This window comes from Gordonibacter massiliensis (ex Traore et al. 2017), assembly GCF_019731765.1.
In the GTDB taxonomy this organism is placed as follows: domain Bacteria; phylum Actinomycetota; class Coriobacteriia; order Coriobacteriales; family Eggerthellaceae; genus Gordonibacter; species Gordonibacter massiliensis.
Genome location: NZ_JAASIO010000003.1, coordinates 1 through 56,704, shown reverse-complemented (window position 1 = coordinate 56,704; position 56,704 = coordinate 1). Strand labels below are relative to the sequence as shown.

At 65.3% G+C, this 56,704-nt stretch carries 49 protein-coding genes and 2 tRNA genes; 40 read left to right on the top strand and 11 right to left on the bottom strand.

Annotated features, from left to right (window positions below; all coding sequences use genetic code 11):
• The first annotated feature begins 48 nt into the window (after window positions 1–48).
• Entirely contained in the window at window positions 49–1,329 is a 1,281-nt protein-coding gene (locus HCH03_RS05430) for an MFS transporter (protein WP_221688672.1), read from the top strand.
• Window positions 1,330–1,396: 67 nt separating this feature from the next.
• On the opposite strand, the gene HCH03_RS05425 is transcribed toward HCH03_RS05430, so the two are convergent.
• A complete protein-coding gene (locus HCH03_RS05425; protein ID WP_221688671.1) occupies window positions 1,397–2,839 on the bottom strand; it encodes a helix-turn-helix transcriptional regulator in 1,443 nt (480 codons plus the stop codon).
• Window positions 2,840–3,386: 547 nt separating this feature from the next.
• Here HCH03_RS05425 and HCH03_RS05420 point away from each other — a divergent pair.
• On the top strand, window positions 3,387–5,288 hold the full coding sequence (locus HCH03_RS05420) for an MFS transporter (RefSeq protein ID WP_221688670.1): 1,902 nt from the start codon (window positions 3,387–3,389) through the stop codon (window positions 5,286–5,288).
• Between the two features lie 222 nt (window positions 5,289–5,510).
• Here HCH03_RS05420 and HCH03_RS05415 read toward each other — a convergent pair whose 3' ends face one another.
• Window positions 5,511–6,587, bottom strand: a complete 1,077-nt coding sequence (locus tag HCH03_RS05415; protein WP_221688669.1) for a M24 family metallopeptidase — start codon at window positions 6,585–6,587, stop codon at window positions 5,511–5,513.
• 508 nt (window positions 6,588–7,095) lie between these two features.
• Here HCH03_RS05415 and tsaE point away from each other — a divergent pair.
• The 3 genes from tsaE to HCH03_RS05390 all read left to right on the top strand — a co-directional run bounded on the left by tsaE (window position 7,096) and on the right by HCH03_RS05390 (window position 11,511).
• Window positions 7,096–7,611, top strand: a complete 516-nt coding sequence (gene tsaE / locus HCH03_RS05410) for a tRNA (adenosine(37)-N6)-threonylcarbamoyltransferase complex ATPase subunit type 1 TsaE (RefSeq protein WP_221688668.1) — start codon at window positions 7,096–7,098, stop codon at window positions 7,609–7,611.
• Complete coding sequence (gene tsaD, locus HCH03_RS16335) at window positions 7,599–10,517, top strand: tRNA (adenosine(37)-N6)-threonylcarbamoyltransferase complex transferase subunit TsaD (protein WP_368042423.1); 2,919 nt, start codon at window positions 7,599–7,601, stop codon at window positions 10,515–10,517. The genes tsaE and tsaD overlap by 13 nt, the downstream gene beginning before the upstream one ends.
• Before the next feature lie 115 nt (window positions 10,518–10,632).
• Entirely contained in the window at window positions 10,633–11,511 is an 879-nt protein-coding gene (locus HCH03_RS05390) for a BRO family protein (protein ID WP_221688667.1), read from the top strand.
• A 59-nt stretch (window positions 11,512–11,570) separates the two neighbouring features.
• Here HCH03_RS05390 and HCH03_RS05385 read toward each other — a convergent pair whose 3' ends face one another.
• Together HCH03_RS05385 and HCH03_RS05380 are read right to left on the bottom strand one after the other, a co-directional pair.
• Window positions 11,571–12,917 carry an MFS transporter gene (locus HCH03_RS05385; RefSeq protein WP_221688666.1) on the bottom strand — a complete coding sequence of 449 codons (1,347 nt, stop codon included), beginning with the start codon at window positions 12,915–12,917 and terminating at the stop codon, window positions 11,571–11,573.
• Between the two features lie 123 nt (window positions 12,918–13,040).
• Complete coding sequence (locus HCH03_RS05380) at window positions 13,041–13,784, bottom strand: class I SAM-dependent methyltransferase (protein WP_221688665.1); 744 nt, start codon at window positions 13,782–13,784, stop codon at window positions 13,041–13,043.
• Between the two features lie 583 nt (window positions 13,785–14,367).
• On the opposite strand from HCH03_RS05380, the gene HCH03_RS05375 reads away from it, so the two are divergent.
• From HCH03_RS05375 to HCH03_RS05335, 9 genes are all read left to right on the top strand, one after another.
• Window positions 14,368–15,711, top strand: coding sequence for a coproporphyrinogen III oxidase family protein (locus HCH03_RS05375; protein ID WP_221688664.1), 1,344 nt, complete (start codon window positions 14,368–14,370; stop codon window positions 15,709–15,711).
• Between the two features lie 231 nt (window positions 15,712–15,942).
• On the top strand, window positions 15,943–17,298 hold the full coding sequence (locus HCH03_RS05370; protein WP_185904506.1) for an amidohydrolase family protein: 1,356 nt from the start codon (window positions 15,943–15,945) through the stop codon (window positions 17,296–17,298).
• Window positions 17,299–17,302: 4 nt separating this feature from the next.
• Window positions 17,303–17,503, top strand: coding sequence for a CASC3 protein CASC3 (locus HCH03_RS05365; RefSeq protein ID WP_185904507.1), 201 nt, complete (start codon window positions 17,303–17,305; stop codon window positions 17,501–17,503).
• Window positions 17,504–17,872: 369 nt separating this feature from the next.
• A complete protein-coding gene (locus tag HCH03_RS05360) occupies window positions 17,873–18,733 on the top strand; it encodes a Sec-independent protein translocase subunit TatA/TatB (protein WP_221688663.1) in 861 nt (286 codons plus the stop codon).
• 3 nt (window positions 18,734–18,736) lie between these two features.
• Window positions 18,737–19,573, top strand: a complete 837-nt coding sequence (tatC, locus tag HCH03_RS05355) for a twin-arginine translocase subunit TatC (protein ID WP_221688662.1) — start codon at window positions 18,737–18,739, stop codon at window positions 19,571–19,573.
• Between the two features lie 61 nt (window positions 19,574–19,634).
• Window positions 19,635–20,033: a hydrogenase maturation nickel metallochaperone HypA/HybF gene (locus HCH03_RS05350; RefSeq protein ID WP_221688661.1), complete on the top strand. Its 399-nt coding sequence runs from the start codon at window positions 19,635–19,637 to the stop codon at window positions 20,031–20,033.
• On the top strand, window positions 20,024–20,674 hold the full coding sequence (hypB, locus tag HCH03_RS05345; protein WP_080143814.1) for a hydrogenase nickel incorporation protein HypB: 651 nt from the start codon (window positions 20,024–20,026) through the stop codon (window positions 20,672–20,674). Before HCH03_RS05350 ends, hypB begins: the two co-directional genes overlap by 10 nt.
• A 105-nt stretch (window positions 20,675–20,779) precedes the next feature.
• Complete coding sequence (gene nadE / locus HCH03_RS05340; protein ID WP_221688660.1) at window positions 20,780–21,598, top strand: NAD(+) synthase; 819 nt, start codon at window positions 20,780–20,782, stop codon at window positions 21,596–21,598.
• A gap of 186 nt (window positions 21,599–21,784) precedes the next feature.
• On the top strand, window positions 21,785–23,317 hold the full coding sequence (locus tag HCH03_RS05335; protein WP_221688659.1) for an FAD-dependent oxidoreductase: 1,533 nt from the start codon (window positions 21,785–21,787) through the stop codon (window positions 23,315–23,317).
• Window positions 23,318–23,591: 274 nt separating this feature from the next.
• Here HCH03_RS05335 and HCH03_RS05330 read toward each other — a convergent pair whose 3' ends face one another.
• Window positions 23,592–25,091 (bottom strand): FAD-dependent oxidoreductase, encoded by a 1,500-nt coding sequence (locus HCH03_RS05330; RefSeq protein WP_221688658.1) that lies wholly within the window; start codon window positions 25,089–25,091, stop codon window positions 23,592–23,594.
• 217 nt (window positions 25,092–25,308) lie between these two features.
• Between HCH03_RS05330 and HCH03_RS05325 the strand changes: the two genes are divergently transcribed.
• From HCH03_RS05325 to HCH03_RS16765, 7 genes are all read left to right on the top strand, one after another.
• The gene (locus HCH03_RS05325) at window positions 25,309–27,048 is read left to right on the top strand and encodes a helix-turn-helix transcriptional regulator (protein ID WP_246599711.1); all 1,740 of its coding nucleotides are present in this window, start codon (window positions 25,309–25,311) and stop codon (window positions 27,046–27,048) included.
• A gap of 65 nt (window positions 27,049–27,113) precedes the next feature.
• Window positions 27,114–28,340 carry a sensor histidine kinase gene (locus tag HCH03_RS05320; protein WP_221688657.1) on the top strand — a complete coding sequence of 409 codons (1,227 nt, stop codon included), beginning with the start codon at window positions 27,114–27,116 and terminating at the stop codon, window positions 28,338–28,340.
• Window positions 28,337–29,089 carry a response regulator transcription factor gene (locus tag HCH03_RS05315; RefSeq protein ID WP_221688656.1) on the top strand — a complete coding sequence of 251 codons (753 nt, stop codon included), beginning with the start codon at window positions 28,337–28,339 and terminating at the stop codon, window positions 29,087–29,089. The genes HCH03_RS05320 and HCH03_RS05315 overlap by 4 nt, the downstream gene beginning before the upstream one ends.
• 261 nt (window positions 29,090–29,350) lie before the next feature.
• A complete protein-coding gene (locus HCH03_RS05310) occupies window positions 29,351–29,638 on the top strand; it encodes a co-chaperone GroES (RefSeq protein ID WP_080143807.1) in 288 nt (95 codons plus the stop codon).
• Between the two features lie 183 nt (window positions 29,639–29,821).
• The gene (gene groL, locus HCH03_RS05305) at window positions 29,822–31,459 is read left to right on the top strand and encodes a chaperonin GroEL (protein WP_185904515.1); all 1,638 of its coding nucleotides are present in this window, start codon (window positions 29,822–29,824) and stop codon (window positions 31,457–31,459) included.
• Between the two features lie 168 nt (window positions 31,460–31,627).
• On the top strand, window positions 31,628–33,637 hold the full coding sequence (locus HCH03_RS05300; protein ID WP_221688655.1) for a 5'-nucleotidase C-terminal domain-containing protein: 2,010 nt from the start codon (window positions 31,628–31,630) through the stop codon (window positions 33,635–33,637).
• A complete protein-coding gene (locus tag HCH03_RS16765) occupies window positions 33,634–35,784 on the top strand; it encodes a hybrid sensor histidine kinase/response regulator (RefSeq protein WP_221688654.1) in 2,151 nt (716 codons plus the stop codon). The genes HCH03_RS05300 and HCH03_RS16765 overlap by 4 nt, the downstream gene beginning before the upstream one ends.
• Before the next feature lie 75 nt (window positions 35,785–35,859).
• On the opposite strand, the gene HCH03_RS05290 is transcribed toward HCH03_RS16765, so the two are convergent.
• A complete protein-coding gene (locus tag HCH03_RS05290) occupies window positions 35,860–36,288 on the bottom strand; it encodes a DUF2510 domain-containing protein (protein WP_221688653.1) in 429 nt (142 codons plus the stop codon).
• A gap of 120 nt (window positions 36,289–36,408) precedes the next feature.
• Entirely contained in the window at window positions 36,409–36,891 is a 483-nt protein-coding gene (locus HCH03_RS05285) for a helix-turn-helix domain-containing protein (protein WP_221688652.1), read from the bottom strand.
• 172 nt (window positions 36,892–37,063) lie between these two features.
• On the opposite strand from HCH03_RS05285, the gene HCH03_RS05280 reads away from it, so the two are divergent.
• Both HCH03_RS05280 and HCH03_RS05275 read left to right on the top strand, forming a co-directional pair.
• On the top strand, window positions 37,064–37,945 hold the full coding sequence (locus HCH03_RS05280) for a putative manganese transporter (protein WP_221688651.1): 882 nt from the start codon (window positions 37,064–37,066) through the stop codon (window positions 37,943–37,945).
• Between the two features lie 363 nt (window positions 37,946–38,308).
• A complete protein-coding gene (locus HCH03_RS05275; protein ID WP_221688650.1) occupies window positions 38,309–38,911 on the top strand; it encodes an HD domain-containing protein in 603 nt (200 codons plus the stop codon).
• A 277-nt stretch (window positions 38,912–39,188) separates the two neighbouring features.
• Here the strand turns inward: HCH03_RS05275 and HCH03_RS05270 are convergent, their stop codons facing one another.
• Window positions 39,189–40,460, bottom strand: a complete 1,272-nt coding sequence (locus HCH03_RS05270) for an MFS transporter (RefSeq protein ID WP_221688649.1) — start codon at window positions 40,458–40,460, stop codon at window positions 39,189–39,191.
• A 1-nt stretch (window position 40,461) separates the two neighbouring features.
• A complete protein-coding gene (locus HCH03_RS05265; protein ID WP_221688648.1) occupies window positions 40,462–40,920 on the bottom strand; it encodes a universal stress protein in 459 nt (152 codons plus the stop codon).
• Window positions 40,921–41,344: 424 nt separating this feature from the next.
• Between HCH03_RS05265 and HCH03_RS05260 the strand changes: the two genes are divergently transcribed.
• The 13 genes from HCH03_RS05260 (at window position 41,345) to HCH03_RS05200 (ending at window position 47,795) form a co-directional block, all read left to right on the top strand.
• A tRNA-Lys gene (locus HCH03_RS05260) sits at window positions 41,345–41,420 on the top strand.
• 65 nt (window positions 41,421–41,485) lie between these two features.
• Window positions 41,486–41,559: transfer RNA gene (locus HCH03_RS05255), tRNA-Gln, on the top strand.
• A gap of 238 nt (window positions 41,560–41,797) precedes the next feature.
• Entirely contained in the window at window positions 41,798–42,016 is a 219-nt protein-coding gene (gene infA, locus HCH03_RS05250) for a translation initiation factor IF-1 (protein WP_009306918.1), read from the top strand.
• Window positions 42,017–42,199: 183 nt separating this feature from the next.
• Window positions 42,200–42,313, top strand: coding sequence for a 50S ribosomal protein L36 (gene rpmJ / locus HCH03_RS05245; RefSeq protein ID WP_006363204.1), 114 nt, complete (start codon window positions 42,200–42,202; stop codon window positions 42,311–42,313).
• A gap of 18 nt (window positions 42,314–42,331) precedes the next feature.
• A complete protein-coding gene (rpsM, locus tag HCH03_RS05240; RefSeq protein ID WP_080143796.1) occupies window positions 42,332–42,700 on the top strand; it encodes a 30S ribosomal protein S13 in 369 nt (122 codons plus the stop codon).
• A gap of 10 nt (window positions 42,701–42,710) precedes the next feature.
• Window positions 42,711–43,109, top strand: coding sequence for a 30S ribosomal protein S11 (gene rpsK, locus HCH03_RS05235; protein WP_041239256.1), 399 nt, complete (start codon window positions 42,711–42,713; stop codon window positions 43,107–43,109).
• A 19-nt stretch (window positions 43,110–43,128) separates the two neighbouring features.
• The gene (gene rpsD, locus HCH03_RS05230; RefSeq protein ID WP_080143795.1) at window positions 43,129–43,755 is read left to right on the top strand and encodes a 30S ribosomal protein S4; all 627 of its coding nucleotides are present in this window, start codon (window positions 43,129–43,131) and stop codon (window positions 43,753–43,755) included.
• A gap of 29 nt (window positions 43,756–43,784) precedes the next feature.
• Window positions 43,785–44,735: a DNA-directed RNA polymerase subunit alpha gene (locus tag HCH03_RS05225; protein ID WP_114600062.1), complete on the top strand. Its 951-nt coding sequence runs from the start codon at window positions 43,785–43,787 to the stop codon at window positions 44,733–44,735.
• 13 nt (window positions 44,736–44,748) lie between these two features.
• The gene (rplQ, locus tag HCH03_RS16715) at window positions 44,749–45,384 is read left to right on the top strand and encodes a 50S ribosomal protein L17 (RefSeq protein ID WP_221688647.1); all 636 of its coding nucleotides are present in this window, start codon (window positions 44,749–44,751) and stop codon (window positions 45,382–45,384) included.
• A 211-nt stretch (window positions 45,385–45,595) separates the two neighbouring features.
• Window positions 45,596–45,934, top strand: a complete 339-nt coding sequence (locus HCH03_RS05215) for a hypothetical protein (RefSeq protein ID WP_221688646.1) — start codon at window positions 45,596–45,598, stop codon at window positions 45,932–45,934.
• 130 nt (window positions 45,935–46,064) lie between these two features.
• Window positions 46,065–46,316, top strand: a complete 252-nt coding sequence (locus HCH03_RS05210) for a BAG1 BAG family molecular chaperone regulator 1 (RefSeq protein ID WP_080143791.1) — start codon at window positions 46,065–46,067, stop codon at window positions 46,314–46,316.
• Between the two features lie 160 nt (window positions 46,317–46,476).
• Window positions 46,477–46,842 carry a hypothetical protein gene (locus HCH03_RS05205; protein ID WP_080143790.1) on the top strand — a complete coding sequence of 122 codons (366 nt, stop codon included), beginning with the start codon at window positions 46,477–46,479 and terminating at the stop codon, window positions 46,840–46,842.
• Between the two features lie 161 nt (window positions 46,843–47,003).
• Window positions 47,004–47,795, top strand: a complete 792-nt coding sequence (locus HCH03_RS05200; RefSeq protein ID WP_438821622.1) for an energy-coupling factor transporter transmembrane component T family protein — start codon at window positions 47,004–47,006, stop codon at window positions 47,793–47,795.
• A 195-nt stretch (window positions 47,796–47,990) separates the two neighbouring features.
• Here HCH03_RS05200 and HCH03_RS05195 read toward each other — a convergent pair whose 3' ends face one another.
• Window positions 47,991–49,727, bottom strand: a complete 1,737-nt coding sequence (locus HCH03_RS05195; protein ID WP_221688644.1) for an FAD-dependent oxidoreductase — start codon at window positions 49,725–49,727, stop codon at window positions 47,991–47,993.
• Between the two features lie 201 nt (window positions 49,728–49,928).
• Here HCH03_RS05195 and HCH03_RS05190 point away from each other — a divergent pair, with 201 nt between their 5' ends.
• Window positions 49,929–51,536 carry a response regulator transcription factor gene (locus HCH03_RS05190; protein WP_221688643.1) on the top strand — a complete coding sequence of 536 codons (1,608 nt, stop codon included), beginning with the start codon at window positions 49,929–49,931 and terminating at the stop codon, window positions 51,534–51,536.
• An 879-nt stretch (window positions 51,537–52,415) separates the two neighbouring features.
• Window positions 52,416–53,708: a phosphopyruvate hydratase gene (eno, locus tag HCH03_RS05185; RefSeq protein WP_080143782.1), complete on the top strand. Its 1,293-nt coding sequence runs from the start codon at window positions 52,416–52,418 to the stop codon at window positions 53,706–53,708.
• Between the two features lie 55 nt (window positions 53,709–53,763).
• Here eno and HCH03_RS05180 read toward each other — a convergent pair whose 3' ends face one another.
• Window positions 53,764–54,315: a gamma carbonic anhydrase family protein gene (locus HCH03_RS05180; RefSeq protein WP_221688642.1), complete on the bottom strand. Its 552-nt coding sequence runs from the start codon at window positions 54,313–54,315 to the stop codon at window positions 53,764–53,766.
• A gap of 245 nt (window positions 54,316–54,560) precedes the next feature.
• Between HCH03_RS05180 and HCH03_RS05175 the strand changes: the two genes are divergently transcribed.
• Together HCH03_RS05175 and HCH03_RS05170 are read left to right on the top strand one after the other, a co-directional pair.
• Window positions 54,561–55,817, top strand: coding sequence for a molybdopterin molybdotransferase MoeA (locus HCH03_RS05175; RefSeq protein WP_221688641.1), 1,257 nt, complete (start codon window positions 54,561–54,563; stop codon window positions 55,815–55,817).
• Window positions 55,818–56,068: 251 nt separating this feature from the next.
• On the top strand, window positions 56,069–56,551 hold the full coding sequence (locus HCH03_RS05170) for a MogA/MoaB family molybdenum cofactor biosynthesis protein (protein ID WP_221688640.1): 483 nt from the start codon (window positions 56,069–56,071) through the stop codon (window positions 56,549–56,551).
• Window positions 56,552–56,704: the final 153 nt, after the last annotated feature.

The following is a 56,704-nucleotide window of genomic DNA, read 5'->3' as shown; positions in this document are numbered from 1 at the left end:
TTTCGTGTTTCGTGCGATAGGAATCGTGCGATCAGGTAAGGAGTTGCTATGAGTGAAGCGTCTGCAACCACCGTTCCCGTCGAGAAAACTCCGAGAAAGGCTTGGCTTATTCTGCTCGTCACCTACTTGGCAAGCTGCATGGCTCCCATGCTGCAGTTCAAAATACCTCCGCTTGCCTCGTGGATCATCCCTTATTTCCAGATGGATGGAGTGCTGTTCGGATATTGCATGAGCGCCGTCACCATCATCGGCGTCATTTTGGCGTTTCCCGCAGCGTTCATCGCGCGACGCATCGGCCTCAAAGCCACCATGCTCGTTTCGATTGCATGCTTGGGCGCTGGATCGGCAATCGGGGCTTTCACCGACTCGCTTGTCGTGATGATGGCGAGCCGCATGGTGGAAGGCGTCGGCATCGGTCTTATCGGCGTTGCCGCCCCGACGTGCGTGTCGGTATGGTTTCCTTTGAAGACCCGCGGATTGGCGTTGGGCATATGGGCCACGTGGGTTCCTCTTGGCATGATCTTGGCGTTCAACTGCGCGCCGATCATGGCCGCCTCATGGGGCTTCCAATCGGTGTTTTGGATAATGGCTGCTGCCTGCGCTGTTATGTTCGCGCTGTTCGCGCTTGTGTTCACCATGCCAAAGGGAGCCGATGCCGAGGCTGGCATTTCCGGTACGCTCCGAGAATGCGTTGTGTTCTTGAAGAATAAGCGCCTGTGGGTGCTCGGGGCGATTTTCTTTTTGTTCAACGCGGTAGCCATCGGCATTGTTAGCACGTTCTACAATACGTTCCTCGAGACGGAGTTGGGGCTATCCCCGCAGTTCGCGTCCATGATGGCTGGCATCATCATGATTCCTCCCATCCTTTGCGCCCCACTTTCCGGCGGATTGTCGGATAAACTTCCGATCAACCGAAAGTATGTTCTGGTCAGCATCACTATGGTCATTTTGCTGGTGGATATCCTCTTTATGTTCAACACGGGGCCGCAGGCCATCCTATTCATGTGGATATTCGTCATCCTTTCTGGTGTTTCCGGCGGGTTCTGCGCTGGCACCTGTCGTCCGCTTGCTCCTATTGTGGTGGGTGGAAGCGCCGTTGGGGCCACCATGTCCATGGCGGTTTTGCAGTTTTGCCAAAACCTCGGCACTTCGGTAGCCTCGCCTTTGTTTGGGTACTGCTACGAGGCGTTCGGCTGGCAGGCTGCTGGATGGGGGCTTTGCATCCCCGCGACCGCTATTTGTTTTGTCCTGTCGTTCTTCATCTTTCCCCGAGTGAAGAAAGCGCATGCTGCGAAAGTAGAGGAGATTGCCGAGCGGTCAGAGGCTTAGCCGCTGTTCAAAAGACGAACGAGCGGGGGCGACGGGTGCCCCCGCTTTTTTGCGTGTTACGTCTTAGTTAGACACGTTCGCATTCGACGAGGTCGATGAGCTCTTGTAGCGAATGCACGTCCATTTTCTGGTAGATATGATACACGTGCGCCTTGGCGGTATTCTCCGAGATCATAAGTATCTTGGCTACCGCTTTGGCGTTTCGTCCTCGCGCGAGATAACCGAACACCTCTCCCTCGCGTGGGGACAGTTCGTAGCGGTCGGCCAGTGCGTAGACCCGTTGGTCAGTGACCTTTTCAGCGTGCGCCTCGCCGGCTTTCGCCGAATCACCGTTTTCGCGATCTTGGGCAAAGGGGAGAAGCGCGAATCCAACAACTAGGATAACAACGGCAAGCAGGCAGGTGATGGTCGGCCGATCGAGCTCGAACGCGGTCGTTGCTAGTCCTATTATCCAACCGATAAGGATGCCGACATTGCTGCCGATCTTTCCTGCGGCAAGGTAATGCGAAACAGGGAGATTCGATGCTAAGGCATACTTCATGAGCAGTCCTCCGTTAAACGCTCGGAAGAACACCCAAAGCACGATAGCGGCGCCCAAGCAAAGGCGCAGCGCCGTTACATCGCTTGCAAGCGAAGCGGCAACGAGCGCGATTGACGTGCCACCGATGACGATCCGCTGCAGCATCGAGATGGAAAGCGTTAAGTTCGTTCGCTGCAGCACCAGAAGCAGCGCCAAGCCCAACAAGGAGCCGACAGCGAGCGACGCAAGGAGGAACGGCAAGTCAAGAAGTGTTGCCAAGGACAGCACGAAGCCGAAACCCACGCCGATCACGGCGAATAAGATGCTGATCTTCACGTGTTTGAGTTGGCGATGATCGATCCACGAACGTTCTTCCTCGGGGTTCGCCTTAACGGGAAACAGCTTTGTGCGTACGTACATGGCGAGAACGCTCGACCCCAAAATGGCCAAGATGCAGAGTACGTGGACGCTTCCGGGAAACAGGAAATGAAAAGCGACGAACAGCGTTGCGCCGCAACAGAGCGACACCGGCACGAACGAGAAGGGATCGCGCAATCTGACATGCGATCCGATTTCCTCCCACGTTGCGAAGTAGAACACAGAGGCCAAGCCCGCCAAGGCCATGGGCGCTGTGAGAACGGCGATGGAGCCCTGCCCCTTCTGTACGAAGGCGAGTATCGTTGAGACGCTGCATGCGATGACCAGCAAAACTGCCGTCGAACGCTTCTTGGTAACGAGGTTTTTGAGCCGGGGTAAGTTTGCCAAGTTCGGGACGATCGTCGTCGCACAAGCGACTCCCGCAAGGAAGGCTATCTGGACGATCAGCAAGGCTGTGCCCGTTGCTAAGCTTGGAGCGACCCAGAACACCATCATGAAGTACCACGAGAAGAAGCACGTGTAACCGCAGGTGCTCAATAGCTCGATGGACCCAATGCTCAATGGCTCGGTGTCGTGCTCGCGGTTGGGCTTGGCTTCTTTGCGTTCATCCATGATGCCCCCTTGGTAACGACCCCTCCCCGCTAGGCAATTGAAATCGCCCAAGCTTTATCCTACTAAGTTTTCCTCTAAGAATTCAAATCATTAATAAAATGAAGCGGAGCGGAGACAAGGCAAATGGTGGGAGGGGGCTTGTCTCAGCATTTTCGGTTCGTGCGGATGCACACACGACGCCTCATCGCCGTCTTTCGTGATGAATGATCACATGCCCCGATCGGGAAAGAGGCAGGCGGCGCCGGTGCCACCCCGCCGTAATCTTCGCTCGAAGCCCTCGCCCCGTTCAAACTGTGGAATATCGCACACAGCTATTACGAAGCCGCCGCGTTTTCGCGTACCCTAACGAGCGCAATGAGCGATCGCGCTTTCACGCGCAGACATAAGCCCACGCGAATCGTGGCAGCACTGCTCCAACGCCTCCGGGTCTCCGGTTCCCGGACTATCAAAATGCGGATACCTTGTACGCCGAGCCCCCCGACTCAGGGGGCTCGGCTTCTTGCGCCGGTTGGCGCATGCGAAAACGATGCAGAAGGAGTTTGAGGGTATGGTTGAGAAGAAGGGCTACGCGCCTTTGCTCGCGGTGTTGTTCGCGGCGGCGTTCGTGGCCGCATTCAACGAGAACATCGTCAACGTGGGTTTGGCGGATATCATGGCGGCGTTCGCGATCGATGCGAACACGGCGAACTGGCTGGTCACGGGTTATATGGTGGTAACGGCTGTCGTCGTTACCGTGGTGGCGTTCCTGTTGACGCGCTTCAACGTGCGCGCGGTGTTCTTCGGCGGCGCGCTGCTGTTCGTCGCGGGCAGCGTGCTTGCGCTGGTGGCGCCGACGTTTCCCCTGTTGCTGGCATGCCGCCTGTTGCAGGCGGTAGGAACGGGCGTGTTCATTCCCACCATGATGAACATCGTGCTGCTGGTGGCTCCGCGCAAGAAGCTGGGCACGTACCTGTCCATCGGCGGCTGCTGCATCACGTTCGGCCCCGCGTTCGGCCCGGTGGTGACGGGCCTGATGATCACCTCGTTCGGCTGGCGCTCCATGTTCGTGGTGCCCGCTCTCGCCATGACGGTCATCGCCGTGGCGGGCGTCGCGTTCGTGCGCAACGTCGGCGCGTGCCGCAAGGTGAAACTGGACGTGCTCAGCCTCGTGCTCAGCGCGGTGGGCCTGACCGCGCTTGTGTACGGTTTGTCGCAGATCACCCTCGTTCCCCTGTACGCGGTCGTCGCGCTGGCGGCGGGCGTTGCCGTGCTGGCGCTGTTCGTGCACCGCCAAAGCCGGATCGAGAACCCGTTGTTGAACCTGGAGCCCCTGCGCAACCCGCGCTTCGCGTTGGCGTGCGTGCTGGTGGTGGTGGCCATGATGATCACGTTTTCCATGAGCGTGCTGCTGCCGTTGTACTTCGAGGGGGCTGCAGGCGTGAACGCCCTGGTGGCGGGCGCGTTGATTCTCGTTCCGATCCTGGTGAACGCCGGGACCGCCGTGCTGGGGGGCCGCATTATGGATCGCCGGGGCGAGTGGCCTCTTCTTCCGGCGGGCTTTTTGCTCATAGCGGTCGGGCAGGTGGGCGTGTGCCTGGTGGCGGGGAGCATCGACCTTCTGTGGGTGGTGGCGGCCAGCTGCGTGGTGTACGCGGGCGTGGGCTTCATCTTCAGCCCCAGCCAGACGGCGGGCCTCAAAACGCTGCCGCCCGAGCAGAATCCGTTCGGCGTGGGCATCATGAGCACGTTCATCCAGATCTCCGCCGCCATCGGCCCCTCGCTGTTCGTGGGCGTGCTGTCCTCCACGCTGGCCGGCCAGCTGGCGGGCGGCGCTACCGAGACCGCCGCACAGGCTGCGGGCTTCGCGGCGGCCATCGCCGTGGCGGCGGCCATCGCGTGCGCGGGGGCGATCGTCGCGTTCTTTTACGCGCGCCGCGCCGCAGCGGCCGACGCGCCGAAGATCACGGTTCCGGCCGCACCCGCCGCAGCGCAGGCGCTCGAGCTGGAAACCATCATGAAGACGGAGGTCTACACCGTGCCCGCCTACGCCTATGTGTACGAGGCCATCGAGATCATGCTGGAGCACCATACCAGCGGCCTGCCCGTCATTGACCGGGACGGCGCCGTGGTGGGGTTCATCTCCGACGGCGACATCATGAGGACGATGGCCGACCAAGACGCCGTGCTGGTGGACCTGTACTACAGCCTGTCGTCGCTGGCGAACACCCCGGCGTTCGACGAGCGCATGGACGCCCTCATGCACAACCGGGTGGAGGACCTCGCCACCGAGCACGTGATCTCGCTCGACGCGGGAACGTCCATCGAGCGGGTGTGCACGGTGCTCGGCGAGCATCACCTGAAAAAGGCCCCGGTGGTGCGCGACGGCAAGCTGGTGGGCACGGTCAGCCGCAGCGATGTGAACCGCTACCTGCTGAACGCCTTCGTTGCCAAGGGGCGCGCAGCGGCCTAGGGGTTGGCTTTTGGCTCCGCCCTCGCCCTCACTTCCTCCGCAGGGGGGGTGCCAAAAGCCGTCGCAACGCATTGATCTCAGCGGTTGCCCCGTAGGGGCGGGCTGCTGCCCGCCCGGCGCCAAGACGTCCCGACAAAAGAAAACGGCGCGGTGGGCGCACCTTGCACCCACCGCGCCGCATTGCGCCATCCGCCGCGCGTGCGCCAGCCGGTCGCTCGCGCCCTACGAAAGCACCTCCAGTTCGTGCGGGTACTCGTTCAGCACCTCGCAGCCGTTCTCGGTCACGATGACCAAATCCTCGATGCGCACGCCGAACTCGCCGGGCAGGTAGATGCCCGGCTCGATGGAGAAGCACATGCCCGCCTCCACCGGCGCGTCGTGCGCAGCCGAGACGTCGCCGGGCTCGTGCACGTCCAGCCCGATCTGGTGTCCGAGCCGGTGCGTGAAGTACGGGCCGTACCCCGCTTCCTCGATGACCTCGCGAGCTGCGCGATCGATGTCGCAGAAGCGCACGCCCGGCGCGACAGCGCGCTGAGCCGCCTCGTTGGCGCGGCGCACCGTCTCGTACACCTCGCGCTGTTTCGGCGTCGGCTCGCCGAAGAAGAACGTGCGCGTCATGTCGGCGCAGTACTCGCCCTGGCGGCAGCCCACGTCGAACAGCACCACGTCGCCCGCGGCCAGGCGGGTGCCGTCCGGCTCGTGGTGCGGGTCGGCCGCGTTCGCCCCGAAGCTGACGATGGGCGCGAACGAGTGCCCTTGCGCGCCCAGCTCGCGATAGATGCCCTCCAGCTGCCCGGCCACCTCGGCCTCGGTTGCGCCCGCGCGCGCGAGCTCCTTGAAACGCGCCATCGCGGCGTCGTTCGTGCGCGAGGCGGCGCGCATGAGGTCGCGTTCCTCGGCGCTCTTATGGGCGCGAGCGTCGTCCACCACGTCGGATGCCAGCACGAAGCCGCTGGCCGCGCCGCGCTCCATGAGCGGAATGAGGAAGCGCGCGGCCAGGTTCTTGTCGCAACCCAACGGCTGTGCGGGGTCGAACAGGCCAACGGCGAGCGCAATCGGGTCGTCGGTGTCTTTGTAGCCGCGCACGTCGCAAGGGATACTCTGCGGCGCGCTGAACAGCTCGTTCAGAAGCAGCACCGGCTTGCGGTCCGCGACAAGCGCAAGGCCGAGGAAGCGCTCGCCCGGTTCGACGTACGCGCCGGTCAGGTATTGGATGGATCGCGGGTCGCACACGAGCATCTGCGAAAGGTCGCGGCGCTCGAGGTTTCGCATGACGGTTCCGATGCGCTCTTCGTACATGGGGTGCCTCCTGTCGAGTTTCGATTCGCTTGCTGTGATGATAGAACAAAAGCAGCGTTTGCCGGCGGCGATTCTCCCGCATATGCGGGAGAATCGCGGTTGCCGGCCGCACCCCGCACCCCGCACCCCGCACCCCACGCGCCTGTGCTGTTCTCCCTGCCTTATTTAAAGTGAGCGGGCCGAAAGCCCCGCAAAGATCGAATCCAAGACGGCATGCAGGCGCATGATGGCCGAGTTGCAATAATATAATCAATAGCATCATGGACAAAAAGCGGGGCCATGGTAAGTGTGAAAGGGAGTGCGAGAAGCAAAAAATCAGTCATCAGGCCTTTCTTCACGATCTTTTGTACCAACAACTTGATTTGCGTGCGATTTTTTACCATAAGTCGCAAATTTGTCCACGTCCGCCTTTGCCGGGGGTTCATGCGGGCTGCTGGCGCGATGAAGGATTCCCGTTTCCCCGCGCGTGTCGTGGCCTGCGCGGATGCGTTGGCGTATCATATGCGTTATGACTACCGGACTTACCTACACGCGCAAAACGACCTCCCCGGAGGCGACGAAGCAGCTGGCTTCCACGCTGGCGCCCTACCTGCACGAGGGCGACGTCATCGTGCTCTCGGGCGATCTCGGCGCGGGCAAGACCCAGTTCGTGCAAGGGGTGGCGGCGGGCCTTGGCGTGCGCGATCAGGTCACCAGCCCCACGTTCAACATCCTGCTGGAGTATCCGGGCGGCACGCTTCCCCTGTACCACTTCGACCTGTACCGGCTGGAGGATCCCGACGAGCTGGAGGACATCGGCTATTTCGAGACCATCGACGGCGATGGAGCCTCGTTCGTGGAGTGGGGGGAGAAGTTCCCCTCGGCCTTGCCGTACGGGTATCTGGAAATCGCGATAACCGTCGACGCCGACGGCAACCGCACCGTGCGCGCTCAGTCGTTCGGCGACCGCGCGCGGCAGCTTCTGTTCGTATGGGCGAAGGACTCAAAGTCGCGCCTGATGAAGGCAGCGGGGTGCAACGGGTGAGCGAGGAGCGGTTCCGTCCGGAGCGTGCGGCCGATGCCGGCGCGACGGACGTTCAGGATGCGCGGGCGCGCTATGCGCTCGCGTTCGACACGGCCAACGAGGTCATCGCCATCGGCTTGGGCGTGCTCCATGCGGAAAGCCTCGCGGTGGAGGTCGTTGCTTCGGTGGAGGCATCGGCGCATCGGGCCTCGAACACCCAGCTTCTGCCGCGCGTCGACGCGTTGCTCGCCGAGCGGGGCGTGGCGCGCGATGAGCTGGCGTGCGTCGTCGTAGGGCGCGGACCGGGGTCGTTCACGGGCGTGCGCATCGCCATGGCCACGGCCAAAGGCATCGCGTCGGCGCTGGGCTTGGGGCTGGTGGGCGTGTCATCGCTCGACGCCGTTGCTTGGAACGCCCAGGCCGCGGGCGTGCGGGGGCATCTGGCCGTGGTGGCCGACGCCATGCGCAAAGAGGTATACCCGGTGCGCTACCTTCTCACGGAAGAAGACGCGCAGCGGCTTGAGGCGGATCGCGTGCTGAAGGCGGAAGAAGCGGCGGAAGAACTAACGTGCTCGAGTTGGGCCAACCTGGCCGGAGAGGGAGGGCAGGACTCAGTCGCTCAGACAGTCCTCGCTTCGCTGCGGAACTCGCTTGGTGAGCCCTGTCCTCCCTCTCCTAGGTTGGAGGAGCTTGGGACATCGGTTCTTTCGTCGCAGGTTGCGGGGGATGAAAGAAGGTCGTGCGGAACTCGCTTGGTGGGCGCCATCTCGGCGGCCGACCCTGCCGAGGGGGGCTCTCGGGTGGATACCGCGGCGTTGTTGCTGGTGGGAGACGGGCTGGCGAAGTACGCCGACCTGTTCGCTCCAGCGGGCGAGGCGCTGCCGTCGGAGTTGTGGACGCCCACGGGGCGCGGGCTGCTGCTGGCGCTGCAGGCCGCCTGGCGCGCGGGAGAGGCCGACCCCTTCGACGCATCGCGGCACGATCCCGCGTTCGCGCTTCCCGTGTACACGCGTTTGTCGGACGCCGAGGAAAACGAGCGCATCCGTCTGGCCAAGAACGACCCGAAGAACCTCGCCACCGGCGTGCAGGACGTGGCCGTGCGCCGCGACCAGCGCGCGAGCATGCACGACACCGCCGTCCTGAACGCCCGCCCCGCTGCCGACGGCATCACGTACAAGCCGCTCGACGCCGCACATGCCGCCGATGTGGCGGTGTTGGAATCGCAGGTCATGGGCAGCGATGCCTGGAACGAGAACCTGGTGGCCGACGAGTTGCCTCGCGGCGACAGAATCTGGTGGGCAGCTTATGGGGTTCCGTCGGCCTGCCGACCGCCGGAACCGGCCGACGCTGCGGCTTCCCCCGGCACCCGATCTCGCGGCGATAACGAAGGCTCGCGTACCGAAGTACGCTTCGCCTCCGCCATCCCCACGATATCGGGCACCGGGGAAACCCTCGCTGACTCACTGGGCGAACCTGCGGTGTCCGTTCAACCTGCGAACGACGAGCTGCGTCTGCTCGGCTACGCCGGCGGGTGGGTCGTGGACGGGCAGGTGCAGATCCTCAAGGTGGGCGTCGACCCGTCGCAGCGCCGTCGCGGCATCGCGCGCGAGCTGTTGGCGCGCGTGGCGGCCGACGCGCGCGATCTGGGCGCCGCCACGTGCTCGCTCGAGGTGCGCGCTGGCAACGCCGGAGCGCAGGCGTTCTACGAGGCGCTCGGTTTCCACGCGCTCGGCACGCGCCCGCGGTACTATTCCGACGGCGAGGACGCCCTTATCCTCGAAGGCCCGCTGCCCCTGGCCCCGCACGACGTGGCGGGCATGGAGTTGCAGGTCGATGCGGCTCGCGCGGAGGCGGCCGAGCGCGCGCAGGCTCCGAGCCCTACCGTCGTGCGACCGCTCGTCCTGGCCATCGAGTCGTCGTGCGACGAGACGGCCGCCGCCATCGTGGACGGCGAGGGCAACCTCGTGGCCGACATCGTGGCCTCGCAGGTTGATTTCCACGCGCGCTTCGGCGGCGTGGTGCCTGAGATCGCCAGCCGCAAGCACATCGAGGCCATTTGCGGCGTGTGCGACGAATGCCTGGACGTGGCGGCCGCACATCTGGGAGTCGAGCGTCTGACGTGGAGCGATCTCGACGCCGTGGCCGTCACCTACGCGCCTGGCCTCATGGGCGCGCTCGTGGTGGGCGTGGCGTTCGCCAAGGGGGCGGCGTGGGGTGCCGGCTTGCCGTTCATCGGCGTGAACCACCTCGAGGGGCATCTGTACGCGAACAAGATCGGCGCGCCCGACTTCGAGCCGCCCGCCGTGGTGTCGCTCGTGTCGGGTGGCAACACCATGCTCGTGCACATGAAGGACTGGGGCGACTACGAAACGCTCGGCACCACCATCGACGACGCGGTGGGGGAGGCGTTCGACAAGGTGGCGAAGGCGCTCGGCCTGGGCTACCCCGGCGGTCCCGTCATCTCGAAGCAGGCGGCCCTGGGCGACCCGAAGGCCATCGCGTTTCCGCGTGCCATGATGCATTCGGGCGATCTGCGCTTCTCGCTTTCGGGCCTGAAGACGGCGGTCGTCACCTACATCAACAACGAACGCGCCGCCGGACGCGAGCTCAACATCCCCGACATCGCCGCCAGCTTCCAACAGGCGGTGGTGGACGTGCAGGTGAAGAAGGCCGAGGCCGCCCTCAAGCAGACGGGCGCGCCCACGTTCTGCCTCGGCGGCGGCGTGGCCGCGAACCCCGTGCTGCGCGACGCCTACCGGGCCCTGTGCGAGCGATTGGGCGTGCGCCTCACGCTTCCACCCATGAGCGCCTGCGGCGACAACGCCGGCATGGTCGCTCTGGTGGCTCTCGACCGCTATCGCGCCAGCAGGTTCTTCCCTCTGGACGCCGACGCGCAAGCCCATGCAAACCTGGACGAACCTTACTAATTACTATAGAACATCAGTTCGTTTTATGGTATACTGACGTCATCGATAATCGCATGGCGTTGTGCTCGACCAAGCACCCTCCCGTCCAAAACGCCGAGGACTGAAGGAGGGAATCATGGTCGATTCTTCCGTGAAGCTGTTCGAGAGCCAAGAGATACGTTCCGCATGGAACGAGGACGAGCAGGAGTGGTATTTCTCCGTCGTGGACGTGGTGGGCGCGTTGACGGAAAGCGCTAACCCCACGGACTATCTCAAGAAGATGCGAAAGCGTGACGAGCAACTTGGGAGCTATCTGGGGACAAATTGTCCCCAGATAGAAATGCTGACCGCAAGCGGTAAGAAAAGAAAGACCCTCGCAGGACGCACCGAGCAAATCCTGCGCATCGTCCAGTCTATCCCCTCCAAGAAAGCCGAGCCGTTCAAGCTGTGGCTTGCTCAAGTGGGCTCCGAGCGCATCGACGAGATCGTCGATCCTGAATTGACGCTCGATCGCGCTTTGGAAACCTACCTGAAAAAGGGGTATGACCGCAACTGGGTCAACCAACGCCTTCAAACCATTCAGGTGCGCAAGGGCCTGACCGACGAGTGGGAGAATCGGGGCGTCAAGAAGGGCAAGGAATACGCCATCCTCACCGACGAGATAACGCGCGCCTGGTCGGGCATGACCACGCGCCAGTACAAAGACCTGAAAGACTTGAAGAAGGAGAATCTGCGCGACAACATGACGACGCTCGAATTGGTGCTGAACACCCTGGCGGAGGTGACGACGACGGAATTCTCGAAAGCCAGTCAGCCGGAAGGACTCGAGGAAAGCCGCCAGGTGGCACGCGAGGGCGGCAGCGTGGCCAGCGCGGCGCGTGCCCAAATCGAGGCGAGAACGGGCAAGACCGTAACCACCTCGAGAAACGCCCGAGATTTTGCGAACCTTGTGGGCGACGTGCTTGAAACCGACTACGAACTGCTCGACGGCTCGGAAGAAGGTCAAGAAAGCTGATTCCGGTTGAACGGGGAGAGGCGGAGTCGGACAGGTTTGCCCGTGGATGCGCGCCTGCGCTACGGCTGGTTGTGCGGGCGCGCGGGCTTCGGGTACGAGAACCAGGCAACGACCCAGGAGGCCAGGATGCAGCCCATCACGCAACAGATGGTGACGGGGAAGCCGGCCGCGTCGTTGACCACGCCCCATACGGCGGAGCCGATGCCGATGCCTATGTCGCTCGCCAGCAGATACAACGCGTTCGCGGCGCCCCAGCGCTCGGGCGGCGTGTTCTTGACGGCAACCGACTGGTTGAGCGGCATGCTCACGCCCAGGCACGCGCCGTACAGGATGCCGGCTGCGTAATACGCGATCTCGCTCGCACCGGCGGCCAACAGCAGCGCGAAGCCGGCAAGCCCGCATGCGGTGGAGGCGGTGAACACCTTGATGGGCGCCACGCGGTCCATGAACGACTTCGACTTGAGGCGCACGGCTATCATGCTGAGTGCCGAGAGCGTGTAGAACAGGCCGGGGTTGCCCACGCCGAGCGTTGTGCCGTACAGCCCTGCGAAGAAGATGCCGAACCCGAACGCGGGGCTCAGCACGAGCATGGGCAGCGCGCCGGGAAGGGCGCTCGGCTCGAATACGCGTTGCAGGCCGTGCTCTTCCGCCGTCGGCTCCGCAGCGGCCGCCTCGCTTGCGCTTCTCCGGTTCTTGCGGTCTGCGGCCCTGCGCTCGCGCTCTTCAAAGAGGCGCCGGTACGCTGCGGTGGCTGGCAGGCGCGAGGGGTTGCGCTCGTACCGGCAGAATGCGGTGAGCACCACGCAGAGGGCGGCCATGCCCGCAAGGCCCAGATAGAGGTTGGCTGCGGGATCGGTGTTCACCAGCAGCAATGCCAGAGCGGGACCGACCGACATGGCCAGCGCCTGTCCCAACCCGTAATAACCGATGCCCTCGCCCAGGCGGGACCGCGGCAGTACGTCGGCGGCTGCGGTGGCCGATGCCGTGGTGGCGGCCGAGAAGCCCACGCCCTGCACGACGCGGCAGACCACGAAAACGATGTCGTTCGAGCTGAGGGCCGGAAGCAGCGTGCCGACAAGCAAGAGCACCGCTCCAGCCGCCATCACCCGCAGGCGTCCGGCACGGTCCACAAGCGGTCCGCACACGATGCGCGCCACGGCGGCCGAGGCGGAGAACACGGCGGCGAGCGCGCCGGCGAAGGCGGCGGTGTTTCCCATGCGTGCGAGGAAGACCGAGGTTCCCGAATTGAGCCCCTGTCCCACCATGAAGCAGCACAGGGTCGCCGCCACGATGGCCACGAACAAGGGCGACCAGAGGCGCTCGCGTTCGCCCGTGCGGGCTTCAGCGCGCGCGGGCGGCACAGCGCTCTCGCACGGTTCGTCGGTATGTACGCTGTCGGGGGGCATGGTCACATCCTACGCCATTTGCCGCGCGTCTTGTCATACCGTCAGATTTATTTTCGCTTCCCGCCTCGGGTCGCGCGGCGGCAGCATGCCCTTGTCGTCGGCACGCTCGCTGGCGACGAACCCTTATTCGGGCTTTTTCGCCACGTGCACGGCCGCGATGCCTCCCGTGTAGTTCTTCCACGTCACATCGCTAAACCCCGCATCCTCCATAAGATCGGCCAGTCCCCGCTGGTCGGGAAACGCGCGTATGGAGCGCGCCAGGTACACGAATCCGTCGCGGTCGCCGGTGATGAGGCCGCCCCAGAACGGTATGAGATGCTTGAGGTAGAACGTGTACAACGCCCGCCACACGCGGTTCGGCGGCGTGGAGAACTCCAAACACACGAGCGCCCCGCCCGGCTTCAGCACGCGGAACATCTCGGCGAGCGCCTGCGGCCGGTCGGGCATGTTGCGAATGCCGTAAGCCATGGTGACGGCATCGTAGCTCGCATCGGCGTAGGGGATGTCCTGCGCGTCCACCACGTCGAAATCCACGGGCACGCCTTCGGCTGCTCCCTCGTCGCGGTGCATACGCGCCACATCGAGCATCTCGGGCACCAGGTCGGTGCACTGGATGTGAGCCGGATGCTTCGCTCGAGCCACGGAGAACGTCACGTCGCCCGTGCCGCCGGCGATGTCCAGCACGTCGTCGTCGGGTCCGATGGGCGCCTGCTTCATCATGCCGGCCAGCCACACCTTGTACGCGCCGAAGCTCGACACGGCGTTGAACCGCTCGTATTTCTTCGCGATGGACGAGAATATGTCCTTGACCCGCTCGGAGGATATCTCGGCGGGCGCTTCCTTGCCGGTGGCGGTGTCGATGCTCACAGATGCTGCTCCATCAGATAGAGGTTGCCGTGCGAATGAGAGCCCAGTATACGTCACGCCGCAGCCCTCGGCCCACGGTTTCGGCCAAGAAGCACGAAGGGGCCTGAAATGCGCGTGAGCGCTTCCAAGCTGAACGAACGCGACTCTCGCACAGGGCTGCCGGTGAGGTGTTCGCCGCTAGAGATCAGGTATGATTTCGCTGGTCTTTCGCAAGTGGTCGGCCAGATAGGGGACGGCGAAACGCACAATCCCTCGCCTAGCTGGTTCGATGATGCCGCTATCGATGAGACGCTTGCGTCGGAGAGAATACCGTGTCTTTCGTGCAAGGCCCTTTCCTTTTTTCCTATTCCTTCCCTTTTTTCCTATATTGTCAACGGGGACATGCGAATCTTTGTTTTGTATGATTTGGGTCGAAAACTACGGTGAGCTGCGGAAGGGTCGCCCGTGCGCGCCGTCTCGTCCTCGATGGATATTTTGCTCCAGGTGAAATTTCTTCAACGCGGGCAGAAGATCGTGGCAAACCGCCGAAGAAGCCTTACCATGGTGTCGACACATTTCTTCATACAACGTAGAGGAGACTTCCATGCTTTCCGAGCGCATGCTTTCGCGCCTGATACACACCATGACCAAGCGGGAGCTGACCCTGAAGCCCACCGACGAGACGATGATGCCCCTGGCGAAACCTGGGCAGAAATACATGCTCTACCTGCACGTACCTTTCTGCGAGCGCCTGTGCCCGTACTGCAGCTTCAACCGCTACCCGTTCCGCGAGAACGTCGCCAAGCCCTACTTCGCGAACATGCGCAAAGAGATGATGATGCTGAAAGACCTGGGCTACGACTTCGAGAGCATCTACGTGGGCGGTGGCACGCCCACCGTCATGATCGACGAGTTGTGCGAGACGCTCGATTTAGCCCGCGACAACTTCGACATCCGGGAAGTGGCGTCCGAAACCAACCCGAACCACCTGACGCAGCCGTGGCTCGACAAGCTGCGCGGCCGGGTGCAGCGCCTGAGCGTGGGCGTGCAGAGCTTCGACAACGACCTGCTCAAGCAGATGGACCGCTACGAGAAGTACGGCAGCGGCGAGGAGATACTCGAGCGCATCGCCGAGGCCGAGCCGTACTTCGATTCGCTGAACGTGGACATGATCTTCAACTTCCCCTCGCAGACCGAGGACGTGCTCCTGGCCGATTTGGAGAAGATCGCGCTGTGCGGCTGCCGCCAGACCACGTTCTCGCCGCTGTACGTGTCGTCCGCCACGGCGCGCAAGATGGCCGCCACGCTGGGCAAGGTGGACTACGACCGCGAGTACCGCTACTACCAGATACTCGATGGCGTGCTGGCCGGCGGCGACGATCCACTGTTCGAGCGCACCACGCTGTGGACGTTCACCCGCCAAGGCCAGCAGGAGGGCGCCTCGCTGTGCGGCTTCGAGAACTCCAAGCCGCAGATCGAGGAGTACCAGGTGAACTACGACGAGTACCCGGCCATCGGCAGCGGCTCCATCACGCATTTGAACGGCTGCCTGTACGTGAACAACTTCAGCATCAAGGACTACAACGCCGCTATCGAGGCCGGGCGCATGTCCATCATGGGCAAGACCGTGATGAGCGATCGCGACCTCATGCGCTACCGCTTCCTGCTCGACCTGTACAAGCTGCGCCTGGACAAGCGGGCCTTCGAGCGCGATTTCGGCTGCAGCGTGGAGGCGGGCCTTCCCCTGGAGATGGCGTTCATGCGCTTGAACAAGGCTTTTGCAACCGACAACGAAGAGGAGCTCACGCTCACGCCGAAAGGCCGCTACCTCACCGTCGTCATGTACCGCCAGTTCCTCAGCGGCATGAACAACCTGCGCGACCAGGCTCGGGCCGCCCTCACGGGGGCGGAGCGCGAGCTGCTCTTCGGCGACGGCTGCCCGGCCTAGGCGCGGCCGTCGCGGGCGCCGCGCCCCCTTCGCTTCGCGCGTGGGTGCGGCTGCCCGGCCCGCCGTCTCGGCTGCCGCGCTTCCCCGTGCGCCGCGTCTCCCCTAAACCGGCGGTGAACTCGCATGCCCGTCCTTCCCTCACGCCGATTGCCCTGTGTGCTTTCGCCGGAGAGGGGGCCGGGAATGCTATGATACGCAGCACACGATTATTCGGGAGATAGGCGGGCCATCATGCTGTTGTGCGCACAATATATTCTTCCCATCACCTCCGAACCGTTCCAGGGCGGCGCCGTGCTCGTGCGCGACGGCCTCATCCGCGACGTCGGCACCGTCGATATGCTGAAGCTGCGCTACCCCGACGAGGAGATCGTCGACTACGGCCTGGCCGCGCTCATGCCCGGCTTGGTCGATCTGCATACCCACCTGGAGAACTCCGTCATGCGCGGCATCGTGCATGACGTGCCCTACACCACGTGGATCACGTCCATACTGGAGAAAAGCGCGAAGATGGACGTGGGCGACTGGTACGACTCCGCCATCTTGGGCGGCCTCGAGGCGCTTTCCAGCGGCATCACCTGCGTTGCCGACATCACCACCACGGGCGCGGCCTGCACGGCCACGCAGAAGCTGGGCATGCGCTCGGTCATCTACCGCGAGGTGGGCGCCATGGACAAGCGGCGCGTCGACTACGCCATGCGCGTAGCCGAGAACGACATCATGCACTGGCGCGAGGAGGTCGACTCCTCCCGCATCACCATCGGCATGGCGCCGGCCGCCATGTACGCGTGCCACCCCTCCGTGTTCGGCAAGGTGTCCGAGTTCGCGCGACGCGAGAACGCGCCGGTGGCCATGCACATGGCCGGCAACCGCGAGGAGTTCAACTTCATCAAATACGGCTCGTCGCCGTTCTCCGTGCACACCATGGACCAGAAGCGCGGCTACGTGGAGATTCCGCCGTGGCTGCCCACGGGCACGACGCCGGTTCGCTACGCGCTGAACTGGGGCGCGTTCGAGTCCGACAACGTGCTGGCCATCCACTGCGTGCAGGTGGACGACGAGGACGTGAAGAAGCTCAAGGAATACGACGTGGCTGTGGCCGTGTGCCCGCGCTGCAACGCCCAGCTGGGCATGGGCGTGGCCCCGCTCACGGAGTTCCTGCGCGCTGGCCTGCGCACCGGCATCGGCACCGACTCCCCGGCCGCCACCGACTCCACCGACCTGCTCGCCGAGATGCGCATCGGCATGCTCGTGCAGCGCGCTGTGAACGTGGGCCAGTTCTTGGATTCGGCCACCATGCTGGAGATGGCCACCATCGGCGGCGCCCGCGCGCTCAAGCTGGACGACAAGATCGGCTCGCTCGACATCGGCAAGCGCGCCGACATCGTGGCCGTCGACCTGTCCGGGTCGCACCAAACGCCCACCACCGACCCCGTGTCGGCCGTGGTGAACACGTGCAGCGGCGCCGACGTGCTCATGACCATGGTGGACGGCGTGAAGCTGTACGAGAAGAGCAGGTGGCACGTGGACGTGGAAGTGGCGAAGAACATCGCCCGCGTCATCGAAATCCGAGGAAAACTGAGGATGTAGCGTTATGGCGAAGCAGCAGAAATCGACGGCGAAGCAGAAGAGCGAGCGCATCAAGGCCGCTCAGGAGCGCGAGGCTCGGGCGAAACTGCAACGAGAGCGCGCGGCGAAGACGAAGCGGGTGTTCACCGTGGTCATCTGCGTCATCCTCGTGCTGGCGCTGGGCATTCCCACGATGGCCCTCATGGTGATGGGCGGCGGATCGTAGGGCGACGCATGCGTCCGCCGGCTTGAGGAAGTCTCGCCGGTCGACCCGGTGGGTTGCGCTCGGCCTGCTGGTTGACCCGGCGGGTTGCGTTTGGTTCGCCGGTTGTCCGTAGGGGCGCTCTCCAGAGCGCCCGCTCGCGCGAAGCGCGAGAACGCGAGCATCGGTTGCTTTTCCGGCTTCGCTGAAACGGGCGCTCTGGAGAGCGCCCCTGCGAAGGATCTGCGCGCCTGCTCGGAGCGCCGTTCGATCCCTTGTTTTTTCTGTAGAGCGCTCGCGGCTGTATTGCCCGAACGCGTTTGTGCTACTATGAGTCGTTGCCGCGCGGGGCGCGGCTGATACGTTGAGAGACACCGCGCAAAGGGGTTTGCTTTGTTTGGTATAGGTGGATTCGAGTTTTTCCTCATTTTGCTGTTCGGGTTCCTCATTTTCGGACCTGACAAACTGCCGGCCATGGCGAAGACGCTGGGGAAGGCCATCGCGAAGTTCAGGAGCGCTCAAGAGGAGATGAACAAGGTCATCAAGACGGAAGTCTACGACCCGAACTCCGACGAGCCGTTCAAGAACCCGCTGGACGCCCTGTCCAAGGTGGGCGACACGGCGAAGAACGCCGTGAAGGACGACGGGAAGCAGGAGAGCTTCTCGGAGCGCAAGGCCCGCTACGACAAGGAGCGCGCCGCCAAGAAGGCCGAGGAGGCCAAGGCGGCCGCGACCGCCGCAACCGCTGCGGCTGGCGGTGCCGCCGTTGCGAGCGCAGCGAAGTCCGAAGAGGCGAAGCCCGCTGCGGCGACTGCGAAGGATGCCGCCGCGAAGCAGGCTGAGCAGGCTCCGGCGAAGGCGAAGCCCTCCGCCGACGAGCTGTACGGCACGAAGCCCGTGGCGAAGAAGGCCTCTGCCGCCAAACCGGCGACGTCCGCGACGGCGACAAAAACGACGGCGACAAAAACGACGGCGACCAAAACGACGACCGCGAAGCCGGCGACGTTCTCGTCCGAGGCGAAGCCGGCCGCGACGACGACTGCGAAGTCGACGGTCGCCAAGGCCTCGACCGCGAAATCGGCAACGGCCAAAACCACCGCTGCCAAGCCGTCTGCCGCCAAGACCGATGCCGAGAAAGCCGCCGCGCGTTCGGCTGCGGCGAAGAAGGCCGCCGCGACGCGTGCCGCCAAGAAGAAGGCTGCTGAAGAGGCGGCCAAGACCGCGCCCACGACGACGAACGAGAAGGGGGAATAGCTCATGCCTATCGGACCGGCACGTATGCCCCTGTTCGATCACTTGGGCGAGCTGCGCATGCGCCTCGTGCGCATCGTGGCATGCCTCGCCATTGCCGTGGTGGTGTTCTACATGGCCACGCCCACGATGGGGCAGTTCCTGCTCCAGCCTATCTTCGACTTTCTGCCCCAGAACCCTGACGGATCGCTGGCCCTGATCGCGCTCGACCCGTTCGAGTCGTTCGCCACGCGCTTCAAAATATCTATCTGGGCGTCCATCGTCGCCTGCTCGCCCGTCATTCTGTGGCAGATACTCGCGTTCTTCCTGCCGGCGCTCAAGCCGAAGGAGCGCAAGTGGTTCATTCCCACGTTCGGGGCTGCCGTGGCGCTGTTCATCTTCGGAACGGTGTTCTGTTATCTGGTCATTCTGAACCCGGCGTTCGAGTGGCTGACCGATCAGGCGGCGGGCTTGGGCGAGATCGCGCCGCGCATGTCGTCCTACATCGACATGATCATCAAGTTCGAGATAGGCTTCGGTTTCGCCTTCGAATTGCCGCTCGTGGTCTTCTATTTGGTTATCTTCGACATCGTTCCTTATAAGAAGCTGAGGGGAGCGTGGCGTACCGTGTACGTGGCGCTCATGGTTATCTCGGCCATGGTCACGCCCGACGCTTCGCCCGTCACCATGCTGCTCATGTTCGCCGCTTTGGTGGTGCTGTACGAGGGCAGCTTGCTCATCTCGCGCATCGTGCTGCGCAATCGCATAAAGAAGCAGAACGAGGATATTGAGCGCGAAGAGGCCGAGGAAAAGGAATTCGCGAAAGAGCTCGCCAAGAAAAAGGCGAAGAAGGCTAAAGAGTAGCCGCCGAGCCGATCACCGGGGTCCGCCGCATCGGCGGGCCCTTTTTCGTTGAAGGAGCATCATGCACGAACTGGGCATCATGACAGGCGTTCTGGACGCCGTCCAAACGTCCGCAGAGCAGGCCGGAGCCGACAAAGTGCTCAAGGTGAGCCTGTCGGTGGGCGAGATGACCGAGGCCATCGAGGACGCGCTGCGCTTCGCCTTCGAGGCGCTGACCGAGCAAAGGGAGTACGCGCTGTGCGCCGGCGCCGAGCTGGACATCACCATGGTGCGCCCGCGCAGCCGTTGCCTGGAGTGCGGGGCGGAATACGAGCACGACCGCTTCCATATGCTGTGCCCCGAATGCGAGAGCTTCGCCACCGAGCTCATCGCCGGCCGCGAGATGCAGATCGACTCGATCGAGGTGGACATCCCGGATGACGAGACAGGCGAACAGGAAGGACCAACAGCATGCAGATAGACATGAAGCAACCCATCCTCGACAAGAACGACCAGTTGGCCGCCGAGCTGCGCGAGCGCTTCGCGGAGAACCGCGTGTTCGTGCTCGATCTTTTGGCCAGCCCCGGGTCGGGCAAGACGTCCACCATCCTGGCCACCATCGACGCGCTGCGCGACGAGTTCAACATCGCCGTCATCGAAGGCGACATCGCCAGCAACGTGGATGCCGAGCGCATCAAGGCCCAGGGCATTCCCGCCGTGCAGATCAACACCGGCGGCGCGTGCCACCTGGAAAGCGCCATGCTCAAGCGCGCCGTGGACGTGCTTGACCTTGCGCGCCTCGACCTCATCATCGTGGAGAACGTGGGCAACCTCGTGTGCCCCACGGATTTCGACTTGGGCGAGAACGCCAAAGTCATGATATTGTCCGTGCCCGAAGGCGACGACAAGCCGCTCAAGTACCCCGGCGTGTTCCAGGTGGCAGAGGCCGTGGTGCTGAACAAGGTGGACACCATGCCCGTGTTCAACTTCGATCGCGAGGCGTTCGAGGCGTCCGTGCACCAGCTGAACCCCCAGGCCCCCATATTCCCCATAGCCGCCACGAAGGGCGACGGCGTGGAGGCGTGGGCCGAGTGGCTGGCCGACCGAATCCGGGCCCTGTAGGGCAGCAGCCCGCCCCTGCGGGTCAACCGCGCGGCGCGTTCATCAGGGCGAAACAATAGGCGCTCATACTGGGCGCAACGGTTGGCGCGAGCGAAAGGCTGGCAGATGCAAACAAGCGAGCGATACCGCCTCTGCGTTGAGGCGCTGCGGGACTATGCGGGAAACGCCGGGTTCGCCGATGTGGTCATCGGCCTTTCGGGCGGTATGGACTCCAGTATCGTGGCCGTTATGAGCGTGGACGCGTTCGGCGCCGACCACGTGCACGGCGTGCTGCTGCCCGGACCGTACTCCAGCGACCACTCCTTCGACGACGCGCGCGAGCTGGCGGACCATCTGGGCATCGAGACGAGCGTCGTGTCCATCTGCGAGCCGTACGAGGCGTTCGAACGCGTGCTCGCGCGCGCATGCGGCGGCGAGCTGGCGGGGCTGGCGGCCGAGAACACCCAGGCGCGCTGCCGCATGGTGTGCCTCATGGCGTTGTCGAACGCGCACGGTTGGATGCTGGTGAACACCGGCAACAAGAGCGAGGCCATGATGGGCTATTCCACCCTCTACGGCGACACGGCTGGCGCTTTCGCCCCCATCGGCGGGCTGTACAAGACCGACGTGTACGATCTGGCGCGCTGGCGCAACGAACAGGCCGCGTCGGCCGGTGCCGTGCCCCCCGTGCCCGAGCGCGTGTTCACGAAGCCGCCGAGCGCCGAGCTCTCGCCCGACCAAGAGGACGAGAAGAGCATGGGCATCGACTATCCCACGCTGGACGCGTTGCTGCGCGCGCATATCGAACGCGGGCTCGACGCCCAGGCGCTCGTAGCCGACGGCTTCGACGCCGCCACGGTCGAGCGCGTGCTGGCCACCGTGCGCGCCACCGCCTTCAAGCGCGCGCTGGAGCCTCCGTTTCCCGACGCCGCGTTCTACGCGTAAGGGAGTTGCCCCGTCGCCCGTAGGGGCGGGTCAACGTCGATGGGCCGGTCGCCGGCCAAGCCGCCCTTGCGACTATGCGAAGATTGCGTGACGTACCTGCGCCGCCCTGCGGTGCGGGACCTTGCGGTTACTATACTCGGCGCATCGGGCAAACAACACGCAAGCGCGCAAAGGAGCGGCCGCCACATGGAACGTCGGGCATTCTTCAAGCTTATAGGCGCAGGGGCCGTTATCGCGGCCGGCGGCGCCATGACGGCCTGCTCGTCGAGCGGCGGCCTGGCGTCGCCGTTGGCGCCGGCGCCCTCGACGGACGAGGGGCCGTGCGTGGCCGACGATCCGGAGGTCAGCTTCTCCTCAGAGGCGGACGTGCTCGTGGTGGGCAGCGGCATCGCGGGGCTTTCCGCGGCCATGGCCCCGCTCGAGGCGCATCGTTCGGTCATGATCGTGGACAAGCTGGAGCTGTTGGGCGGCGAGAGCTACTCCGCCACCGGCGTCATGTACGTGTCGGGCAGCGCGCTGCAGAAGCGGGCCGGCATCGCCACTACAACCGAGCAGGCGTGGGACGCGCGCAAGCAGGCGTACGCGGATGCGGGCATCGTCGATCTCGACTTCGCCAAAAGGCTGTTCACGACCGCGCCGGAATGGGTGGACCATCTCGTGGACGATTACGGTGCGCAGTTCGAGGACCCGTCGGACTACGTGAAGGCGGGCGCATCCGAGGGCATGCTGCTGCCGAAGCGCGGTTTGGGCGACATGGAGAGCGTCATGACGCCGCTGCGCGACGGGCTCTCCGCGAAAGGCGCTTCGTTCTCCACGGGGTTGGTCGCCTCCGCCTTCGTGGTCGACGAGTCCGGCGCGGTGTGCGGCGTGCGCTTTCGCGATGCGAAGTCGAATGCCGTCACCGACGTGAGTGCCCGCGTCGTGGTGGTGGCCACCGGCGGGTTCGCCAGCAGCCAGCCGCTCGTGCACGCCAACGTGCCGTCGCAGGAGCGCATCGGCTGCTACACCACGGCCTCCATGGGCGAGGGCCAGCTGCTGTGCGTGCACCTGGGCGGCCAGCTGGCCGACATGAACAAGCCCGCGCCCCTTACGAGCGACCTTCCCCAGGCGGCGGCGTGGGGGCTGTTCGGCCCCGTGCTCATCGTGGACGCGCTCGGCCGCCGATTCGCGCGCGAGGACGACATGAACGCCGCCGCCGACGCCTGCGTGGCCGACGACCGGGGATACTGGTGGACGGTGTTCGGCAAGGGACTGTCCAGCGGCGCCCAGGCGCGCAGCATAGCGCAGGTGACCACGAAGAACGCCAAGCGCATGGTGGGGCCGTTCGACGACGTCGAGGCTCTAGCCGGCGGCCTGGGCTTGCCCGCCGACGCCCTCAAGGCCACGTTCGACGGCTACGGGGCCCTGGTGGACGCCGGCAAGGACGCCGACTTCGGGCGCACGGCGTTCCTGCAGAAGATCGAGCCGCCGTACTACGCGCTCAAGCAGTTCCCCGTGCGCTACAAGACGCGCGGCGGCGTGCGCACCGACGCCGAGGGGCGGCTGCTGAACGCGGCCGGTTCCGCCATCGCCAACGTATACGCCTGCGGCTCGGTGGCCGCCGGCAGCGTGGAGGGGCTGGCCACGAACGGGGCGTTCGGCCTCATCGTGGGCCGCGCCGTGGCGAAGGCCCTCGACGAGCGGGACGACAAGAAGACGCAAGCCGCGACGCCTTCGTAGGGGCGATCTTCAGATCGCCCGGCGCGGGCGGATCCGACGCCGGTAAGCCGCGCGGCGGGCGCACCGTGCGCTTGCCGCGCGGTTCCTTTGCCTTGCGGCTTCTTGCGCCGAGCGATCTGGAGATCGCCCCTACGGGGGTTGCCGTTGCAGAAGGATCTCGCCGAGAAGCGGGGCGACCTCTCCGTTTCGCCCGCCCCCGCCGGAAAGGCCGGAAGGCCCCCGGGCACGCTCGGGGGCCTTCCGTTGAGGAGGGGGGATGGAGGGGCTGCTCGCGTTACGCCTTCAGCGCTTCCACCACGGCTTTGCCGGAGATGAGGCCGCTGGCGGCGTTGGGACTGAGGTCGCTGCCGCTGTCGGCCACGGTGGAGCCGCAGCAGTACACGTTGGGGATGGGGGTGCCGTCCTTGTCCGTGAGCTGGCTGTCGGTGGTGATCTTCATGCCGCCGTGCGTCTTGTAGCGGTAGGGGAAGTGCTTCATGGCGTAGTACGGCGCGGACAGCGACTGCAGGAACAGCTTCTTGCCGAACTCCTTGTCCTCGCCGGCGGCCACCTGCGCGTCGTAGCTCTCGAACGTGGCCTTGAGCGCGTCGGCCGGCACGTCCATGGCGGCGGCCAGGTCGTCGAGCGTGTCGCACGGGCCCACGAGGCGGTCGGCGTTGTTCTTCATGTTCATCTCGACGTTCCACGCCTGGCTGCCCGTGATGAGCTGGTTGTCGAAGATGGTCCACCAGTACCCGAACCCGCCCTCGTAGCACGCGGTGGGGGAGTCGTGGCTCTGGTCTTCCTTGATGAAGCGCTTGCCCTGAGGCGTGACCTGCACGTTCGGGCCGAAGTAGCCCCATACCGTGACCTGCGCCAAATCGCTCATCAGGTTGGCTTCCATGTCCATGTGCATATACGAGCCGCCCAGCGCCTTGCACATCTGATGGCCCTCGCCCATGGAGTACACGGTGAGCGGCCCCAGGCGCGCCTGGCTGGGCACGAAGGTGGACACCATCTCCTGGTTGCAGGAGAAGCCGCCCGTGGCCACGATGATCTTGCTGGCCTTCACGTCCACGTTCTTGTCGTTCTTCTCGTCGTGGAAGCGCACGCCGATGGGGGTGCCGTCTTTGTCGACGATGAAGTTCGTGGCGCGCAGATTCAGCTTGTACGTGGCGCCCTTCTCCTCCAGGCCCTTCTGCAGCGGCGTGAGCACGGTGGTCATGTCGCCGATGCCGTGTTCGGGCAGCAGCATAGACGTGGGAGCGCCCGTGTCCTTGTAGTCGGCCAGGGGCTGGAACTTTCCGCCGTAGTCGGCGGCCACGCGGTCGGCCCACTCCGTCTGGTACACGTACACGTTGTGCTTGTAGTCCATGTCGTCGGTCTCGCCCTTTTTCTCAAGCACCGGCAGATAGGCCTTCCACTTCTCTTCGGGGTCGCCCGGAATGCCGGCGTCCTTCTGCATCTTGGAGCCCGAGACGTTCATGACGCCGCAGGCGATGAAGCTCTCGCCGCCTACGCGGTCGAGCTTGTCGGCGAGCATGACCTTGTGGCCGGCTTCCACCGGGTCCATGGCCGCCGACATGCCGGCGATGCCCGTGCCCAGGATGAGCACGTCGGTTTCCTCGGTGAAGCTCACCGGCGACGTTCCCACCACGGAGTCGCCTTCGCTCGCGCTGCCCGCCTTGCCGCCCCCGCTAGGCGCGCAGCCGGCCAGCGCCCCGCCGGCCACGAGCACGGCGCCCGACGCCACGGCGGCTTTCAGGAAATTGCGGCGGTTCATGCTGGTTTCCATAGTTGTCCTCCCTGTTTCCCTCTGCTTCGCCCGCCTCGCGCCGGTTGCGTGCCGCGCGCGGTGCGGGACCCCTTTTCGTCGCCCTCGCGACGATGCCCTCACTCTATGACCGCGCGCCTCATCCGTCACCGTCCGTTTCGGACTATATTGGCATCCCCGCCCGTTATCCTGCGGTTTCGCCTCGCCCTCGCACCGGCGTTTCCGGTATCATGAGCCCATGATGAAAGCGGGGAGGGGAAAGCGCGCCGCAGAGCGCGCGTCGAGCGCCGAGGGGCCGGAGCACGCAGCATCGGCCGCTTCTTCGCGCGCCGTCGACCCGCGGCTGTTCTCGCTTGCCGTCGTGGCGGGCTACGGGCTGTTCCGCGGCGTGAACGCCAACTCCTACCTCTCGGCGTTCGCCTCGGTGGAGGCCCCGTTTCTGTTCGTGCCCGACCTGTTCTTCAACGTGGTGGTGGCCTGTTCCGTTGTCGTATGCTCCGTGGCCGTGATCGCGCTGGTGCTGCGCGGGCGGCTGGGGCCGCTGTCCATGCCCTACGTGGCGCCCACGGTGCTGCTGTTGGCGGCGAACCTGTGCGCGCTGTTCGGCGCGTTCTCGTGGATGCCGTCCGATATGGCGCTCATCGTGCCGGGCGTGCTGTTCGGGGTGGCGTCGGTCATGCTGTCGCTCGTGTGGGTGGAGGTGCTGGCCTGCCAGGAGCCGCGCGCCATCGTCACGCAGATCGCGCTCAGCATGCTGGTGAACATGGTGACGTCGTGGGTGCTCTCGGGTTTGGGCGGCGGCGCGCGCATGGTTGCGAGCTGCGTGATGCTGGCCGTCATGGCGCTGTGCGCCCGCTACGTGCGGGGCGCGCTGCGCGCGGAGGGGTCGTGCTGGACGGACGTGCGCGCCGACGGCGCCGCGGGCGCGTGCGCGGCGGTGCCGGGGGCGGGGAATGCTCCAATCGTACGAGGCCCTTCGCGGCGCTCGCGTCCTCGCCCGCGCGGGACGTATCGCGACGCGTTCCTTGAGCTGGGCGACTCGCTGGTGGCGTTCTGCGTCATGGAGGCCGTCATCGGGCTGCTCAACAGCTTCATGCTGGCCGGGTCCGTCGAGTTCGCGGGCTCGGGCACCGTGTCGGCGGCCGGCATGCTCGTGGGCATCCTGGCGTTCTGCATCGTGGTGTTCGTGGTCCAGCGCATTCCCCGGGTGTCCACGGCGTTTCGCGTGCTCATGCCCGTCATCGCCTCGCTTCTGGTGTTCCTGCCGTTTCTGGGGGAGCAGTTCAACCTGTTCTTCAGCACCGTGCTTTTGGGCGGCTACTACTTCATCGCGCTGCTCATCACCTACGTGGTGGCCGAGACCGCGCACGTGCGCAGGCTGTCGCCCTACGTGCTCATGGGCGCGGCCGCGTGCCTCGCGCGCATCTGCCTGGCCGCGGCGCTTTTGGGCGGCTACGCCATCGGTTCGCTGCCGGGCGGCCTGTTCGGCGAAAGCGAGCACATCATGCGCTACCTGGTGGTCATCATGGCGGTTATCTACGCGCTGTCGCTGGCGGCCGTGCTGGTGTCGCGCGACCGGCGCCGCCGACGCCGCAGAGGGGCGGGCGCTGCCGCGACGGGCAGCGACGCGCCCGGAGGCGGCGGCTCGGACGGCGGGGCGCCCGACGCGGTGGGCGAGGGTTTCGAAGACGGTGCGGCGGCGGCTTCCGCGACGGCTGCAAGCGCCGCGCAGGCGGAAGGGGACGCGGCGTTCGACGCGCGATGCGCTGCCGTGGCCGCCGAGGGCGGCCTGACCGAGCGCGAGACGGAGATCATGCGCTATCTGGCGCGCGGCCGCACGAACGCGCATATCGCCGGCGTGCTGTACGTGAGCGAGAACACCGTGCGCAGCCACGTGCGCAACATCTACGCCAAACTGGAGATACACACCCGCCAGCAGCTTATCGACCTCGTGGAGGACGGGCGAGGCGCCCGGTAGGGCCTCTGCAAAATACCGCTGCTGATGTATGGCGCGCGTCCGGCGCGTCGCGTACCATGGCAGGCATGGAAAACTTTCTCGTGAACAACCGTCCGATGAAGCCCAAAGACTGGGCGATCGACGTCGCCGTGGCCTTGGCGGCGTTCCTGTTCGGCTGCGGCCAGCTCATGCTCACGGCCTCGTCCATCGTCATACCCGACATGGCGCTGCGCCAGTACCTGGGCGTGGTGAACGTGGTTCCCACCGCCTCGGTGTTCGTGGCGCTGGCGCTGACCACGCTGCCGCTCGTGGTGCGTCGGCGGTTCCCCTGGCCCGTGTTCCTGTTCGTGCTCGTGACGTTTCTGGGGTTGCAGAACGCGTTCCCCGGATTCTCGCTCACCGTGGTGGGGCCCGTGGTGGCGCTCTACACCATCGCCAGCGAGCGCGGCCGCGCCGAGGCGATCGCCGCCGCCGCGCTGGCCGTAGCGGGCGCGCTGTTCGCCGACGCGCCCTCGCGCACGGCGAGCCTCGCCTTCTTCACGCGCTTCCAGAACATCGCGCTTTTGGTGGCAGCGGCGTTCGCGGGCTACGCGTACCGCACCCATCAGGCCTACGTGGCGGAAACCGAGCGGCGCGCGCTGGAGGCCGAGCGCTCGCGCGAGGAGGAGGCGGCGCGGCGCGTGGAGGAGGAGCGCGTGCGCATCGCGCGCGAGGTGCACGACATCACGGCGCACTCGCTTTCCGCCGTGAGCATCCAGGCCGCTGCGGCCGAGCGCCTGGTCGACCGCGACCCCGAGGCGGCGAAGCAGGCCATCGCCACGGCGCGCACGACGGCGAAGGACGCGCTCGAGGAGATACGCGGCATGATAGGCGTGCTGCGCCACGGCGACGACGCGGCCGAGACGGAGCCCACGACGGGCACCGAGCGCCTGGACGACCTCGCGGCCTACCTCGAGCGCGCGGGGGTGGGCGTGACGCTGGATGCGGCGGCCTACGACCGCGCCGACGTGCCCGCGTTCGTGGACGTGGCCTTGTACGGCATCGCGCGCGAAGCCGCCACCAACATCGTGCGCCATGCGCGGGCGCGCACGGCCGTCGTCCGCCTGTCCACCGGGCCCGCGGGCGCGCACCTGACCGTGGAGGACGACGGCTGCGGCGCGGCGTCGGCGAGCGACGGGCGCGGGCACGGCATCGCGGGCATGGCCGAGCGCGTGGGCCTGCTGGGCGGCACGTTCTCGGCCGGTCCGCGCGTGGGCGGAGGTTTCCGCGTGGAGGCGCGCATCCCCTTGACCGCGGAGAAGGAGGCTTCATGATCGATCGGCAGAGGTTCGAGGCACGGGAATCGTCGAGCGGCGGACAAGCCTCCCGGCCTCGGGGCGAGCGCCCCCTGCGGCTGTTGGTGGCCGACGATCAGGATCTGGTGCGCAGCGGGTTCCGGCTCATCCTGTCCTCGTACGACGGGCTTTCCATCGTGGGCGAGGCGCGCGACGGCGAAGAGGCCGTGGAGCTTGCCCGCCGCCTCGTGCCCGACGTGGTGCTCATGGACATCCGCATGCCCCGCATGAACGGCATCGAGGCCACGCGCGCCATCACGAGCGACCCCGCGCTCGCCGACGTGCGCGTGCTCATCCTCACCACGTTCGACGTCGACGAGTACGTCTACGATGCGCTCGCGGCCGGGGCGGGCGGCTTCCTGCTCAAAGACGCCGAGCCCGACGACATCGCCTCCGCCGTGCGGGTGGTGGCCGATGGCGACGCCCTCATCCAACCTTCGGTGATGAGGCGGCTCGTGGAAACGTTCGTGCGCACGCGGCCCGCCGCGGCTTCGGTGGGTTTCGGCGCGCGCGGCGCCTTCTCCGCGCTCACCGAGCGCGAGCGCGAGATACTCGTGCTGGTGGCGCGCGGCATGACGAACGACGAGATAGGCGGCGAGCTGTTCATCTCGCCGGCCACGGTGAAAACCCACCTCGCGCGCATCATGGCGAAGCTGGACGCGCACGACCGCGCCCAGCTCGTGGTGCTCGCCTACGAGGGCGGCCTGGTGAAGCCGGGCATGCAGTAGCCGTGCGGCGCGTTTGATTTTGTGCAGAAGCACAAAACTAGGGAACAACCAAATCGAACGAATTGTGGCGATTATGCAAAACCTTAGTCGAAGGCACTGAGGTTTTCTCAATTTCGCTTGCATTCGCTCACGAGGCTGCTATGATAACGCAATGTTTAGCACTCGTTACCCTATGAGTGCTAGCAGTCACCACAATTGAGTGGTTAAATAAACGTGTTCAACCAGTTTCGGACATGAGACGGACGAAAGGAAGGCAACGTTATGAACTTGAAACCATTGGGTGATCGCGTCATCGTCAAGCAGGATGAGGCTGAGGAGACGACGGCATCCGGTCTGTATCTCGCCACCGAAGCGAAGGAAAAGCCCCAGACGGGCATCGTGTTGGCCGTGGGCGAGGGCAAGATGGACAAGGACGGCAAGCTCCTTCCCATGCCGGTCAAGGAAGGCGACAAGGTCCTCTACGGCAAGTACGGCGGAACCGAGGTCACGGTGGACGGCGAGGACGTCATGATCCTGCGCGCCGACGATCTGTACGCGGTGTTCGCGTAAAACGACCTGACGGCTTCCCGTGGCGGCCGCATAGCCGTTCAGCCCTCTCGTCGCCTTCGCACACGGCCCCAAGGCCGCTTTGCTCAGGCTCCTCGGTGCTTCACGGCTATGCGACTCGCCACGGAAACCCTGTTGTTTACTTTGTTGGTTAACCTGTACGTTTATTGAAAGGATAGATTCGCTATGGCTAAAGAGATCAAGTTCGAGGCCGACGCGCGCAGCGCGCTTGCCGCCGGCGTCAACAAGCTGTCGAACGCCGTCAAGGTGACGCTCGGCCCCAAGGGCCGCTACGTGGCGCTTGAGAAGTCCTACGGCGCTCCCACCATCACGAACGACGGCGTGACCGTGGCCAAGGAAGTCGAGCTGGAGGATCCGGTCGAGAACATGGGCGCCCAGCTGGTGCGCGAGGTTGCCGTGAAGACGAACGACGTGGCCGGCGACGGCACCACCACCGCCACGCTGCTGGCCGACGTCATCGTGTCCGAGGGCCTGCGCAACGTTACGGCCGGCGCCGACGCGCTCGGCATCCGCCGCGGCATCCAGAAGGCCACCGACGCCGTGGTCGAGGCCATCAAGGCCGACGCCACTCCGGTGTCCACGCAGGAGCAGATCGCCAACGTCGGCACCATCTCCGCCGGCGACGCCGAGATCGGCGAGAAGATCGCCGAGGCCATGGAAGCCGTGGGCAAGGACGGCGCCATCTCCGTCGAGGAGAACGCCGCCTCGTTCGACCTCGAGCTGGACATCGTCGAGGGCATGCAGTACGACCGCGGCTACATCTCCCCCTACATGGCCACGGACATGGAGAAGATGGAGGCCGTGCTCAACGACCCCTACATCCTGCTCACCGACCAGAAGATCAGCAGCATCCAGGACATGGTGCCGCTGCTCGAGGAGATCATGCGCTCCGGCCGTCCGCTGTTCATCGTGGCGGAGGACGTCGAGGGCGAGGCGCTGGCCACCATCCTGCTGAACAAGCTGCGCGGCACGTTCAACTGCGTCGCCATCAAGGCTCCCGGCTTCGGTGACCGCCGCAAGCGCATCCTCGAGGACATCGCGGCCGTCACGGGCGCGCAGGTCATCGACAAGGACTTCGGCATGACGCTGGCCGATGCCAAGATCGACATGCTGGGCCATGCCAAGACGGTGAAGGTGACGAAGGACACCGCCCTCATCGTGGACGGCGCTGGCGACAAGAAGAACATCGAGGACCGCATCCATCAGATCAAGGCCGAGCTCGAGCGCGTCGATTCCGACTTCGACCGCGAGAAGCTGCAGGAGCGCCTGGCGAAGCTGTCCGGCGGCGTGGCCGTGCTCAAGGTGGGCGCTGCGACCGAGTCCGAGCTCAAGGAGAAGAAGTCCCGCATCGAGGACGCCCTGCAGGCGACCCGCGCGGCCGTCGAAGAGGGCATCGTCGCCGGCGGCGGCGTGGCGCTCGTGGACGTGCTGCCCGCGCTCGATGCGATCGAGACGACCGACAAGGACGAGGAAGTGGGCATCGGCATCATCCGCAAGGCCCTGGAGGCCCCGATGCGCGCCATCGCCCAGAACGCCGGCTTCGAGGGCAGCGTCGTGGTCGAGCATGTGAAGGGCATGGGCAAGGGCGAAGGCCTGAACTGCGCCAACGGCGAGTACGGCAACATGATCGAGATGGGCGTGAACGATCCCGTCAAGGTCACGCGCACGGCTCTGCAGTCTGCTGCCTCCGTGGCGGCCCTCATCCTCATCACCGAGGCCACCATCAACGACATCCCGAAGGACCCCGATCCGGCGGCCCTCGCCGCGGCTGCTGCCGGCGGCATGGGCGGCGGCATGATGTAAGCCCGCGGGCTCGCATCGCAACACTAACTCGGAAAGAGGGGACGGCCGCTTGGCCGTCCCCTCTTGTCATTGCCCTGCCTTTGACCCCGGCTTTTGCAACGGCTGATCGTTTTTCGTGCGTTACAATGAAGCGAGTTTCCCGCATGCACGTATGGAAGGATCGTATCGATGAAGGCAACGTGCCCTCGCTTCCGACGCCGGCTCGCCGCGGCCATTGCGGCCGTAACCCTGACGCTTGTCGCCGCGATGGGCGGCTGCACCTCCGCCTCCGACAACGCCGCGCCCGAAAGCGACGGCAAAACCGTCGTGTCGCTTCTGTACGCGGGCGATTTGAACAACGTGAAAGAGCTCGTCGAGTCCACCTACGACGACATCGAGATCGACTTCCAAGCCTCCACCCGCACCGAGTTCACCAGCACCACCGAGCGGCAATTGCTCAACGGCCAGGGCAACGACATCCTGTTCGCGAACCAGCCATCGGGTATCGTGGCCGAGCATGCGGCCGATCTGAGCGCTTACGACTTCTCCACGCGCTACCAGGCGTCCATCATGTCGTCGATCAAATCTGACGGGCGCGCGCTGTTCCTCCCCCTGCCCAGCAACTACCGCGGCGTCGTGGTGAACGCGACGCTGCTCGAGCAGGCGGGCGTCGTCGACCGCCCTCAGACCGTGCAAGAGCTGCTGGACGCCCTGCGTGCTGCGCAGGAGCAGGGCTTGGGTACGGCGGAGGGTGGCGCGGTGATTGGCATCGACCAGTCCGACGCGTCCAACCTCGGGCACCTGCTGGCCGGCGCCGCCGTGCCCGGCTTCCTCGGCACGGTGGAGGGCGAGTCGTGGTTCCTCTCGTTCCAAGAAGGGGAGGCCGGCTTCGGCGGCGAATGGTTGCCGACGCTGGGGTTGTTCTCCGCGCTGGCGGACGAAGGGCTGCTGGACGTGTCGCGTATCGACGGGACGCGCAACGTCGTGCGCCAGGATGACCTGGTGGCACGGATGGCCGCGGGCGAGTTCGCAGCGGCTTTCGGCACGCTCGAGCTGCTGAACGAGATCGAGGCGGCGTCGCAGGGCTACGACTTCGATCTTCTGCCGTATCCGGGGGACGAGGCGGGCGAACGCGGCTGGGTGGCCACGTACCCCCTGTCCTATATGGCCCTCAACAAGGAGCTCGAGGAGCCGGGCAACGAGGCGCGGCTCGACGCCAGCCTGCGCGTGCTCGAGCTGCTGTCGACCCCCGAGGGCCAGCGCGCGCTCATGCGCGACACCCGCACGGCCGGATCCTACCTCAACAACTTCGAGAGCGCGGCTGTCGGGGGCACGGGCGTCGGCCAGGCGCTCGGCGACGGGTACCTGTACTTCGACCGCTTCGACGCCGGCGTGGCTGCGCAGATGGGTACGCGGATGCTCGACGTCATGAAGGGCTCCGCCACGGCGGAGGAGGCCCTGGTCGAGCTCGATCGGTTCTGCGAGGAGGGCCCCCAGGGCGCGGCGGAGTCGCACGTGCTCGTGGGCTCGGTGGCCGAGGACGTGCTCCTGAGCGATTACGACGTGCGTCGCCGGGAGACGGCGCTCGGCAACCTGGTGGCCGATGCCGTGGCCGAGGCCAGCGGCGCTCCCATCGCCCTCGTGAACAGCGGCGGCATCCGAGAAAGCCTGTACAAAGGCGACGTGTACTCCGACGACGTCGCGCGCGTCGCGCCCATCGCCAACGAGATCGTGGTGGTGGAGATGTCCGGGCGCACGCTGCTGGACACGTTGCGCAACAGCGTGTCGGCCCTGTACTACAAAGGCTTCCCTATGGGAAGGTTTTTGCAGGTGAGCGGCTTGCAGATGGAGGTACGCGTGGACGCTTCCGCCGAGAAGGACGACGTGCCCGCCCGCGCCGAGGTGGTCTCCGTCCGCCTTGCCGACGGCTCTGCCGTGGAGGAGGACGGCCGGTACACCGTCGCCGTGAACGCCTACCTGTGCGGATCGGCCGGATACGCCGACGGCGCGGGCGACGGCTACTCCATGCTGAACCTGTACAGTCCCGACACCGCGCCGCTGGCCGAGGACGTGAAGCTCGTAGACGAGACGGGCATGACCTATGCGGACGCCCTGGGCACCTATTTCGCAAGCCACAGGGACGTCAACGTCTCGCCCTCGGTGGAGGGTCGCATCGTCATGGAAGGAGCCCCCTCGTGAGCGTCGACTCCCTCAAGGCGAAAGCGCGGCGCTGGACGGGCGCGGCGCTTGTGCTGATTCTGCTCGCGGCGCTGCTTGCCGTGGGCGGCGCCTGGATGCTCCAATCGACCGAGAGCGCGTCGCGGACGGCGGTGGAGGATCTGAGCGACTTCTACCTGCAGGAGATCGCCGGCCAGACGGCGGACCACTTCCAAACGAGCCTGCAGGCCCAGATAGCCCAGCTCGACGTGGTCAATCGCGCCGTGAGGGAGGCCGACCCGGCAAACGCGGCCGCCCTGCAGGCGCTCTTGGGCGACATGAGGCAGGACACCGGCTCGGCCTACCTCGCCTACGTCGACGACAAAGGGATGCTCTATACCGGCGAGAGCGTGCAGCCGGGCATCTCCAAGATATCCAACCTGCCGGCCATCGTGTCGTCCTCCGAGCCTTTGATGTCGGTGAGCGAGACGGTGGGCGATACGAACCTGCTGCTCATCTCCGTGCCGCTGGAGCCGTTCGAGCGCGAGGGGGTCACGTTCGTCGCCAGCTTGGCCGGTCTTCCGCTGGACACGCTGAGCGAGCAGCTGTCGCTTTCGCGCGAGAGCGCCCAGACCTTCACGAGCATCGTGGGCCCCGAGGGCGCCTACATCGTGTCCTCGCCGGTGAGCCCGGACGTCCCCAACGGCTCGAACCTGTTCTCCATGCTGGAGCGCGCCGCGGAGTTCGAGGGCGGCGAGTCGCTCGACCAAATGCGGCAGGGCGTGGAGGCGCAGCAGGACGGCTACATTGCGTTCCGCTTGGCGGGACAGCGCTACCTGGGCTTTCACACCGCGGTGCCCGATACCGACTACAGCCTGATCACCGTCATCCCCTACAACGTGGTGAACGCCTCCATGAACGAGTTCGCCGCCACGCTCAGCAGGAACGCCCTCACCGTGATGGCCGCTCTGGCCGTGCTCGGCTTGGTGGCGGGCGCGTTGTTCCTGCGCAACCGGCGCACGCGGGACGCTTACGTGCGCGAGCAGCAGGCCAGCCGGACGAAGAGCGAGTTCCTCAGCCGTATGAGCCACGAGATACGCACGCCCATGAACGGCATCATCGGCATGACCACCATGGCGCTGCGATCCACCGACGATCCCGAGCGCATGCAGGAGTGCCTGGAGAAGACCCTCGTCGCGTCCGACCATCTGCTCGCGCTGCTCAACGACGTGCTGGACATGTCGCGCATCGAGAGCGGCCGCATCGAGATAACGAGCACCCCCTTCGACCTGCGGAAACTCGTGGAGCGCGCCGAGACGCTGTTCGGATCGCTCGCCCAGCAGAAGGGCGTGAAGCTGTCCGTGCGCGTGGACGAGGGCGTGCGGAAGCGCTATGCGGGCGACGCGCTGCGCATCAGCCAGGTGGTGAACAACCTGCTGTCGAATGCGGTGAAGTTCACCGACGAGGGCGGCAGCGTGACGCTCGAAGTGACGGCGCACCCCTTGGACGAGGCGGACGGGGTCCGGGACGAGGTCGCGTTCTCCGTGGCCGACACCGGTTGCGGCATCGCGCCCGAGAACCTCGAGCGCATCTTCGAGGCCTTCGAGCAGGAGACGGCCCAGGTGGCCGGCAACCACGGGGGCACCGGCCTGGGGCTTTCCATCGTGGAGCGGCTCTGCGAGCTCATGGGAGGCACGGTGGAGGCCGAAAGCGAACTGGGGCGCGGCTCCGTCTTCACGGCGCGCATCCCGCTGGTTCCCGTGTCCGACGACGAAGGCGGCGGCGAGGACGAGACCGGGCTCTTGCGGGGCCTGCACATCCTCGTGGTGGAGGACAACGTCGTGAACATGGAGATCGTGACCGACGCGCTGGAGTGGGCCGGCGCCGAAGTGGAGCGGGCTTGGAACGGCCGCGAGGGCGTCGATGCGTTCGCAGTGAGCGAGCCCGGCTCCATCGACCTCGTGCTGATGGACGTGCAGATGCCCGTGATGAACGGCCTGGAAGCCGCACAGGTTCTCCGCGCGCTCCCGCGTCCGGATGCGTCCACGGTGCCCATCTTGGCCGCCTCGGCCAACGTCTTCGAGAAGGACAATGCGGCCCTCGCCGCGGCCGGCATGGACGGGCACGTGCAGAAGCCCATCCGCCCCGAGGAGGTCGCCCGCGCCATCGCAAGGATCACCGGGAGGTAGAGGGCGTTCCGCTTGCTATACGTGCCAGCGCGATCACGAAGGCACGGGCGCGCGAGCTGGCGCAAGCCTTGCGTTCTATGCGTCTTTCTTCGAGATGAGCAGCAGGATGCCGCCCACGATGGTCACGAACAGGAGCGTGCACACGCCGAACGCCGTGGTGTTGGGCTTGGTGCCCTTGTAGATGCCCCAGCAGTGAACCGTCATGGGGATCATCCATGCGAGCGGGATGATCAGCCAGCACGTCGTCACGGTGGACACGATGCAGAAGATGAACGCGATCAGCCTCAAGGTGGCGTCGTTTCCGTTGTCCACGACCTGCGCCGGGGGATAGTAGGCCTGGCCGCCCGCAGGTTGCGCATAGCCCGGATTGCCGTATCCGGCTCCCTGGTTGGCTTGCTGTGGCACGTCGGTGAAATCGTCGGTCCACTGCAAGCCGTTCCAGTACCGAAGCTTCGTGGGGTTTCCCGCCGGATCCGGATACCATCCGGCTTGCTGATTCGTCATGCCGCCTCCGTATGCGATTGAGGATATTGATACTCGGCCAGTATAACCGAAAACCCGGAACGGCACGTTTCAGCTTGATTGCTCGATCTGAGCGTCTCTGTCGAATGGACTCCTTGCGCGCTAGAGGGTTGGCGGATGGGTCAGCTCCCGTATCGTCACGAACACGCCCACCAGCACCATGACGATGGAGATCCCCTCCATGAAGCCGCCGAAGAAGTCCATGACGTCGCTGATGGTGGGCTCGACGAGGGTCCTGCCGATGGAGATGAGCGCGATGCCCAGCACGATAACGAGTATGCCTATGAGCAGCCGTTTCTCGTGCTGCACTTGCTCCACGGTCGCCAGGGCGCGGCGCAGGGCGTCGTCGGAGGCGCGCCGTTCTTGCTCCTGCTCGATGGGCCTTCCGCTCAGCAGCTCGTTGAACGTGACGTCCAGGGCTTCGCACAAAGGCTCCATGAGCGAGCAATCGGGAAGGCAGCGGCCCGTCTCCCACTTCGACACCGCCTTGCCCGACACGCCCAGCTCGGCGGCCAGCTGCTCCTGCGTTACGCCGCGTTCTTTGCGTTTGGCTGCGATGAACCGGCCTGTCGTTCGTGCGTCCATGCACGTGCTCCTTTCGTTCGGAACGATCATACGTAATCGGGCAAGGAACTTCCACCTACCGTAGGTAGAAAACGGTAGAGCGGTGGGCCGGCCGCAGGGCAGACGTTGGGAAAAGGTGACCGTTTAACGACGCGGTGACTACGGGCGTTGCGTTGGACTACAATACCAACCCATGGAAGCATTCTTCGACATAGCGGTGGACGTTCTGGTGGACGCCACCAAAGACACGCTCTACCTTATCCCGTTTCTGTTCGTCACGTATCTGGTTATGGAGTGGCTTGAGCACAAGACGGGTGACAAGGCCGAGGCGGCCATCCAGCGCGCGGGCGCGGCCGGGCCGTTCATCGGCGCCCTCGTGGGCGTGGTGCCGCAGTGCGGGTTCTCGGCTGCCGCGGCGACGCTCTGGGCCGGGCGCGTCATCACGCTGGGCACGCTGTTCGCGGTGTTCCTGTCCACGTCGGACGAGATGCTGCCCATCTTCATCGCCGAGCAGGTGCCGCTCGACGTCATCCTGAAGATCCTCGGGGCCAAGATCATCATCGGCATGGTCATGGGCTTCGTCGTGGATGCCGCCTTGCGCGTCGCGCGGCGCATCGACTCGCCGCTGCACATCCACGACCTGTGCGAGCACGACCACTGCCACTGCCACGACGGCGAGGGCGGCATCCTGAAGAGCGCCGTCAAGCACACGTTGCAGGTCACGGTGTTCGTGTTCGCCATCACGCTCGTGCTGAACGCCGTGCTGGCCGTGGTGGGCGAGGAGGCGCTCGGCGAGTTCCTCACCGCAAACCCCGCGCTTTCGGTGTTGGGCTCGGCGCTGGTCGGACTCGTGCCGAACTGCGCGGCCAGCGTCGTCATCGCCCAGCTGTACGTGGACGGCATCCTAGGATCGGGTGCCATGCTCGCCGGCTTGCTCGTGTCGGCCGGCGTGGGCCTGCTCGTGCTCTTCCGCGCGAACCGCCATCCAGGTCAGAACGTGCTGGTGGTGGTACTGCTGTACGCGACCGGCGTGACGTGGGGCTTCATCGTGAATGCGCTCGGGATAGTGTTCTAGGCGGATGGAGTCGGGCCAAAGCTGGTCAAAAGCAGCAGAATGGGAGTGCGAGGGGGACGACGCGCTTTTTTGTGCAAGCTTATGATCTGGTGTTATCGAACATAACACCAGATCATAATGTGAAAAGTGAAACGCACGAAAATGACCGCTATGCTGCGTTCTCGGGCCAGAACCGGTTCCGATTGCCATCCTGAGCGGAGGCGGCGAAGCCGTCGGAGCCGAAGGGTCCGCATGGCGCCAACGGGAACCGTCGCAGGAGGTGGGCAGCCCCGAAGGTGGCCGCTGTGTTGCTGGGCCAGGCTCCTCGCTTGTCCCGTGGTTTTGCGATAGCATAGGGAAAGACCGTCGAGGATAGGAGATTCTATGGCGAAACTGGAAGCCGGCATCGCGCGCGAGGACGCGTTTGCGCTGCTGCAGGAGCACAACAAGGACCCGTTCCACATCGAGCACGCCGAGACGGTGGAGCAGACCATGCGCTACTTCGCGCGCGAGTACGACCCCGAGAACGAGGAGTTCTGGGGCATCGTGGGCCTGCTGCACGACCTGGACTGGGAAGAGCACGATGACGAGCCCGAGCTGCACACCATCTACGCGGCCAAGGACATCGAGGCCGCCGGCGGCTCGCCCGAGCTCATCCGCGCCATCCAGAGCCACACGTCGGACTTCAACCCCGAGTTGCCCAAGCCCGAGCTGCAGATGGAGAAGATCCTGTTCGCCACCGAAGAGCTCACGGGCCTCATCGGCGCCGCCATCGTCATGCGCCCCAGCAAGAGCGTCATGGACTTCGAGGTGAAGTCGCTCAAGAAGAAGTTCAAGGACAAGCGCTTCGCCGCCGGCGTCAGCCGCGACGTCATCCGCTCCGGCGCCGAGATGCTGGGCTGGGAACTGGACGAGCTGTTCGCCCGCACCATCGAGGCCATGCAGTCCTTCGCTCCGGACAAAGACACGTTCGTTCCCGCCGAATAGCCCGCGCTGGGTTGGCAACAGGGTTTTCCGCCGACTCGTAGGGGCGGGGCTTGCCCCGCCCGACGCGGAGGTTCGCCACGATCGAAACCATGCGGCGAGCGCACCGAGGATTCCAAAACTCCCCGCTGCGCTCGTCGCATGCCCGTTTTGCAGGGGGTTCGCGCGGTGGGGCTGCATCAAACGTGCCGCTTTGCTTGTCCCGTAAAGCAAGGGCAGAGCCCTTGCCCTACGGGGCGGCAGCGGAGGGCGCGCGTTTGACGGCTTTTGGTACAGCCGTCTACGATTCGTCCTGGGCGCGCAGCGTTTGCCGCATGCGACCCTTACGGCGGCTAACTACCAGGTAGATTGCCAGTGCCGCAATAGCCACGGTGGACATGGCCTCGAACAGCCCGCGGTATCCGAACAGGGGCTGCACCAGCCCCAGAAGGAGCGGTCCCACGCCCACGCCCACGTCCAGCAGGATGTAGAACGTGGAGTTCGCCAGGCTCAGCCGGTCGTCGGGGGCGATGCGCACGGCCAGCGCCAGTCCGCTCGCCTGCACCGTGCCCACGCCGAAGCCCAAAAGCGCCGCGGCCACGAGCATGGCCGCAGGTCGATGGACGGTGGCCAGAAGCCCCATCCCCACGATGAACGCGATGAAGGCCGGCACCATGACCACGCGGTCGCCCTTGCGATCGAACAGCTTGCCCGTGAAGGGCCGCGTGACGAACGTGGCCACGGCGTACACCACGAAGAAGAAGCTGGCCGGCGCCTCAAGCCCGCTTTCCGCAGCGAACGGAGTGAGGAATGCGAGCAGGCTGGAATAACAGAAGAACAGAAGCGCGCACACGCCGCTGATGGGCAGCACGCTGGATTCGAGGTAGTTCGCCATGTTGAAGCGCGGCACGCGGAAGCCGCCTGCGCGTTCGTCGCGCTCTTCGCGTGCGATCTCGTCGGCTGCTTCGTTGATCTGGGCGTCGCTTTCCTGGGCGGCTTCGGGGACTTTCAGCTGGGCAGCGGCCAGCAGGGACAGAGCCGCAACGGCCGCCGTGGTGACGAACAGCACGAAGAAACCGGTGGTCTGCGTGAGAAACATGCCCAGAAAAGGCCCGATGGCGGCGCCCAGCGTGACAGAGAGCATGTAATAGCCCACGCCCTCGCCCTTGCGGCTGTCGGGCACGAGCGCCGTTACGATGGTGCCGATGGTGGTGGAGCACATGCCGTAGGCGAAGCCGTGCAGCAGGCGGATGAGGAACAGCGGGGCGAAGCCCAGCCCAGCCAGGTAGAGCGCCGAGAACACCACCTCGCCGATCGCGCCGATCACGAGCAACCGCTTGCGCCCCACCTTGTCCATGATGCGCCCGCTCACGAGGCGTGCCGCGAGCGCGCCGATGATGAAGATGCTCGCGGCCAACCCGGCCGTGGCGGCGGGGGCGTCGTAGGTTTTCATGGCGTAGTCGGCCACCACGACCATGAGGCCGTAGTAGTTCACCATGAGCAGGAAGTTCACGGCCGTGCCGAGCGTGAAGTCCTTCGTCCAGAGCTTCGCCCGTTGCGCTGCGGCGGACATGCTAGCGGGCCTCCCGCTCGGTCGTCGCGTCCGCGCTTCCCGCTTCAGGCGCGTCCTTGGCGATGAGCACGGCCACCGGCGAGCCTTGCACCACGGCGTAGCTCACGCTGCCCAGATACCCCTTCACGCCGCCATTGCCGCGGCTGCCCATGACGATGAGGTCGCAGCCTTCGTCTTCGGCGCACTTCAGCAGCAGGTCGGCAGGGGAGGTGCCTTTCAGCAGGTGCGCATGCGCCTTGTTCGGCACGCGCTCGGCCAGCTGCTGCAGGCCGGCGTGCACGCGGTTCGCCTCTTCGATGAGCGGGCCCTCGGCTCCCGTTCCTAGGGCGAACAGCTTCATGACGTGGGCGAACACGAGCTCGATACGCTCATCTTGGGCGCCGATGGACTGCGCGAGGTCGAGGGCTTTCGCAGAGGGGGCGGATCCGTCGTAGGCGACGAGCACTTTCGAGCACCACATGGCTATCACGGCCTTTCGGGAAGGCGGCTTGCGAGCGGCTGCGCTGGGCCGTTCGGAGGAGCCGGCGGGGAACTTACGCATACTCTACGATTGTAGTACGACCTGCGTGACAGGGGCGTTACGGCTCCATATCAACCGAAAAGGAACTGCGTCAAAAGCGCCGCTTTCGCTTGTCTTGTAGGGCAAGGGCTCTGCCCTTGCCGCCCGACAGGAATTGTTTTCGCAGGTTGACGGCAAGGGCAGAGCCCTTGCCCTACAAGGCGGCCGCGAAGAGGCGCGCTCGACGACCCTTATACTGCCTCATGCCCGCGCGGCTCGACCGCGGCATTCCAAGGAGCGTGCACGTTGCCGCGCATGTTGCCAACATTTTCATTGACCGCCCTTGCCGCCCCGGCTAAAATGAGTACTTGCGCATTGCGGACGTGGGCCGTTAGCTCAGCTGGTAGAGCAGGGGACTTTTAATCCCAAGGTCGCGGGTTCGACTCCCTCACGGCCCACCATTTCAATGTCCGTGCGCACGGCGCCCATCCGGGCGCGCCGCGCTGCAAGCGCCTCCGTTTGAAACTGGGCCATCGTCCAACGGCAGGACTCTGGTTTTTGGTACCAGCTATCCAGGTTCGAATCCTGGTGGCCCAGCCAGTTTCGGACGCTGCACGACCTAAGCCGACAAGGCGGCTGCGCTTCGCGCGAATACCTGGCGGTCCCGTTTCTTCGGCGAGGACCGCGCGGCATCGAACCGCACGCCTGGCAAGCAGGTGACTTCGAACCAGCGGGTTTGTTGGTGTTGTGCGCCCGTTTATTTTTCTTGCCCTCTGCTCCCATCTTTTGGTATCATCTATGGTTGCTGTTTAGTGACGATTTGCTTGAAGGAGCACTTTTGACCAAAGAAGATGTTATCGAGCTCGAGGGGACCGTCCTCGAAGCGTTGCCGAACGCTATGTTTAGGGTGGAGCTCGAAAACGGCCACAAGATATTGGCCCATATTTCCGGCAAGATGCGTATGCACTATATCAAGATCCTCCCGGGGGACAAGGTGACGGTGGAGCTGTCCGTTTACGACCTGAACCGCGGGCGCATCACCTACCGCTTCAAGTAAGCATGCGATTTTGCGCAACCTGTGAACCAGGTGTGCGCATTTTGTGTGTCAGCAGCGCGAAACGCGTTGCGCGAACGGCTCCGCACAAGCACGATCAAGCACGAACGACAAGCAAGAAAACAACCGCCTGCGGCTGGGCGTATGTATAGACCTGAGCAACACATAAACCGAAAGGAAATGATTATGAAGGTACGTCCTTCGGTCAAGAAAATGTGCGACAAATGCAAGATCATCCGACGCCACGGCAAGGTGCTCGTCATCTGCGAGAACCCGCGCCACAAGCAGCGTCAGGGCTAGGAAAGAGGAGAATCATCTATGGCTCGTCTTGTTGGTGTCGACCTTCCTCGCGACAAGCGCGTTGAAATCGGCTTGACCTACATCTACGGCATCGGTCTGACCACCTCCAAAAAGATCCTCGCCGACACCGGCGTCGATCCCGACGTCCGCGTCAAGGACCTCACGGAGGACGATCTGACGAAGCTGCGCGATTACATCCAGGAGAACATCAAGGTGGAGGGCGACCTGCACCGCGAGGTTTCCCAGAACGTGAAGCGCCTCATGGAGATCGGTTGCTATCGTGGCCTGCGCCATCGTCGCGGCCTGCCCGTTCGCGGACAGCGCACGCACACGAACGCGCGTACCCGCAAGGGTCCTCGTAAGCAAATCGGCGGAAAGAAGAAGTGAGGTAGCTTAAGTGGCAGCAAAGAAAAACGTGCGCACGCGCATCAAGCGTTCCGAGCGTAAGAACATCGCCGTGGGCGCCGCGCACATCAAGTCTACGTTCAACAACACCATTGTGAGCATCACCGATCCCCAGGGCAATGTGATCTCCTGGCAGTCCGCCGGCACGGTTGGCTTCAAGGGCTCCCGCAAGTCCACGCCGTTCGCCGCGCAGATGGCCGCCGAGGCCGCCGCGAAAACGGCTATGGAGCATGGCCTCCGCAAGGTGGCGGTGTTCGTCAAGGGCCCGGGTTCGGGTCGCGAGACGGCTATCCGCTCGCTGCAGGCCGCCGGTCTGGAAGTTTCCAGCATTCAGGATTGCACACCCATTCCGCACAACGGTTGCCGTCCGCGCAAGCGTCGTCGCGTGTAACTGAAAGGATCGAAGTATTATGGCTCGTTATACTGGAGCGGACTGCCGTTTGTGCCGTCGTGAAGGTGCGAAGCTCTTCCTGAAGGGCGACCGCTGCTACACGGACAAGTGCGCAATCGAGCGCCGCAACTACGCGCCGGGCGAAGCCGGCAAGAAGCGCGTGAAAGAAAGCGAATACCGTCTGCAGCTGCGCGAGAAGCAGAAGACCAAGCGCATCTACGGCATCCTCGAGAAGCAGTTCCATCACTACTATGAGATCGCCGGCCGCCAGCAGGGCGTCACGGGCGAGAACCTGCTGCGCATCCTCGAGAGCCGTCTGGACAACGTCGTGTACCGTCTCGGTTTCGCGAAGTCTCGCGCCGAGGCTCGTCAGCAGGTGCGTCACGGTCACATCACCGTGAACGGCCGCCGCGTGGACATCCCGTCGTTCCGCGTGAAGGCGGGCGACCTGGTTGCCGTGGCCCCCAAGGCCAAGGACCTGCTGGTCATCAAGAGCGCGCTCATCTCCAACGAGCGCGTGCAGGTGCCGGCGTGGCTCGAGGTCGATATCGAGAAACTGCAGGGCAGCGTGCTTGCTCTTCCGCAACGCGATCAAATCGATTTGGACATTCGCGAACAGCTCATCGTCGAACTTTACTCGAAATAATCGCGGCATAGTAAGGAGGCTTACACAACATGACAGAGTTCATGAGGCCTACGGTAACAACGGAAGAAGTCAACGACACTGTCGCGCGTTTCGTCGTGGAACCGCTCGAGCGTGGCTACGGCTACACGCTGGGCAACTGCATGCGCCGCGTGCTGCTCTCGTCGCTTGACGGTGCGAAAGCAACCGCCATCCAGATCGAGGGCGTGCAACATGAGTTCACCACGGCCGAGGGCGTCATCGAGGACATCACCGATATCGTGCTGAACGTGAAGGGCCTCGTGTTCTCCGCGCTCAACGAGGATATCGAAGAGGCCACGGCCCACGTGTCCGCCGAGGGCCCCTGCACGGTGACGGGCGCCGACCTGGACATCCCAACCGAGTTCACGCTGGTGAACCCGGAGCACGTCATCGCCACGGTCGCCGACGGCGGCCAGCTGGACATGACGATCCGTATCGGGGTGGGCCGCGGCTACGTGTCCGCGGAGCGCAACAAGCGCACCGAGGATCCCATCGGCGTCATCCACGTTGACTCGTTGTTCTCGCCGGTCCGCCGGTGCACGCTCAACGTCACCGACACCCGTGTGGGTCAGCGCACCGACTACGACAAGCTCGTGCTGGAGGTTGAGACCGACGGTTCCATCGCGCCTTCCGAGGCCGTGTGCCGAGCCGCCAACATCATCAACCAGTACATGGGGGCGTTTTTGGGCCTGTCCGACATCGTGGACGAGGAGGAAGGCGAGGTTCCTTCCATCTTCGCTCCCGAGGGGCAGGAGTCCAATGCCGAGCTGGACAAGCAGATCGAGGACCTGGACCTTTCCGTCCGTTCCTACAACTGCCTGAAGCGCGCCGGCATCCATTCCGTCCGCCAGCTCGTCGAGTTCTCCGAAAACGACTTGCTGAACATTAGGAACTTTGGTGCGAAGTCCATCGAGGAAGTGAAGGACAAGCTCATTTCCATGGACCTCAATTTGAAGCTTTAGGAGATACGAGATCATGAGACACTACAAGAAGGGGCGCAAGCTGGGCACCGACACCAGCCACACCAAGGCCATGAAGAAGAGCCTGGTGTGCGCGCTGCTGGCGAACGACCGCATCAAGACCGTCGAGTCGCGCGCCAAGGAGATCCGTCCCGACGTTGACAAGATCATCACGTGGGCGAAGCGCGGCGACCTGCATTCCCGTCGTCTCGCCATCGCGGCGCTGGGCGACAAGGAGCTCGTGCGCGAGGTGTTCGAGAAGGTCGCGCAGGGCATGTTCCAGGATCGCCAGGGCGGCTACACCCGCATCATGAAGCTGGGTCCCCGCAAGGGCGACGACGCCCCCATGGTTATCATGGAGATGGTGACCGAGCCCGTGAAGGCGAAGAAGGAAGAGGCCAAGCCCGCGGCCAAGAAGGCTGCGAAGAAGGCCGCTCCGAAGAAGGTCGAGAAGACCGAGGAGCCCGAGGCTCAGGCCGAGGAGAAGGCTCCCGAGGCCGTTGATGCTCCCGCCGAGGAAGCCAAGGCCGAAGCCGTCGAGGCCAAAGCCGAGGAGGCTGCCGTCGAGGCCGCCGACAAGGCCGAGGAAGCCGCCGCCGAGAACGCGGAAGCTGCCGAGGCCGAGGCTGCGGAGAAGGAGAAGGCCGAATAGCCCTTCTCTGGACCGCATAAACGCACTGCATCGAGCGGGGACCTTCGGGTCCCCGTTTTGCGTTCCCCCTCGGTTGCTCGACCTGCCATCAACGCGTCAAGAATGCGTTTTCTCCCAGTTGCACATCCCCTTCGCATGCTGGTCTACCATAGGGTGAAACAGGGCGCTCTCTGCCCGCTCACCGCAATCCGCAGCAAGGAAAGAGGCTCGTATGGAAGATCGTGAACCCGCAGACGGGAAGCCCGCGTCTGACGACAAGATGAACGTGGCATGGCACATGAAGGACATGGCCGGCGACGTGCGGCAACATTCGATGGAGGCGTTCGGTGAGATGGGAGGCCATGCCAAGGATATGACTGGCGAGCTGCAGCGCCACGCGCAGGACGCGTTCGGCGACGTGGGCGACCACGTGCAGGGGATGGCCGGCGAGGTGGCGCGCCATTCCCAGGAGGCGGCCGGAGAAGTGTACCGCGAGGTGCCCGTGCTCATCGAGCACGTGCGCGAGACGATGGTCAACCTGTTCGGCGACGCGCGCGACAACAAAGGGTGAGATAGGCCCGAGCCAACTGTTGCGCGACCGTCAGCGTGCGGAAACCGGCCTGGGGAGAGCCGGCGGCTACAATAGATTCGATAGCAAGCCCTTCCCAGCAGGTGGAAGTACAAACGAAAGGAGCCGGACTATGGCTGAAACCACGACGAAGGAAGACGTCCGCATCGACGCGGACGAGGCGGCCGAGCTGAACCGCGAGGCGGCGGACGACCTCGAGCGCATCGAGCGCGACGTGAAGCGCGAGGCCGAGGAGTACGTCGAAGCCGTCGACGGAGACGGTTGCGAAAAAGAGTCCGTGGAGGCCGCCGCCACCGCGTTCGACTTCGAGAAGGCGGAAGGCGACACGGAGCGGATAGCCACCGAATCGTCAGAGCGCCTTTAAGGGGCCCTGTCGAGCTGCAAGGACCGTTTGGCCACATCAGACGGCGCATCGGTTCTCGTGGCCGAACCGTTGAGGCCCTGTTTTCGCGCGGAAGCCGGCAGGCTGAGCCGCGCCTCTAGAATGAGAGCGAATCCGCAAACCCCCTTTGAAAGGAGCAGGCATGGTCGATCAGGCTTACAAGACGGGCGACGCCTCCGTCGATATGAAGAACGGCGCCAAGGACATGGCTCACGACGTGAAGAACAACGTGAAGGACGCGTTCCACGAGGCGAAGGCCGGCGTGAACGAGCGCCGCGCCGAGGATGCCGCCGCCGACCGCGAGCACCAGGTGGCCCAGCAGACGGGCAGCACCGATGCCGCCATGCGCGCCCAGCAGCACGAGGATCGCAAGGACCAGAAGTCCGAGGGCTTCATGGATTCCGTGAAGGAGTCGCTCGGGAAAGCCGGCGAGGCCATCAAGGAAGCGGCGGTGGACGCGAAGGACAACATCAAGCAAGGTGCCGAGAACATCAGGGAAGGCAGGTAGTCCCCGGCGGTCGGAGCTGAGTTTCCGGCTGCTCGCCTTGTCACCCTGTTCGAAAGCCCGCAGCATCGCGCTGCGGGCTTTTCCGTTATACTGCCAGCATGCGAATCGACGTCAGTTCCTATATCCCCGGATCATCGCCCGTTCACGCATGCGACGCGCGCGTGAAGATCGTGCTGCTCGCCGCGTACTCGGTCACGCTGTTCCTCGTGGGCACCTGGACGGGGCTCGCGCTGTGCGCCCTCGTATTCGTCGCAGTGGCGGCATTGTCGGGAGTTCCCGTCCGCCGGTTCTTCGCGCTTCTCGTTCCCGTGTACGTTATCGCGGGGTTCGCGGTGCTGTTCAACGGCTTCGCGCTTGATGTGTCGCAGGCCGCTCCGGGCGCGGTGCCCACCGTTCTGGGCGACTCGTTTCCGGGTGCGTTCGCCTCGCTGCCGCCCGTCGCCCTTGCCGGGTCGTTCGGTTTCGTTCCCGCCGGCTTCGCGCGCGGGTGCTTCTTCGCCGCGCGCATCGTGTTGTTGGTGGTGGCCAGCCTCGTGGTCACGTACACCACCACGTCCACGGCGCTCACCGACGCGCTCGCCGACTTTCTGCGCCCGCTGCGCCGCCTGCGCGTGCCGGTGGACGATATTGCTATGGTGTTTTCGCTGGCGCTGCGCTTCATTCCCGTGACGGCCGAGGAATTCGGGCGCGTGCACGACGCTCAGCAGGCGCGCGGCGCGGCGTTCGCCGAGGGCAGCCTGTGGCAGCGCCTGCGCGCGTGGCAGACCGTGCTCATCCCGCTATTCGTAGGGCTGTTCCGTCGCGCCGACGCGCTGGCCGCCGCCATGGACGCCCGCTGCTACGGCGCCGAGGCGGGCCGCACTTCTTTGCGCGACCGCCGACTCACCGGCGGCAGCGTCGCCGTGCTGGTGGTGGGACTTGCGGCGTGCGTTGCGATCGTCTGGTTTCTGTAGCAGCAAGAGGAATCTCGCTGCTCGCGGTTGCTCCGTAGGGGCATTTCTCCACGCAAGAGGGAGCCGCAGCCTAAGCCGGCACACCTGTGCGCGAAAGGCCCGGACGCAGGGAGGGAGTGAGCGTCCGGGCCGAAGGGCGCCGCGGGATAGGCGCCGTGAGGCGGCCGCCCGGGCGGGCGGCCGTGGATCGATGCGCTACTTCTCGGCGCCGGCCAGGTAGCGGCCGGTCACATAGCCGAACGTGAGGCACGTGCCGCCCAGGTTGTGGCCGGGGAAGTGCGTGGAGTAGCAGTTGTTGTACATGTCGCCCACCGTGGAGCCCAGGCAGTACAGGCCCTCGATGACCTCGTCGTCGGCGTTCATGACCTGCAGGTGCTCGTTGCAGCGGATGCCGCCGGTGGTGGAGAGGAACCAGGGAGTGCACTCGATGCCGTAGAACGGTCCCTTCTTGATGGGCAGCAGCAGCTCCTTCCGCTTGCCGAACTCCTCGTCCACGCCCGTCTCGCAGTAGCCGTTGTAGGCGGCGATGGTCTTGAGCGCCTCGTCCTTCGGCAGGCCCAGCTTCTCGACCAGCTCTTCCACGGTGTCGGCCTTGATCATCTTCACCGGGATGTCGCCCGAGCCGTTCATGTTGATGGTGCCGGGGCCGTCGACGACCGTCTGCCAGTAGGCGCGCACGTCGTCGGGCGTGTCGAACACCTTCGGGCCGTCCACGTAGCGGTGGTTCTGCCACTGAGGCTCGTTGGCGTAGTCGTCGTCCCAGATGGCGAACGCGTGGTTGCCCTTCTGGTGCATGAGCGCCAGCCCGCCGTGCGAGATGACGTTGTCCTCGTTGTCGTAACGGCGGCCGTCCTCGTTCACCATGAGGCCCTGGAACGCGCGCACCTGGCGCGTGATGGAGCGCCACTGGAAGCAGAAGATCATGGGCGCGGGCGTCTCGCTCTTGTCCACCGCGGCGCCGGCCCAGTACGCCATCTTGTGGCCCGAGCCGTTCCAGATGCCGCCGAACTCGGTCTGATGGGCCGCCCAGGGGATGAACTTCTCCAGCATGTCCTTGTCTTGGCCGAAGTCGCCCGTGGCGATGACCACGCCGTTCTTGCCGTTGAAGCGCACGTAGCCGTCCTTGCCCTTCGCCACGACGCCCACCACTTTGTCGCCGTCTTTCACGAGCTGCTGCGCCTCGGTCTCGTAGCGCAGGTCCACGCCGGCCTTCTCGCAGTACAGCGCCATGTTCGCGCACACGTCCTGCTGCGGGTTGTCGTCGGGGCCCTTGCCGTTCGGGCCGTCGAGGAACTCGTGCGTGCCGGGGAACTCGCCGTTGATGTTCTCGGGGTCCTCGTACCAGTGCTCCATGACGGGCGTGAGGTCGTCGCCGCCCACGGAGCTGGCCGTGGTCATGCGGTCGATGAGCCAGTCCATGGCCTCTCCGGAGCGGTTGAAGTGCAGCATCCACTTGCGGCCGTCCACGCGGTAGGAGTGGTAGCCCATCATGCGCTTGTAGCGCTGCGCCACCTCCTCCACGGAGCACTCGTAGCCCTTCTCCTTCGTGAGCTTCGAGTTCATGGCGTAGATGGACCCGCCGCGGCCGATGACGTGGTCCATGCGCTCCAGCACGACCACGTTCGCGCCTTCCTCCGCCGCTGCGAGCGCGCAGCACAGGCCCGAGAAGCCCGCGCCGATGACGACCACGTCGGCGTCCACCGTTTCCTTGATGTCGCTCTCGGCGATGGGGTCGGGCGCGGTCTCGAAGTCGTAGGCGCCGGCGCCTTTGCTGCTGGAGGCCGACGTGCCCGCCTTGCCCTCCTTCGGTTGCGCCGCGCAGCCGGCGAGCGCGCCCACGCCCGTGACGGCGGCCGCGCTCACGGCGCCCGTGGCGAGCGCCCCCTTGAGGAAGCTGCGTCGATCCATGCTCAGTCGTTTCTCGTTCTCCATGGGATACCCCTTCCCTCCTGCGAGGAGCCCTTCGGTTCCTCCTGGTGCCCGGTGCCCTCCGCACCGTGGCGTTGCCCGCACTCTAGCATGCGCGGCCGGCGTTCCTCTTCGCCCATCGCAGGGAAAAAGCCGAATCGCGCGTTTTCACCCTGCGGGGTGAGGCGCGACGCGGTATGCTTATGCGCGGGAAGGGGAGGGCCCATGAAGGAAAGCCACGTTCGTCATCTGTTCAACGAGCCGGGTGACCGCCAGCGCGTGCGCGCGGGGCTCGGCCATGCCGCGGCCGGGCACGCGCGCATCGCGCTGGCCATGGCATGTTATATGGTTTGGCTGATCGCCTGTTGCACGGGGCCGGCTGTCGAGCTAGGAGCGGTGGCGTCGGGCCCAGGCGGCTCGGCGGTGCTCGTGCCGGCGTGGATGGGGCCGCTCGTTTGCATGGCGCTGGCGAGCACGGTCATAGCCGTGTGGTTCAAGAAAACGCGGAAGGTGCCCAGCGCGCCCTCGTGGACCGTGGCGTTGGCCTCGCTCATGACGCTGGCCTCCGCCCTGCATCTGGTATGGGCGCTCGACACCGGGCTGCCCCCGGCGGCACGAGGCGCGCTCTATGCGTTGTCGAGCTTGGTCATGGGCGTTGGCTGCGCGCTGTTTCGCGTGGAGGTCGATCGCGTGTTCGGCTGGATCGGCACGCAGCAGACGCTGTACCAGGGCATGATGGCCACGGTGGCCGCCGCCGTTGCGCTCGTTGCGCTGGCGCTGGCGGGCCAGGCGACCGGTGCGGGCGACGCCCCCCTGCTCACGATATCGCTCGTGCTGCCGTTCGCCTCTGCCGCGCTGTTGCGCGCGGTGGTGGGCGATTTTCCAAAGGCGCGCTACTTCGGTCACGGGCGCGACGTGCCGCTGCCGTTTCCTGCGAAGTTCGTGGCCACGTCGTGCGTGCAGGGCGTGGCGGCTGGCGTGCTGTTCGCGGGGGTGTTCGCGCTCGGTGGCGCAGGCGCGGGCGACGTGGCTGGGGCCATGGGGGCGGCTGGCGCCGAAGTTGCCGCGTGGCCGGCTTCGCTTGGAGGCACCGTGCTGCGTTCCGTGGCGCAGCTTGCGGCCGTGGGGCTGCTGTTCGGCACGCTGGTGTTCCTGCGGCTCGACTTCAACCGGCTGGTGTACAAGGTGGCGTTCCCGTTCGTGGCCGTCGGCTTCGTGCTGCTCGCGCTGCTGCCCGATGCGACCGTGGTGGGCGATGTGGTGCTGGCGGCCGGATTCTGCTACCTCGATTTGGTGCTGTGGAGTTTGGGAGCCTGCCTGATGAAGAACATGGGGCTGCCGGCCACCTGGATCGCCAGCTGCCCAGGCGCCGCGCTGTTCTTCGGGGTAGTGGCGGGAGGCGGCGTCGCCTTGGCCTTTTTGAACGGCGAGCCTTCGCCCGATGCCCCGCTGCTCGCCAGCTGCGTGGCGTGCTTCGCACTGGCGGCCGCTCTGTTCCTGTCGAGCGGCAGCAACCTCAAGTACGGTTGGGGCACCGTGCGCCCCGGCGAGAGCAGCCTGGCCGCGGGCGATTTGGCGGGCGTGGTGAAGTTCGTGGCCACGGAGCGCGAGGTCACGCAGCGCGAGAGCGAGGTCATGCTGCTGCTGGCGCAGGGCAAGTCGCGCCGCGCCGTATGCGAGGCGCTGTCCGTGTCGCCCGACACGGTGAAGACGCACGTGCGCAGCATCTACCGCAAGCTCGCCGTGCACTCGCAGCAAGAGCTTATAGACTGCCTGGCCCGCGAGCGCGAAGACCTGGCCGCCGACGGCTCCGAGCAACCGTTGGAAGCGTGAGGGCGGCCTGTCGTCGCTTCGCGTCCGCGCTCCGCTGTACTGGCAGCTCGGCGAAACGCATCGTCGCGATCATCGCGTCCATCGTGTCGAAAACTCTGCGGGGCGATCCCTCGAGCATCCAGCGCACAATCCGTCCGATAGAAGTAAAACCTGCGGCGAGTGCATCAAGCCTGTCCAGATGCGGTGGCAAGTCGCGTCCATTCTGCACGGAAATCGCCGCAATGTTGCATCTGAAAAACCGACAAAGGCAATTGTGAAAACGTGATCTGCGCAAACGAATGCCTTTCGCAGATAGTGCGGCGCATGAAGGCCCGAGTCGAGGGAAAAATGCAACATTCCGACAACTTCCGTGCAGAATAGACGAGTGCGAGATCGCTCCGCGTCCTTGACCCTCTCACGGTGTCGGCCTGTATGCTCCCGTCAAGCGCTGTTGCAGGAGCGGCTGCCGTACCTCGAAAGGAACACCATCCACGGGAAACGTTTTTTCGCGCATCCCGTCGGCGTCGTGAGCGGGGGAGGGGAAGAGGGAGATGTCCTGCCTCGACGCCCAGGAAGGCACGTCGCTCCTCGATCTCAAGCCCCACACCCCAGCGTCGACCATGTCGAGCGCCCGCGGTTTCCCGTCTGGTGCGCCCGCTGGTCCGAAAGCATAAAACCTCCGGCGACTTCGACTGGGCCGGGGAGTTCAGGTTCTAGTCCCGCCGCACGCCTTCGACAACCCCGGCGGTTCGCGTCCTCGCTCGTTACCGTTCGTCGCCGGGGTTGTGGGAAACGCTCGCAGAATGCGGGAGCGCGCTTCCGACGTGCTATGATTGCCAGTGATGTGCGACTTCGGCGGAACGGTCCGGCGGAGCGGAATGAAATCACGAGGAGGCATTCATGAGCGTCATCATCGATGTGTTCGGTCGCGAGATTCTCGATTCGCGCGGCAACCCGACCGTGGAAGTGGAGGTCGTGCTCGAGGACGGGGCGTTCGGCCGCGCTGCCGTGCCGTCGGGGGCGTCGACGGGCGCGTTCGAGGCCGTGGAGCTGCGCGATTGCGACAAGGGCCGCTACCTTGGCAAGGGCACGCTCGACGCGGTGGCTCACGTGAACGAGGAGATCGCCGACGCGCTCGTGGGCATGGAGGCCGACGATCAGCGCACCATCGACGACATCATGCTCGAGCTGGACGGCACCGACAACAAGGGTGCCTTGGGCGCGAACGCCATCTTGGGTGCGTCGCTGGCCTGCGCGAAGGCCGCGGCCGAATCCGCCGAGCTGCCGCTCTACAAGTACGTGGGCGGCACGAACGCGCACCTGCTGCCCACGCCCATGATGAACATCCTGAACGGCGGCGTGCATGCCGACAACAACGTGGACTTCCAGGAGTTCATGATCATGCCGGTGGGCGCCGACTCGTTCGCCGAGGCGCTGCGCTGGTGCGCCGAGATCTACCACACGCTGAAGAAGGTGCTGCATGACGCGGGCCTCGGCGGCGGCGTGGGCGACGAGGGCGGCTTCGCCCCCAACTTCAAGACGAACGAGGAGCCGCTCGAGTACGTGACGAAGGCGTGCGAGGCCGCCGGTTACAAGCCCGGCACGGACATCATGTTCGCCATGGACCCGGCTTCCACCGAGTTCTACGATGCCGACAAGCAGAAGTACGTGCTGGCGGGCGAGGGCCGCGAGCTGACCAGCGCCGAGATGGTGGACTACTGGGAAGCGCTCGTGAACAAGTACCCCATCATCTCCCTTGAGGACGGCATGGCCGAGGAGGATTGGGACGGTTGGAAAGAGCTGACCGACCGCATCGGCGACCGCGTGCAGCTGGTGGGCGACGACCTGTTCGTCACCAACTCCAAGCGCCTGGCCAAGGGTATCGAGATGGGTTGCGCGAACGCCATCCTCATCAAGGTGAACCAGATCGGCAGCCTCACCGAGACGCTCGAGGCCATCGAGATGGCGAAGCAGGCCGGCTACGCCTGTGTCATGAGCCACCGTTCCGGCGAGACCGAGGACACCACGATCGCCGACCTTTCCGTGGCCGTGAACACGGGCCAGATCAAGACGGGCGCGCCCTGCCGCTCCGACCGCGTGGCGAAGTACAACCAGCTGCTGCGTATCGAGGAGGAGTTGGACACCGCCGCCCAGTACGCCGGCATGAACGCCTTTTACAATATCAACCGTTAAGCGCACGCTTGCCAGTTGACACGCGCGGCCCCGCTTCGGTGGGGCCGCGTCGCGTCTAGGCTTCCCTTTCGTCCTTTTCAGGATGCGCCAGCAGACCCTCGCGCAGCATGTCGGCGCTCACGCGCACGTACTCGTCGGCGGCGTGCCCGCACAGGCGTGCTATCTCCTCGTCGGACAGCGCGCGTTTCACGCGTGCCGGCATGCCCATGATAAGGCTTCCATCGGGGAACTCCTTGCCCTCCGACACGAGCGCTCCGGCCGCGATCACGCAGTTGGCACCCACCTTCGCCCCGTTCATGACGATGGCGCCCATGCCTACGAGCGTGTTCGGCCCGATCTCGCAGCCGTGCACGATGGCGCCGTGGCCCACGGTGCAGCGGTCGTGGATGACGGCGGGGTGGTCGATGTCCACGTGCACCACCGCGTTCTCCTGGACGTTCACCTCGTTTCCGATGACCACGGGCGCGTCGTCGGCGCGAATTTGGGCACCGGCCAGCACGCAGGAGTCGCGACCGATGGTCACGTCGCCCACGATGCCGGCGGCAGGGGACAGGCGCGCGGTGGGATGGGCCTTCACGTTGCGATAGAGAGAGGGTTCTGCGGTCATGCGCGTTCCTTTCGGCCGAGCGTGCGTTTCGCCTTCACATTATAGGGCACGGGGCAACGTCGGCCGCTTTTGCGGGGAAGCGTCCGTTCGCATGCGGCTCGCTTTCGGTTCTACCCAACTCAGGCACCCTCTCTATACTTTCAGCGCTATAATGAACGACATGGGTATATCAGGCGCGTCGCGCGCTTTCGTTGCCGAAAACGGCAAGCAGGATGCGCGGCGCGCCTTTCACGGAAGGGGAATCGATGAAGGAAATGATCTCGCTCGAAGAGGCGCGCGAGCTCGTGCTCGCGAACGTGGAGCCGCTGCCCGTGGAGACGGTGCCGGTGCTGGAGGCCGTGGGCCGCGTGGCGGCGTGCCCGCTGAAAAGCGACATCGACATAGCGCCGTTCGCGCACTCGGCTATGGACGGGTTCGCGGTGCGCGCTGCCGAACTGGCCGGCGCGAGCTCCGAAGCGCCGGTTGAGATGGACGTTATCGCCGAGGTGGCGGCAGGCGACGTGTACGAGGGTTCCATCGAAGCCGGCCAGTGCGTGCGCATCATGACCGGCGCACCGCTGCCCGACGACGCCGATGCCGTGGTGAAGTACGAGATCGTGGACGTGGTAACGGGCGACGGCAAGCCCGGCAGCCGCGTGGCGTTCACCGCTCCCGTGAAGGAGCGCAACAACGTGCGCGAAGCGGGCGAAGAGGCCAAGGCCGGCGAGGTCGTGGTGGAGGCCGGCGAGGTCATCGGCTCGGCCGGCGTCGGGTTCCTGGCGGGCTGCGGCGTGGTGGAGGTGCCCACGCATCGCCGTCCCCGCGTGGCCGTAATCTCCATCGGCAGCGAGCTGGTGGATCCCACCGAGGTTCCCATGCCCGGCAAGATCCGCAACTCGAACAGCTACGCGCTGGCCGCGTGCGCGCAGGCCGCCGGCGCCGCGCCTATCATCCTGCCCATCGTGGAGGATACGCAGGAGGCCCTGGCGGCCGCCGTGTCCGCCGCCGTGGACGAGTACGACTTCGTGGTGACGAGCGGCGGCGCCTCCAACGGCGACTTCGACTTTATCAAGCCGGTGGTGAACGAGCTGGGCGAGCTGCTCATGACCACGGTGAACATGCGTCCCGGCAAGGCCCAGACGTTCGGCGTCGTGCGCGGCAAGCCCGTGTTCGGCCTGCCCGGCAATCCCGCTGCGGCCTACGTGGGCTTCGAGATGATCATCCGGCCTGCGCTGCGCAAGATGCAGGGTTACCGTCACTTCGAGCGTCCCCGCGTCACGGCGAAGCTGTCGCGCGACGTGAAGAAGAACGACCCGCGCCGCATCTTCCTGCGCTCCACGCTGTACAAGGACGATGCGGGCGAGTACGTGGTGGCGCCGGCTAAGAACCAGAGCTCGGGGCTGTTCGGCGTCATCCAGCGCAGCAACTGCATGGCCATCATGCCCGAAGGGCTGGAGTCCCGCACGGCCGGCTCGCTCATCGAGTGCGTGCTGCTGGATGTTTCCGAGGAAGTGAGCCTGTAGGTTCCGCCGTTCTGCCGAACGGCGGAACGGCTCGACGCTGCGAAGGGCTGTGGCACGCCGCCTTCGCGCGATCCCGGAAGCTCGCGTTCGTTCTGCCCGGCTCTGCCGTGCAGAACGCGCCCGCTCGGGCGCATAGACAGGGAGCGAACAAGCCAGAGGGCTTGTTCGCCACCTCCGTGATCCCGCGAATTCGACGCACCACAGCCCTTCTCGCTGACTCACTAACGCCAACCTGCGAGAAAGGAACGATCATGTCCGAACAAGCTTTGACCTTCGCCATCATCACGTGCTCTGACACGCGCAGCATGAAGGAGGACACGGCGGGCGCGGCGCTCGAGGCGCTCATCGCCGAGAACGGATGGACGTGCGCGAGCCACGTGGTGGTGAAGGACGAGCGCGCCGACATCGCGGCGGCGATCGTGCATGCTTGCGACACGCTGGAAGCCGACATCGTGCTCACCTGCGGCGGCAGCGGCCTGTCGCTGCGCGACGTGACGCCCGAGGCCACGCAGGACGTGTGCGAGCGCAACGTGCCCGGCATAGCCGAGGCCATGCGCGCCCACTCGCTGGCCATCACGCCCTTCGCCATGCTGTCGCGCGCCCTGTGCATGCAGCGCGGCCGCCACATCGTCATCAACCTGCCCGGCAGCGAGAAAGCCGCCCGCGAGAACTGGGACGGCATCGTAGCCGCGCTGCCCCACGCCGCCAAGATGATGGCCGGCGGGGGGCACTAGGGGTTCCGCGGGCCTACGGCCCGCGGAACCTGCCGACGCTGCGGCCCGCCCTCGCACCCGACCTCGCGGCGATCCTGCGGACTCGCGTACCGAAGTACGCGTCGCCCGCGCGATCCCCACGATCTCGGGCACGAGGGCGGGCCTCGCTGACTT

What these genes read in the sequence shown, in the direction of transcription:
- HCH03_RS05270 (WP_221688649.1), bottom strand. Translation starts at nt 40,460, where the DNA reads ATGTCCGCCGCAGCGCAACGGGCGAAGCTCTGGACGAAGGACTTCACG.
- HCH03_RS05265 (WP_221688648.1), bottom strand. Translation starts at nt 40,920, where the DNA reads ATGTGGTGCTCGAAAGTGCTCGTCGCCTACGACGGATCCGCCCCCTCT.
- HCH03_RS05325 (WP_246599711.1), top strand. Translation starts at nt 25,309, where the DNA reads ATGATGAAAGCGGGGAGGGGAAAGCGCGCCGCAGAGCGCGCGTCGAGC.
- HCH03_RS05300 (WP_221688655.1), top strand. Translation starts at nt 31,628, where the DNA reads ATGAAGGCAACGTGCCCTCGCTTCCGACGCCGGCTCGCCGCGGCCATT.
- rpsM (WP_080143796.1), top strand. Translation starts at nt 42,332, where the DNA reads ATGGCTCGTCTTGTTGGTGTCGACCTTCCTCGCGACAAGCGCGTTGAA.
- hypB (WP_080143814.1), top strand. Translation starts at nt 20,024, where the DNA reads ATGCAGATAGACATGAAGCAACCCATCCTCGACAAGAACGACCAGTTG.
- HCH03_RS05335 (WP_221688659.1), top strand. Translation starts at nt 21,785, where the DNA reads ATGGAACGTCGGGCATTCTTCAAGCTTATAGGCGCAGGGGCCGTTATC.
- HCH03_RS05275 (WP_221688650.1), top strand. Translation starts at nt 38,309, where the DNA reads ATGGCGAAACTGGAAGCCGGCATCGCGCGCGAGGACGCGTTTGCGCTG.
- rpsD (WP_080143795.1), top strand. Translation starts at nt 43,129, where the DNA reads ATGGCTCGTTATACTGGAGCGGACTGCCGTTTGTGCCGTCGTGAAGGT.
- HCH03_RS05225 (WP_114600062.1), top strand. Translation starts at nt 43,785, where the DNA reads ATGACAGAGTTCATGAGGCCTACGGTAACAACGGAAGAAGTCAACGAC.
- tsaE (WP_221688668.1), top strand. Translation starts at nt 7,096, where the DNA reads ATGACTACCGGACTTACCTACACGCGCAAAACGACCTCCCCGGAGGCG.
- HCH03_RS05285 (WP_221688652.1), bottom strand. Translation starts at nt 36,891, where the DNA reads ATGGACGCACGAACGACAGGCCGGTTCATCGCAGCCAAACGCAAAGAA.
- HCH03_RS05190 (WP_221688643.1), top strand. Translation starts at nt 49,929, where the DNA reads ATGAAGGAAAGCCACGTTCGTCATCTGTTCAACGAGCCGGGTGACCGC.
- HCH03_RS05365 (WP_185904507.1), top strand. Translation starts at nt 17,303, where the DNA reads ATGGCGAAGCAGCAGAAATCGACGGCGAAGCAGAAGAGCGAGCGCATC.
- HCH03_RS05180 (WP_221688642.1), bottom strand. Translation starts at nt 54,315, where the DNA reads ATGACCGCAGAACCCTCTCTCTATCGCAACGTGAAGGCCCATCCCACC.
- HCH03_RS05385 (WP_221688666.1), bottom strand. Translation starts at nt 12,917, where the DNA reads ATGCCCCCCGACAGCGTACATACCGACGAACCGTGCGAGAGCGCTGTG.
- HCH03_RS05175 (WP_221688641.1), top strand. Translation starts at nt 54,561, where the DNA reads ATGAAGGAAATGATCTCGCTCGAAGAGGCGCGCGAGCTCGTGCTCGCG.
- HCH03_RS05280 (WP_221688651.1), top strand. Translation starts at nt 37,064, where the DNA reads ATGGAAGCATTCTTCGACATAGCGGTGGACGTTCTGGTGGACGCCACC.
- nadE (WP_221688660.1), top strand. Translation starts at nt 20,780, where the DNA reads ATGCAAACAAGCGAGCGATACCGCCTCTGCGTTGAGGCGCTGCGGGAC.
- HCH03_RS05290 (WP_221688653.1), bottom strand. Translation starts at nt 36,288, where the DNA reads ATGACGAATCAGCAAGCCGGATGGTATCCGGATCCGGCGGGAAACCCC.
- HCH03_RS05425 (WP_221688671.1), bottom strand. Translation starts at nt 2,839, where the DNA reads ATGGATGAACGCAAAGAAGCCAAGCCCAACCGCGAGCACGACACCGAG.
- HCH03_RS05370 (WP_185904506.1), top strand. Translation starts at nt 15,943, where the DNA reads ATGCTGTTGTGCGCACAATATATTCTTCCCATCACCTCCGAACCGTTC.
- HCH03_RS05310 (WP_080143807.1), top strand. Translation starts at nt 29,351, where the DNA reads ATGAACTTGAAACCATTGGGTGATCGCGTCATCGTCAAGCAGGATGAG.
- eno (WP_080143782.1), top strand. Translation starts at nt 52,416, where the DNA reads ATGAGCGTCATCATCGATGTGTTCGGTCGCGAGATTCTCGATTCGCGC.
- HCH03_RS05430 (WP_221688672.1), top strand. Translation starts at nt 49, where the DNA reads ATGAGTGAAGCGTCTGCAACCACCGTTCCCGTCGAGAAAACTCCGAGA.
- HCH03_RS05205 (WP_080143790.1), top strand. Translation starts at nt 46,477, where the DNA reads ATGGTCGATCAGGCTTACAAGACGGGCGACGCCTCCGTCGATATGAAG.
- HCH03_RS05415 (WP_221688669.1), bottom strand. Translation starts at nt 6,587, where the DNA reads ATGTACGAAGAGCGCATCGGAACCGTCATGCGAAACCTCGAGCGCCGC.
- HCH03_RS05215 (WP_221688646.1), top strand. Translation starts at nt 45,596, where the DNA reads ATGGAAGATCGTGAACCCGCAGACGGGAAGCCCGCGTCTGACGACAAG.
- HCH03_RS05390 (WP_221688667.1), top strand. Translation starts at nt 10,633, where the DNA reads ATGGTCGATTCTTCCGTGAAGCTGTTCGAGAGCCAAGAGATACGTTCC.
- HCH03_RS05210 (WP_080143791.1), top strand. Translation starts at nt 46,065, where the DNA reads ATGGCTGAAACCACGACGAAGGAAGACGTCCGCATCGACGCGGACGAG.
- HCH03_RS05375 (WP_221688664.1), top strand. Translation starts at nt 14,368, where the DNA reads ATGCTTTCCGAGCGCATGCTTTCGCGCCTGATACACACCATGACCAAG.
- HCH03_RS05330 (WP_221688658.1), bottom strand. Translation starts at nt 25,091, where the DNA reads ATGGAAACCAGCATGAACCGCCGCAATTTCCTGAAAGCCGCCGTGGCG.
- rpmJ (WP_006363204.1), top strand. Translation starts at nt 42,200, where the DNA reads ATGAAGGTACGTCCTTCGGTCAAGAAAATGTGCGACAAATGCAAGATC.
- HCH03_RS05320 (WP_221688657.1), top strand. Translation starts at nt 27,114, where the DNA reads ATGGAAAACTTTCTCGTGAACAACCGTCCGATGAAGCCCAAAGACTGG.
- rplQ (WP_221688647.1), top strand. Translation starts at nt 44,749, where the DNA reads ATGAGACACTACAAGAAGGGGCGCAAGCTGGGCACCGACACCAGCCAC.
- HCH03_RS05350 (WP_221688661.1), top strand. Translation starts at nt 19,635, where the DNA reads ATGCACGAACTGGGCATCATGACAGGCGTTCTGGACGCCGTCCAAACG.
- tatC (WP_221688662.1), top strand. Translation starts at nt 18,737, where the DNA reads ATGCCTATCGGACCGGCACGTATGCCCCTGTTCGATCACTTGGGCGAG.
- HCH03_RS05195 (WP_221688644.1), bottom strand. Translation starts at nt 49,727, where the DNA reads ATGGAGAACGAGAAACGACTGAGCATGGATCGACGCAGCTTCCTCAAG.
- HCH03_RS05315 (WP_221688656.1), top strand. Translation starts at nt 28,337, where the DNA reads ATGATCGATCGGCAGAGGTTCGAGGCACGGGAATCGTCGAGCGGCGGA.
- HCH03_RS05170 (WP_221688640.1), top strand. Translation starts at nt 56,069, where the DNA reads ATGTCCGAACAAGCTTTGACCTTCGCCATCATCACGTGCTCTGACACG.
- groL (WP_185904515.1), top strand. Translation starts at nt 29,822, where the DNA reads ATGGCTAAAGAGATCAAGTTCGAGGCCGACGCGCGCAGCGCGCTTGCC.
- HCH03_RS05420 (WP_221688670.1), top strand. Translation starts at nt 3,387, where the DNA reads ATGGTTGAGAAGAAGGGCTACGCGCCTTTGCTCGCGGTGTTGTTCGCG.